Origin of the sequence: Burkholderia sp. Bp9090 (assembly GCF_003857985.1) — a bacterium.
Taxonomy (GTDB): domain Bacteria; phylum Pseudomonadota; class Gammaproteobacteria; order Burkholderiales; family Burkholderiaceae; genus Burkholderia.
The window spans coordinates 1-55,745 of record NZ_QTPV01000030.1 but is presented as its reverse complement, the minus strand read 5'-3'; the positions used below and the strand labels follow the sequence as shown (position 1 = coordinate 55,745).

Here is a 55,745-nt window from a genome sequence, read left to right as displayed (position 1 = left end):
GTGGCGCTTCGATTTCGGCATGGTCGTCTCGGTTATTGAGGCGGCAAATACTTCAGCGGATCGACAGGTTTACCCTGCCGGCGAACCTCGAAATGCAGCATCACGCGGTCGGCATCGCTATTACCCATCTCGGCGATCTTCTGCCCCTTCGTTACCGCGTCCCCCTCTTTTACCATCAAAGCGCGATTGTGTGCATACGCCGTGAGGTAAGTTGCATCGTGTTTGATGATAATGAGGTTGCCATAGCCACGCAGGCCGTTGCCCGAGTAGACGACGCGGCCGTCGGCCGCCGCCTTCACGGCCTCGCCGGACGTGCCGCCGATATTGACGCCCTTGTTCTTCGCGTCGTCGAAACCGTTCAGCACCGGACCGCGCACGGGCCATGCGAACGTCACGGGGCCGCTCGGCGCGGCTGCCGTGTCGCTCGATGCGGCGGCAGCCGGCGGCGTGCTCGCGGACGACGAGCCCGCGGCCGGCGTCGCGGGACCGCTGCTGAGCGGCGCGGTCGCGACGGCGGCGCCGGTGATCGGTGCGGCAGCCGGCGAGCCGGCAAGCGCGGCACCGCCCGGCGGCGCGACACGCAGCAGCTGGTCGACTTCGATCTGATTCGGGTTCGCCAGGTTGTTCCAGGTGGCGATGTCGCGATAGTTCTGCCCGTTCTCGAGCGCGATCCGGTACAGCGTATCGCCCGGTTTCACACGGTAGAAGCCGGGCGGCGGCGGGCCGAGCGGCACTGCCGGCTGCGCGGCGGCGGTCGTGCCGAGCGATCCGGAGCGGTCGACGACGGGCGCGTTGTCGAGCCGCGTCGCACAGGCGGCCAGCAGCGTGGAGAACGCAGCCACACAGATCGCGCGCTGGGCGAACGTGAGCGGTTCCCTGGTTCGGTTGTTTTGCATCGCGCGCAACATACTCATCGGTTTCAAATCACTCCGGATTTTAAAGGGACAAAGAAAACGCGATCAAGCCGGGACTCCCGCCATTGCGCGTGCGCGACGCGCTCGACGAGCGTGAGCACCTGGGGCTGCCCGCTCTGCGCGCCGACCGGCGCGACGAGCCGCCCGCCGATCGCGAGCTGCTCGAGCAGCGCCTGCGGCACGTCGAGCCCCGCCGCCGCGATCACGATCGCGTCGAACGGGCCCGCGGACGGCAGGCCGACACGCCCGTCGCCGTAATGCAGACGGATGTTCGGCACGCGCAGCGGCCGCAGGTTCAGCTTCGCGCGCTCGTAGAGCGGCTTGATGCGTTCAATCGAATACACGTCGCGTGCCACGTGACTCAGCACCGCGGCCTGGTAGCCGCAACCGGTGCCGATCTCGAGGACGCGCTCGAGCGTGCGGCCGGCCATCGCGAGCTCGATCATGCGCGCGACGACCGACGGCTTTGAAATCGTTTGCTGGTGGCCGATCGGCAACGCGGCATCCTCGTACGCCTGCGTCGCGAGCCCGGGATCCACGAACAGGTGGCGCGGCACCGCGGCCATCGCATCCAGCACGCGCGCGTCGGTCACGCCGTTCGCGCGCAGGCGTTCGACCATGCGCTCGCGCACACGTTCCGACGTCAACGCGAATGCACCGGCCGGCGCGACGCTCGGCGCCGCCGGCTTCGGCATCGCGGGCTTCAGCGCGGTCGGCTTCGGTGCGCTCGCCGGCTTCGCGGCGGCCGCACCGGGCACCGTGCGGGCGACGCCCGCCTTCACCGCCACCGGCTTCAGCACGGCAGCGGGCTTGTCGACGGCCTTCGGCACCGCGCTCGCCGCATGGCGTTCACCGGCCCGGCCCTCCGATTTGCGTGGCGCTCGCTTGAGATCTTCGAGCGCGAGCGGGAACCGCTTCGCGCGCTCGCCGCTCATGAAGCCCGCCCTCCTGCGCGCGCCCATTCGCGCGTTGCAGGCAGCATTTGCGTATGCGTGAGATCGAGCTGCAGCGGCGTGATCGAGACGAAACCGTTTGCGACGGCGTGGAAATCGGTGCCTTCGCTCGCGTCCAGCGCCGCACCCGCGGCGCCGATCCAGTAGACCGGCTCGCCGCGCGGGTCGGTCTGGCGAATCACCGGCTGGGACGGGTGACGCTTGCCGAGGCGCGTGACCTGCCAGCCTTTCAGTTCGTCGTACGGCAAATTCGGAATATTGACGTTCAGCAGCGGCTGACCGGGCAGCGGATGCGCGAGAAAGTGCTCGACGATTTCCGCGGCGACGCGCGCCGCATCCGCCAGATGCGCCCAGCCCTTGTCGGCCAGCGAAAACGCGATGGCCGGCACGCCGAACATGATGCCTTCGGTGGCGGCCGCAACTGTCCCTGAATAGAGCGTGTCTTCGCCCATGTTCTGGCCGTTGTTGATCCCGGACACGACGAGGTCGGGCCGCGCGTCGGCCATCCCGGTCAGCGCGACGTGCACCGAATCGGTCGGTGTGCCGTTCACGTAGAAGAAACCCGTATTCGTCGCGCGCTGCACCGACAGCGGCCGCGACAGCGTCAGGGAATTCGACGCGCCGCTGCAATTCTGCTCGGGCGCGATCACCGTGAGGTCGGCAAGCGGCTGCAGCGCGTCGCTGAGCGCGGCGAGACCGGGGGCGAGATAGCCGTCGTCGTTGCTGAGTAGGATTCGCATCCGGCGATTGTAACCGAGGAAAGATGGCGCGAGAGCGACAGTCCGGCGGGTGCGGACAGGCCCGCACGCACGACGCGCGCGCGGTGCGCCGTCGCATCGCGCGGCGGCGTTTGCAGGTTCGGGAAAACGCGGTGCCGCCCGGGTTTTCCCCTCGAAGGGCCGCCGTGACGAGATGCCCGTTCGGCAAACCTGACGCGCAGCGCCGAGTGCGCGGCGCTCAGATCGCGCCGGCCTCGCGCAGCGCGGCGATCGCCTGCGCGTCGTAGCCGAGACTGTGCAGCACCTCGTCCGTATGCTCGCCGAGTTCCGGCCCGAGCCAGCGTGTTTCGCCCGGCGTGCCGGACAGCTTCGGCGTGATGTTCGGCAGCGGAATGTCGGTGCCGTCGGCCAGCTTGAAACGCTGGATCATCTGCCGCGCGATGAACTGCGGATCGGTGAACATGTCGGCGGCGCTGTAGATGCGCCCGGCCGGCACGTCGGCCGCGTTGAGCACCGCCAGCGCGTCGTCGATCGTGCGCGGCGCGAGCCAAGCGGCGATCGCGTCGTCGATCTCCTGCGTGCGCGGCACGCGGCCGTCGTTGCGAGCGAGCGCGGGATCGTCGGCGAGGTCGTCGCGTTCGATCGCCTTCATCAGCCGCTTGAAGATCGGGTCGCTGTTGCCGCCGATCACGATGCTGCCGTCGCGACACGCGTAGGTGTTCGACGGCACGATGCCCGGCAGCGACGCGCCGGTGCGCTCGCGCACCATCCCGTACACGCCGTACTCGGGCACCACGCTTTCCATCATGTTGAACACCGCCTCGTACAGCGCAACGTCGACCACCTGCCCCGCACCGCCGTTCACGTTGCGGTGGTGGAGCGCCATCATCGCACCGATCACGCCGTGCAGCGCGGCGATCGAGTCGCCGATCGAGATGCCGATGCGCGGCGGCGGCAAATCGGGATAGCCGGTGATGTGGCGCAAGCCACCCATCGATTCGGCGATCGCGCCGAAGCCGGGCCGGTCGCGGTACGGGCCGGTCTGCCCGTAACCGGACAGGCGCACCATCACGAGCCCGGGGTTGTCAGCCGACAGCACGTCGTAGCCGAGCCCGAGCTTCTCGAGCAGGCCCGGGCGGAAGTTTTCGATCACGATGTCGGCCTCGCGCGCGAGTTGCCGCGCGATCGTCTTGCCGGCATCGGATTTCAGGTTGAGGGTGACCGATTTCTTGTTGCGTGCCTGGACCGACCACCACAGCGACGTGCCGCCCTGCTCCGGATGCAGCTTGCGCCACTTGCGCAACGGGTCGCCGCCGTTCGGATCCTCGATCTTGATCACTTCCGCGCCGAATTCGGCAAAGAGGCGCGACGCGAACGGCCCCGCGATCAGCGTCCCGAATTCGAGCACTTTGACGCCCGCGAGCGGGCCCTGGCTGGTGCTCATGTGTCTCCCTGGCATGAGGAACGGCGCCGCCGGCCGGCGGCGCCCGGCTTACATCGTGCGGCGGTCGAGCATCGCGCGGGCGATGGTGCCCGCGTCGACGTATTCGAGTTCGCCGCCCACCGGCACGCCGCGCGCGAGGCGCGTGACCGCGAGCCCGCGCGCCTTCAGCGTCTGGCCGAGGTAGTGCGCGGTGGCTTCGCCCTCGTTCGTGAAGTTGGTCGCGAGCACGACCTCCTTGACGACACCGTCGGACGCACGCCGCACGAGGCGGTCGAAATGGATTTCCTTCGGGCCGATCCCGTCGAGCGGGCTCAGCCGCCCCATCAGCACGAAATACAGCCCGCGGTACGTCATCGTCTGCTCGAGCATGATCTGGTCGGCCGGCGTCTCGACGACGCACAGCAGCGTCGGATCACGCTCCTCGTCGCTGCACACCTCGCAGATCTGCGCCTCCGTGAAGGTATTGCACTTCTCGCAGTGCTGCAGGTGCTCGGTCGCGAACAGCAACGACCGGCCGAGCCGTTCCGCGCCCTCCCGATCGTGCTGCATCAGGTGGTACGCCATGCGTTGCGCGGATTTCGGCCCGACGCCGGGCAATACGCGCAACGCTTCGACGAGCGCGGACAGGGCGGACGGCTGTTTCATACGGCGGCTGAAAGCTGAACGGAGGCTGCGCTCAGAACGGCAGCTTGAAACCCGGGGGCAGCGGCAGGCCCGACGTCATGCCGCTCATCTTTTCCTGCGACGTCGCTTCGGCCTTGCGCACCGCATCGTTGAACGCGGCCGCGACCAGATCCTCGAGCATGTCCTTGTCGTCCGCCAGCAGGCTCGGGTCGATCGCCACGCGACGCACTTCGTTGCGGCAGGTCATCGTCACCTTGACGAGGCCGGCACCCGACTGCCCTTCGACTTCGATCTGCGCAAGCTGCTCCTGCATCTTCTTCATGTTTTCCTGCATTTGCTGCGCTTGCTTCATCAGTCCGGCGAGGTTGCCTTTCAACATGGGAATACTCCTTCTTGATCGTGTGAAAACCGGCACGCGGCGCGTGCCGGTCAATGTGTGCGGGCGTGATTGTGCCTGTCGCAGTGCGATTCGTTCAATGCAGCGTCGGCGGCGTGCCGTCCGGCGCCGGATCGGCGAGCGGCCGCACCGAGCCTTCGACGATACGCGCGCCGAAGTCACGCACCAGCTGCTGGACGAACGGATCGCCATGGATGTCCTGCTCTGCCTCGCGCTGGCGTGCCGCACGTGCAGCCGCATCGAGTGCCGCCGCGGTGCGCCGCGCGGGCCCGACCTCGACCGCGACCTCGACGGCCTTGCCGAGCGCATCGGCCAGGGCCGCCTTCAGTTTCGCGACCTGGGCGGCGTCCGCATACTGCGGCACCGGCACGGACAGTTTCAACGTCGTCGCGTCGACGGCCGTCAGCTCGCTGTTGAATGCAAGCTGATACGCGACGCCCTTCAGCGGCAACCGCGCGGCCAGCGCCGGCCATTCGCCGTCGAAGCCGACCGGGTCGAGCGCGATCGCGGGCGGCAGCGGGCGCGTGTCGACCGGCGCGGACGGACGGGACTCCACTGCCTTCGGCGCAATGCGCACGTCGTCGGGGCCGCTGTCGAACACGGGCACGAAGCCGTCGTCCGCCGCACCGCCGAACATCTCGTCGGCGCTGAGCGGCACATATTCGTCCGGCGGAATGTCTTCCCACGGCGGCGGGGCGTGGCGCGTGTCGGCAACCTGCGGCGCGCGGGCCGCCGCGCGCGGCGTCGGTACCTGCACGGCAGGACGCGATGCCGCCGGCTTTTCGACGGCCGGCTGGGCCGCCGCCGGCTTGGGCGCGGCGCCCGCACGCGCGCGGTCGGACGACACGCGCATGCCGGCGTTGCGCAGCACGTCGAGTGCGGCAGCTGCACCGCCGCGGGCAGACGGGCGCGCGGCGGGTTCGGCCGGCGCAGCACGCGGCGCCGGTTCGGCAGGCAGCGCAGGTTCGTCGTTGCGCTTGGCGGCGGCAACCGGCGGTTCAGGTTCGTTGCGGACAGCCGGCGGTGCATCGCTCGGCGGTACCGCCTGAGGTGCCGGGATCGCTTGCGGCTGCGGTGCGGCCGGCGCTGCGGTCGCAGCCGATGTTGCCGCGGATGCAGATTCAGATGCCGGTGTCGAAACAGCCTTCACTGCCGGCGCAATCGCCGCATCGTCGGACTGGACCGCTGCCGGACGCGCAGCGGGCGCAGCCGCTTGCGGACGTGCGGCCGCCACGGCTGCCGGCTGCGGCGCCGACGACTTGGGTGCCGCAGCCGACGCAACGGCAGCGGCCGCACGCGGCGCGGATGCTGGTGCAGGCACGGCACGCGGCACGGCAGGCGGACCTCCCGGCGCACTGCCGGCGCCGACGGCCGGCTCGAACGCGAGCATCCGCAGCAACGTCATGGTGAAGCCGGCGTATTCGTCCGGCGCAAGGCCGAGCTCCGCGCGCCCGACCGTCGCGATCTGGTAGAACAGCTGAACCTGCTCGGGGCTCAGCGTCTCCGCGAAGCGGCGCAGATCGGCCGCTTCCGGCCATTCGTCGAGCACCGACCCCGGCGCGAACTGCGCCCAGGCGATCCGGTGCAGCAGGCTGGCGAGATCCTGCAGCGCGGTGGAAAAGGACAGGCTGCGCAGCGACATCTCGTCGGCGATCGCGAGGATCTCGGGGCCGGCGCCGGCCGCGAGCGCATCGAGCAGGCGCACCATGTAAGTCTGGTCGAGCGCGCCGAGCATGCCCGACACCGCCGATTCGGTCACTTCGTTCGCCGAGTACGCGATCGCCTGGTCGGTCAGCGACAGCGCATCGCGCATGCTGCCCTGCGCGGCGCGCGCGAGCAGACGCAGCGCCTGCTGCTCGAACGAGATCTGCTCTTCGCCGAGGATCCGTTCGAGGTGCGACACGATGTGCCCGGCCGGCATCTGCTTCAGGTTGAACTGCAGGCAGCGCGACAGCACGGTGACGGGAATCTTTTGCGGATCGGTGGTCGCGAGGATGAACTTGACGTGCGGCGGCGGCTCCTCGAGCGTCTTCAGCATCGCGTTGAACGCGTGGTTCGTCAGCATGTGCACTTCGTCGATCATGTAGACCTTGAAGCGCGCATCGACGGGCGCGTACACCGCGCGCTCGAGCAGCGCGGCCATTTCGTCGACGCCGCGGTTGCTCGCGGCATCCATTTCGACGTAGTCGACGAAGCGGCCTTCGTCGATCTCGCGGCACGCGCGGCACACGCCGCACGGCTGCGACGTGACGCCGGTTTCACAGTTGAGCGCCTTCGCGAAGATCCGCGACAGCGTCGTCTTGCCGACGCCGCGGGTTCCGGTAAACAGATAGGCGTGATGGAGACGCCCGCCGTCGAGCGCGTGCGTGAGCGCCCTGACGACGTGCTCCTGGCCGACGAGCGAAGCGAAATCCTTCGGACGCCACTTGCGTGCGAGAACTTGATAGGTCATCGGGAAATTGTATCAGTAACGCTGCGTCGCGCCGACACGCGAAACGGTGCGGAAAACGGGCAAGACGCAGGTAAAGCGGAGAATGACGCAGAAATAAAAAACGCCCGGCGAACGGGGCGAGAGGAAAGGTGACGAGCCCGACCCTCGGCACTGGCAGAAAACGATTGTGGCTGCTTCGTTCCCGACCTGACCAGGTTCACCGCCCCACCATGCGAGGAGGCCCGTCACGGCATATTCTATCACCGCTTCCGGCCAAATGCGACCGTTTGTTCGCAACAATGCGCACGATCGAGCAAAGCGGCGCGCGTACGGGCTTGTCGATCCGGCGCGAACAGGTGGACAGATTCCGCGATGGAGACCGTGACTCTTGTATTTTGCGAGGCGGCCTCCACGTTCGGATCACAACGGTCGAACGGCGCGTCGTACCCCTACTCGCGTAGCGGCTACTATCGCCGCCCGCAGCAGATAGCAATTTAGGCTAATATGACGCCCGAACGACCCGCGAGCCGCGCCAAGCAGCGCTTACGCCCCTCCTTCCGGGGAGCGGAGTGACCTGCCGCAGCGGCCGGCAGCCGACAGGCCGCCGGAGCGCCGCAACGCGCCAAGCAGGCAGTCCCCGAACCGTAAGAGGTATTGACCCAATGAGCGAACAGATCAAACACATCAGCGACGCATCGTTCGAACAGGACGTCGTCAAATCCGACAAGCCCGTGCTCGTCGACTTCTGGGCCGAATGGTGCGGCCCGTGCAAGATGATCGCCCCGATCCTCGACGAAGTCGCGAAGGACTACGGCGACAAGCTGCAGATCGCGAAGATCAACGTCGACGACAACCAGGCAACGCCTGCGAAGTTCGGCGTGCGCGGCATCCCGACGCTGATCCTGTTCAAGAACGGCGCGGCGGCCGCACAGAAGGTCGGTGCGCTGTCGAAGTCGCAACTCACCGCATTCCTGGACAGCCACCTGTAATACCGGCCGTTCCGCGGACGTGTTGTCAACCGACAACACGTCCCCCGTCAAGCCGCCGATCGGCCGCTCAGGCGCGAATCGGCGTATGCTAGAATCAAAAAACGTCTACAAGACGCATTAAGTCTCAGAGCGCCTCCGCTCGCCCCTCCTCCCTTATTTCTTTTCGTCGCTTCTCCTCCCTGGCGGGTTCTCCGTATGCATTTATCCGAGCTCAAGTCTCTGCACGTGTCCGAACTGATCGAAATGGCCAATGGCCTGGAGATCGAAAACGCGAACCGCCTGCGCAAGCAGGAGCTGATGTTCGCCATTCTCAAAAAGCGCGCCAAGACGGGAGAGACGATCTTCGGCGACGGTACGCTCGAAGTGCTGCCGGACGGCTTCGGCTTCCTGCGCTCGCCGGAAATGTCGTACCTCGCGAGCACCGACGACATCTACATCAGCCCGTCGCAGATCCGCCGCTTCAACCTGCACACCGGCGACACCATCGAAGGTGAAGTCCGCACGCCGAAGGACGGCGAGCGCTACTTCGCGCTGGTGAAGGTCGACAAAGTCAACGGGCAGCCGCCCGAGGCCTCGAAACACAAGATCATGTTCGAGAACCTCACGCCGCTGCACCCGAACAAGCCGCTGTCGCTCGAACGCGAAATGCGCGGCGAAGAAAACGTCACGGGCCGCATCATCGACATGATCGCGCCGATCGGCAAGGGCCAGCGCGGCCTGCTCGTCGCGTCGCCGAAGTCGGGCAAGACCGTGATGCTCCAGCACATCGCACACGCGATCAAGCAGAACCATCCGGACGTCATCCTGTTCGTGCTGCTGATCGACGAGCGCCCCGAAGAAGTGACCGAAATGCAGCGCTCGGTCGCCGGCGAAGTGATCGCATCGACCTTCGACGAACCGGCCACGCGTCACGTGCAGGTCGCCGAAATGGTGATCGAGAAGGCCAAGCGCCTCGTCGAAATGAAGCACGACGTCGTGATCCTGCTCGACTCGATCACGCGTCTCGCCCGCGCCTACAACACCGTGATCCCGGCGTCGGGCAAGGTGCTGACGGGCGGTGTCGACGCGAACGCGCTGCAGCGTCCGAAGCGCTTCTTCGGTGCCGCGCGCAACATCGAGGAAGGCGGCTCGCTGACGATCATCGGCACCGCACTGATCGAGACCGGCAGCCGCATGGACGACGTGATCTACGAAGAATTCAAGGGCACCGGCAACATGGAAGTGCACCTCGAGCGCCGTCTCGCGGAAAAGCGCGTCTATCCGTCGATCAACCTGAACAAGTCGGGCACGCGCCGCGAAGAAATGCTGATCAAGCCCGAGATCCTGCAAAAGATCTGGGTGCTGCGCAAGTTCATCCACGACATGGACGAAGTCGAGGCGATGGAGTTCCTGCTCGACAAGATCCGCCAGACGAAGAGCAATTCCGAGTTCTTCGACCTGATGCGCCGCGGCGGCTGATCGCCCTCGCCCCGCACCGAACGGCCGTCCGCGCGTTTCGCCCGGCGGCCGTTTTTTCGCGCCAACCTGTACGTGAACGTACAGGTTGATCTATAATCGCGCCATCGTCCCGACCGAAGCCCCTGCCATCCCGATGCCGAACGACGCCTCCCCCTCGTTGCTGACCGTGAGCGACGCCGCGTCGCGGCTCGGCGTCACGCCGCGCACGCTGAAGTACTACGAAGAGCGCGGACTCGTCACGCCGTCGCGCAGCGGCGGCCGCTATCGCCTGTACGACGAAGCCGATCTCGAACGCTTCGCCCGCATCCTGCGGCTGCGCGCGCTCGGCTTTTCGCTGCACGGCATCACCGAGATGCTCAAGCGCCCGCTGGAAGAAACGGGAGACGGCCGGCGCCGCTATTCGGACGCATCGTTGCGCGAGATCCGCTCGGGGCTCGCCGAACAGATCGACACGCTCGACCAGCGGATCGCGGCCGTCCAGCGCGAGTTGAAGGAAGCGGTCGCGCTGCGCAAGGAACTGCAGCACGACATCGACTACGTCGAACGGCGCCTCGCCGGCGAAAACCCCGACGCGCTGATCGCGCAACGGCAGGCCGAGGCCGGCGCGCGGCGTACGCGCAAGGACCGGGAATGAACGTCGCGCCGGGTCGCTCGCCGCTATGGAGCCGCGCGAACCTGCGCGCGGACCTGTTCCCGTGGGCGCTCGCGCTCGTCACCGGCATCGACTATTTCGACAACGCGGCCTTCTCGTTCTTCGCGAGCTACATCGCGGGCGGCGTCAACGCATCGCCCGACGAACTCGTGTGGTCGTCGAGCGCGTATGCGGTCACGGCCGTGCTCGGCATCCTGCAGCAGCAATGGTGGGTCGACCGGCTCGGGCATCGCCGCTACGTCGCCGGCTGCATGCTGATGTTCTCGTTCGGCGCGATCGCGGCCGCGCTCGCCGACACGTCGCTCGAACTCGCGTTCGCGCGCGGCTTCCAGGGCTATTTCATCGGCCCGATGATGGGTGCCTGCCGGATCCTGATCCAGGTCAGCTTCAAGCCGCAGGAGCGGCCGCCCGCCACGCGCGCGTTCCTGATCATGATCCTGCTCGGCAGCGCGCTCGCGCCGATCGCCGGCGGGCTGCTCGTCGCGCATTCGACGTGGCGCGCGCTGTTCGCCTGCACCGCGCCCGCGGGCATCGCGTTCGCGATCCTCGCGCTGCTCACGCTCCCCGATTCCGGCAGGACGCCCGACGACGAACGCGGCTCCGGGCATTTCTGGCCATACGTCGTGTTCGCGCTCGCGCAAGGCGCGCTGCAGATCGTGCTGCAGCAGGTGCACTACCAGCTCTACAGCGGCTCGCCGATGCTGATCCTGCTGACGATCGCCGGCCTCGGCGCGCTCGCGTGGTTCGCCCATCACCAGTGGAACCATCCGACGCCGCTCGTGCGGCTGCACGCGTTTCGCGAGCGCACGTTCCAGGTCGGGCTGCTGCTGTACATGTTCTATTACTACGAGTCGACGGGCTTCAGCTACCTGACGTCCCGCCTGCTCGAAGGCGGGCTCGGCTATCCGGTCGAGAACGCCGGGCGCCTGGTCGGCACGATGTCGCTGATCTCGGCCGCCGCTCTGTTCGCCTACCTGCGCCATGCGAAGCGCGTCACGCACAAGAAGTGGTTCGTCGTGCCGGGGTTCGCGATCGCGGTCACGGCCGCGCTGTGGATGACGCGGATGACGCCCCAGGTCGGCGAGGCCGCGCTGATCGTCCCGCTGCTGCTGCGCGGGCTGTTGCTGCTGTTCATCGTGCTGCCCGTCGCGAACCTGACGTTCCGCATCTTCGCGATCGACGAATACACGCACGGCTATCGGCTGAAGAACATCGTGCGGCAATTGACGATCTCGTTCGCGACGTCGTCGGTGATCATCGTCGAGCAACACCGGCTGGCCCTGCACCAGACGCGGCTCGTCGAGCGCGCGAACGTGTTCGATCCGCTGTTCCAGCAGACCGTCGACGCCCTCACGCGTGGTTATGCGGCCGCCGGCCATGCGCTGAACGAGGCGCACGCCCTCGCGATCGCATCGATCGCGCGGATGGTCGCGCAACAGGCGTCGTTCCTCGCGTCGCTCGACGGTTTCTATTTCCTCGCGGGTGTCGCGCTGGTCGGCGGCCTGTTCGCGGCATGGCAAAAAGAGATCGATTGAGTTAAAAGACAGGCTTTGGATTTCCCCGCGCTGCTTCCATGCTCTCGAAACTGACCCGCTGGTTCGACGACCGCCGCCGCGACCGCGCGCTGCGCAGCCACCCGATTCCCGATGCACTGTGGCAGGACACCGTCGCACGCCTGCCGTTCCTCGATGCGCTGACGCCCGGCGACCTGGGCCGCCTGCGCGAGCTGACGAGCCTGTTCATCGCGAAGAAATCGTTTTCGACCGCGCACGGGCTCGAGCTGACCGACGAGATGATCGTCGCGATCGCCGCGCAGGCGTGCCTGCCCGTGCTGAATCTCGATCTGTCGTTGTACGACGGCTGGGTCGGCGTCGTCGTGTATCCGGGCGAATTCGTGATCCGCAAGACCGTGCAGGACGAGGACGGAGTCGTCCATGAAGTCGAACAGGACGCGAGCGGCGAAGCGTGGGAAGGCGGGCCGGTGATCCTGTCGTGGGAAGACGCGCAGATGACGGACGGCCGCGACGCGTACAACGTCGTGATCCACGAGTTCGCGCACAAGATCGACATGGTCAACGGCGAGGCCGACGGCTATCCGCCCCTCTTTCGCCGCTGGCACGCGCCGCACCTCGACGCGCAGGCGTGGGCCGACGTGTTCGAGCACGCGTACGACCAGTTCTGCGCGCGCGTCGATGCGGTGCCGGATCGCGCGTGGGCGCGCTTCGAGCGCGACTCGCTGATCGATCCCTATGCGGCCGATCACCCGTCGGAGTTCTTCGCGGTGTGCAGCGAGGCGCTGTTCGTGCGACCGCGCGCGTTCGAGTCCGAATTTCCGGAGCTCTACCGGCTGCTCGCCCGCTATTACCGGCAGGATCCGGCCCACACGGGCGCCCTCGACGCGTGATGAAAATTATTCGTCAACCGTCTGATTTTCTGGCATAATCGCCGTTTTTCGACCTTAGGCAAGTGGCTCGCGCCGGGCTTGACGTCGGCTGAAATCGCGCAAATGTGTGCGGTCCGGCACGGCAAGCGGCGGGTTGGCTACCGCTCTCACCAAGGAACATCATGAAACCTGGCATTCACCCGGACTACCGCGAAGTCGTCTTCCAAGACATGTCGAACGGCTTCAAGTTCATCACGCGCTCGACGATCCAGACGCGTGAAACCATCGAACACGAAGGCAAGACCTACCCGCTCGCCAAGATCGAAGTGTCGTCGGAATCGCACTCGTTCTACACGGGTCAACAAAAGATCATGGACACGGCAGGCCGTGTCGAGAAGTTCAAGAACAAGTTCGGCGTTCGCGCCAACGGCAAGGCGAAGTAAGCTTCGCACCGTTCCGGTGGTTGCAATGCACCGGTACCGCACGAAAGGGCAGCCCAGGCTGCCCTTTTTTGTCGCCGCTCGCCGGGAAACGCCGCACGGCGGCCGGGGCCGGGCAATCGTCTGACGCGCAACGGCCGGCGCGTCTACAATGCCGGATGCTCGAATCCGCACCGTCGGCGCATGACCGCACCGGCCGCCCGCCCATAACAAATCGCTCATCTGCATGAAGCCTGTCGTTCGCCTCACCGCCTCCGCCACGCGCGCGCTGCCGCGCTGGCTGCTGCTCACGCTCTGCCTCGTCTACGCGGCGTTCGGCCTGTTCGGCCGCGACCCGTGGAAGAACGAGGACGCGGCGGGCTTCGGCGTGATGTGGACGATGGCCACCGGCGGCTGGCACGACTGGCTGCTGCCGAATCTCGTCGGCAAGTTCATCACGACCGACGGGCCGCTCGCCTACTGGCTCGGCGCGCTGTCGATCCGCGCGCTGGCGCCGTGGGTCGACGCGAGCAACGCGTCGCGCGTCGACACGGGCGTGCTGTTCTGCGTCGCGTGCGCGTTCGTCTGGTACGCGGCCTATCTGCTCGGCCGGCGTGCGGAGGTCCAGCCGTTCAAGTACGCATTCGGCGGCGAGCCGGAGCCGCGCGACTACGGCCGCACGCTCGCCGACGGCGCGCTGCTGGTCCTCGTCGCATGCTTCGGGCTCGCGGAGCGCGGCCACGAAACGACGCCGCAACTCGCGCAGTTCGCGTGGATCGCGATGTTCGTGTACGGCATCGTGCGCGGCATCGACAAGCCGCTGCAAGGTGCGCTGTGGTGGGGCGCCGCGATCGGCCTGGTCGCACTGTCCGGCAACCCGGTGCTGGTCGTCGCGCTGCTCGCCGGCACGGCCGCGCTGTGGCTCGTCACGCCGGAGATGCGCAACCTGCGCCTGCCGCTGATCGGCCTGCCGCTCGCGGCCGCGATCTTCGCGCTGTGGCCGCTCGCCGCCTTCCAGGCAGCGCCGGACGACGCCGCGTGGTTCTTCAACCAGTGGATCCACGGCAGCCTGATGCGCTTCTCGGGCCCGCCGACCGCGGTGCTCGCCTATGCGGCGAAGAACCTGCCGCTGTTCACGTGGCCCGCGTGGCCGCTCGCGATCTGGGCCTGGTGGAGCTGGGCCGGCATGCGCCGCCGCGCGCACATCGCGATTCCACTGTCGGTCGTGGTGCCGCTCGTCGCGCTCGTGATCCTGCAGAGCCAGCAGTCGAACCGCATGTACATGCTGTTGCTGCCGCCGCTCGCGGTGCTCGCCACCTTCGCGCTGCCGACCCTCAAGCGCGGCGCGATCAACGCGTTCGACTGGTTCGCGGTGCTGAGCTTCACGATCCTCGGCACCTTCGTGTGGCTCGTGTGGCTCGCGTCGCTCACCGGCTTCCCGCATCCGCTCGCGCGCAACCTCGCGCGCCTCGTGCCGGGCTACGAACCGCACTTCAAGATCCTGTCGTTCGTCTGCGCGGTGATCGTCACCGTGTGCTGGTGCCTGCTCGCGCGCTGGCGCGTCTCGCGCCAGCCGAAGGTGCTGTGGCGCAGCGTCGTGCTGTCGGGTGCGGGCACCACGCTGATGTGGGTGCTGCTGATGACGCTGTGGCTGCCGATCGTCAACTACGGCCGGACCTACAGCGACGTCGCGCAACAGATCGCGTCGCACCTGCCGAAAGACTATGAGTGCATCTCGCCCGTGCGGCTCGGCGATGCGCAGATCGCGACCTTCGCGTATTTCGGCGACATGCACTTCGAATTCTCGGGCGACTGCGACGTGATCCTGCGCCAGGACCGCGCCGACTTCGGCGAGCCGAGCGCGATGTCGCAATACGTGTGGCGTCTCGTATGGGAAGGCCGCCGCGTGGCCGACCGCGACGAGCGCTTCCGCCTGTACGAGCGCATCGAGCGGCCGGCGGCGCCCGTCAAGCGCCGTGGCCCACGCCACCGGGCGGTCGATTGACGATGTTCGCCGACATCCGCCGGATCGTCGGCCTCGCGTGGCCGGTGCTCGTCGGCCAGCTCGCGATCATCGCGTCCGGCGTGATCGACACGGCGATGGTCGGCCGCTACTCTGCCATCGACCTCGCCGCGCTCGGGCTCGGTTCGTCGATCTACGTGTCGGTCTACATCGGGTTGACGGGCATCCTGTCCGCGCTGCAGCCGATCACCGGGCAGCTGTACGGCGCGCGGCGTTACGCCGAGATCGGCGAGGAAGTCCGCCAGGCGCTGTGGCTCGCGCTGATGCTCGCGGTGCCCGGCTTCCTGCTGCTGCATTTTCCCGAACCGCTGCTGCACATCGCCCACGCGCCGCCCGCGTTGCACGACCGCACGGTCGATTACCTGCGAATCCTGTCGTACGGCCTGCCGGCGAGCCTCGTGTTCCGGATCTACAACGCGCTGACCAACGCGGCCGGCAAGCCGCGCCTCGCGATGATCCTGCAGGTCGGCGCGCTGCTGCTCAAGTTTCCGCTCAACGTGTGGTTCATCTTCGGCGGGCTCGGCGTGCCGGCCCTCGGCGGCCCCGGTTGCGGGCTCGCCAGTACGCTGATCAACTGGGCGCTCGCGCTGATCGGCTTCATGCTGCTCGCGAAGCTCGACGTGTTCTCGCCGCTTTCGATCTTCTCGCGCTTTTGCTGGCCCGTCTGGGCGCGCCAGAAGGCGATCCTGAAGCTCGGCGTGCCGATGGGCCTGTCGTACCTGATCGAGGTCACGTCGTACACGTGCATGGCGCTCTTCATCGCGCAGTTCGGCACGACGACGCTCGCCGGCCACCAGATCGCCGGCAACATCGGCGCGGTGCTGTACATGACGCCGCTGTCGATCGGGGTCGCGGCGTCGACGCTGGTGGCCCGAGCGCTCGGTGCCGGCCGCCCGGACGAGGCGCGGCTGCTCGGCCGGCACAGCGTGATGCTCGCGTGCGGGATCGCGGCCGCGTACGGCGTGCTCGTGTTCACGCTGCGTCCGCTGATCGTCAGCGGCTACACGCCGAATCCGGCCGTGGCCGCCGCCGCGCTGCCGCTGGTCGCGATCGTCACCTGCTACCACTTCTTCGACGCGCTGCAGATCACGTCCGCCTTCGTGCTGCGCGCGTACAAGGTCGCGATCGTGCCGACCGTGATCTATGCGGTCGCGCTGTGGGGCGTCGGACTTGGCGGCGGCTACGTGCTCGGCTTCGACGTCGGCGGCCTCGCCCCCGCCTGGCTGACCGGCGCACGCGGCTTCTGGTTCGCGAACACGATCAGCCTGATGCTGGCGGGCGCGGGCCTCGCGCTCTACCTGCGCCACGTCAGCCGCGCGCAACCGGCCGTCGGCGCATACGGCGCATGACGCACGGCGTACGGCCTACGCGTCCTCCAGCACGTCGGCCGCGTGGTACGAGGACCGCACGAGCGGTCCGGCAACGACTTCCCTGAAACCGAGCGCCAGCCCCTCGTCGCGCCACGCGGCGAACGCCTCGGGGCTCACGTAGCGTCGCACCGGCAGATGGTGCGCGGACGGCGCGAGATACTGGCCGAGCGTCAGCACGTCGACCTCGTGCGCGCGCAGGTCGCGCAGCGTGTCCCGCACCTCGTCGTCGCACTCGCCGAGCCCGAGCATCAAGCCCGATTTCGTCACGAGCGTCGGCCGCGCGGCCTTCGCGTGCGCGAGCAGTTCGAGCGAGCCGCGATAGTCGGCGCCCGGCCGCGCCGCCCGATACAGCGACGGCACCGTCTCGATGTTGTGATTGAACACGTCCGGCCACGCCGACGACAACGCATCGAGCGCACGCGCGACGCGGCCGCGGAAATCGGGCGTCAGCACCTCGACGCCGATGCCCGGCACGCTCGCGCGCACCGCCGCGATGCAGGCGGCGAAATGCGCGGCGCCGCCGTCGCGCAGGTCGTCGCGATCGACCGACGTGATCACGACGTAGCGCAGCCCGAGCGCCGCGACCGCGGCCGCGAGCCGCGCGGGCTCGTCGGCATCGAGCGGCTCGGGACGGCCGTGCGCGACGTCACAGAACGGGCAGCGCCGCGTGCACAGCCCGCCCATGATCATGAAGGTCGCGGTGCGCTGCGCGAAGCATTCGCCGATGTTCGGGCACATCGCCTCCTCGCAGACGGAATGCAGCCGATGCTCGCGCAGCACGGCCGCCATGTCGGCGACCGCCCCGCTCATCATCGGCCGCGCCCGCAGCCACGGCGGCTTCGGCAGCGCCGCGCCGCCCGCGGGCTCGACGCGCACCGGAATGCGCGCGAGCTTGTCGCGGCTGCGCGCGCCCGGCTGGCCGAGCGCGGTGAGGCTGGGTCGTTCGAGCGCGGCGGTCATCGTCAGTCTCCGAGGAACGCGACGATCAGGCGGTTCACGTCGGCAGCCGCCTCCATCTGCACCATGTGGCCGCTGCCGGCGATCACCTCGGCACGCACGCCGTCCGGCAAGCCCTGCGCGTGCTGCGCCGGAATGACCTGGTCGCGCTCGCCCCAGATCACGAGCGTGCGCGGCGCGAGCGACCCGACGCGGTCGCGGAACACGCGCCGCTGGGCCGCACCGTCGAACGCGGCGCTCGCGATCTTCTCCAGCGCGGCCTGCACGCCTTCGAGCCGCTTGTACTTGACGAGATCCTCGACCAGTTGCCGCGTGACGAGCGCGTGGTCCGCGAACAGCGCGCCGAGGTGCGGCTTCAGCGTGTTGCGGCTGTTGCCGGCGACGAAGCCGTCGATGTAATCGCGGTTGATGTCGGCGCCGAGCCCCGCGCTCGCGATCAGCGTCAGCGATGCGACGCGCTCCGGCGCGCTGTCGGCCAACGTCATCGCCACCGCACCGCCCATCGAATGGCCGATCAGGTGCGCGCGCTCGATGTGCTGCGCATCGAGCAGCGCGAGCACCGCATCGGCCAGTTCGTCGAGGCTGCCGGTGTCGACTGCCTTGCCCGACTCGCCATGCCCCGGCAGATCGAGCGCCCAGACGGGCCGGTGCGCGGCGAGCTCCGCGTGGTTGAACAGCCAGTTGTTGAGGTCGCCGCCGAAGCCGTGGATCAGCACGGCGGGCGTGCCCGAGCCGTCGCCGAGCTTCAGGAACCGGACCGTGCGTCCGCCGATCTGCGCCTTCTCGGGCTGCGGGCCGGCCGCATCGTCGGCGGCCGCGGCCGGCACGAAATCGCGCTGGAATTCGGCGATCGCCGCGTCGATGTCGGCATCGCTCGCCTCGGCCGCGGCCACCACGCCGAGCAGCGCGCCGACGGGCAGCGTCTCGCCCTCCTGCGCGACCTGCCGACGCAGCGTGCCGTCGAACGCGCACTCGACGCCCGACGAGATCTTGTCGGTCTCGACGTCGAGCACTTCGTCGCCCTTCGTCACGCGCTCGCCGATCGCCTTCAGCCAGCCGTTGACCTGCCCCTGCTCCATCGACAGCCCCCACTTGGGCATCGTGATCATGTGAATCGACATCGTGTCAGCTCCTGGTCTTGAGTACCGCCTGCGCGATCGCGTCGGCGGACGGGATGTAAAGGTCTTCCAGCACGCCGGCGAACGGCGCGGGCGTATGCGGCGCGGTGACCAGCTCGATCGGCGCCTTGAGCGTCCGGAACGCGCGCTGTGCGACGAGCGCGGCGATGTCGGTCGCGATCGAGCAGCGCGGGTTCGCTTCATCGACCACCACCACGCGCCCGGTGCGCGCGGCGCTTTCGAGGATCGTTTCCTCGTCGAGCGGCGACGTCGTACGCAGGTCGATCACGTCGACGTGAATGCCGTCCTTCGCGAGCTTCGCGGCCGCGTCGGTCGCGAGATGCACCATCCGGCCGTACGTGACGATCGTCGCGTCGTCGCCTTCGCGCACGACGTTCGCCTCGCCGAACGGAATCGCATAGGATTCCTCAGGTACATCGCCTTCGCGCGTGTAGAGCAGCTTGTGTTCGAGGAAGATCACGGGATCGTTGTCGCGGATCGACTGGATCAGCAGCCCCTTCGCGTCGTAAGGCGTCGACGGGCACACGACCTTCAGCCCCGGAATGTGCGTAAACAGCGACGTGAGCATCTGCGAATGCTGCGCGGCCGCGCGCAGGCCCGCGCCGTACATCGCGCGGATCACGACCGGCGTCACGGCCTTGCCGCCGAACATGTAGCGGAATTTCGCGGCCTGGTTGAAGATCTGGTCGAAGCACACGCCCATGAAATCGATGAACATCAGCTCCGCGACGGGCCGCATCCCGCATGCGGCCGCGCCGACCGCCGCGCCGATGTAGCCGCCTTCCGACAGCGGCGTATCGAGCACGCGGCCCGGAAACTTGTGAAACAGCCCCTTCGTCACGCCGAGCACGCCGCCCCATGCGTCGTCCTCGCCCGGCGCGCCCGCGCCGCCCGCGTTGTCCTCGCCCATCACGATCACGCTGTCGTCGCGCGCCATTTCCTGCGCGAGCGCCTCGTTGATCGCCTGCGAATAAGTGATCTTCCTTGCCATGTCTGTCTCCTGGGATATTCGGTTCGCCGTGCCGGCCGCGCCGGCCGCCGGCAGCTGTGTCAGATCGCGCTCACGGGTACGACACGTACACGTCGGTCAGCAGGTCGGCCGCGTCGGGCAGCGGCGCGGCCTTCGCCTGCGCGACCGCATCGTCGATCAGCGCCTTCACCTGCGCATCGACCGCGCGCAGATCGTCGGTCGTCAGCACCTCGGCACGCACGACGCGCGCTTCGAAATGCTTCAGGCAGTCCTTCTCGTCGCGCAGCTTCTGCACTTCGCCCGGCGCGCGGTAGGTCTGCGCATCGCCTTCGAAATGGCCGAAGTAGCGCGTGAACTTCACCTCGACGAGCGTCGGGCCGCCGCCGTTGCGCGCGCGCGCGACGGCCTCGCCGAGCGCCTCGTGCACCGCGAAGAAGTCGAAGCCGTCGACGATCACACCCGGCATCCCGAAGCCGTTCGCGCGGTCGGCGATGTTGTCCGTCGCGACCGACCAGCTCGACGACGTCGCTTCCGCATAGCCGTTGTTCTCGGCCACGAAGATCGCCGGCAGGCGCCACACCGACGCAAGGTTCATCGATTCGAAGATCACGCCCTGGTTCGACGCGCCGTCGCCGAAGAAGCACACGCCGACGCCGCCGGTCTTCTTGTGCTTGGCCGCGAGCGCCGCGCCGCACACGAGCGGGCCGCCCGCGCCGACGATCCCGTTCGCGCCGAGCATCCCCATCGCCAGGTCGGCGATGTGCATCGAGCCGCCCTTGCCGTGGCAGACGCCCGTTTTCTTGCCGTAGATCTCGGCCATCATCCCGTGCACGTCGACGCCTTTCGCGATGCAGTGGCCGTGCCCGCGGTGCGTGGTGGCGACGTAGTCCGCAAGTCCGAGATGCAGCATCGTGCCGACCGCGGAAGCCTCCTCGCCCGCGTACAGGTGAACGAAGCCGGGGATTTCGCCGGTCGCGAACTCGACGTGCAGGCGCTCCTCGAATTCGCGGATCGTGCGCATCAGCCGGTAGGCGTCCAGCAGCGTGTCCCTGCTGAGCTGTGTCGAAACGGTCATGTGTGTCTCCTGGATAGGTCTGACTGCGAATGCCGCCGCGGCAATGCTGCGGCGACGGATTGCATGGCGGCCCTGCGGCCGTCAGTGAAACGTGAAGCGCCCGTCGACGCGCGCGGCCCGCATGCGCGCGATGGCGACCGGTTCGTCGAAACGGGCTGTCATGGCGAAGTCTCCTTGTAGAAGGTTCGGAATCCGATCGAGATGTCGTCGCGAAGCCGCGATCAGAAGCGCCACGCGCCGGCATCGCGCAACAGCTGCCGCGACGACGCGTAACGCAGCGTGCGGCCGACATCGACCGTCAACGGCCCGCGCCAGTCGAGCGCGATCTCGTAGCGCTCGCCGCGCGCGACCTCGATCTCGCGCTCGCCGTCGAACGCGAGCGTGCCGTGCTCGAACGGGATCGTCTGCCACGCATTCGGCTCGAGCCGCTCGCAGCTGCGCATCACGACACGATCGACGCGGCCGGGCGCGATCGGCGCGACGAGCGGCGTGCCGGCGGTCTTGCCGTCGGCGGCGAAGCGCATCGCGAGCCCGTGCGGCGCGCTGCGCTCGAGCGGGGCCCACGCGCCGCCGAGCGCGGACAGGCCGATGCCGTCCGGCTCCGCAAACGTCAGGTAGAGCGTGTCGATGTCGTCGGGCCCCGAGATCGCGCGCGCACCGATGAAGCGCTGGCCGGCCGCGCATACGTCGACGAGCGCGATCTCCTCGCGCCCCGCGTTCGCGCCCGCCGCGCAGCGCACGACGAGCCGCTTGTTGCGCATGAACGCGACCTCCGCCGGCACGGCGCCGGTCGCGGCAAGTCCTGCCGCGACGCCCGCGACGGTCGCTTCGCGATGTTCGGGAAACGCATTGTTGGTGCCGGTGGACAGCGCGACGAGCGGCGTCGCGCCGCAATGCGCGGCGACCGCGCGATGCGTGCCGTCGCCGCCGAGCACGACGATCAGCGCGACTTCCAACCGTCGCATGTAGGCGGCACCGGCCTGCGTGTCGGCGACGGTGTCCGAGATCGGCAGGTCGACGAATTCGACGTCGGGCCAGCGCTCGTGCGGCGCGACCGCGCGATGCGTATCGAGCGCACGCATCAGCAGCGTCGCGATGCCCGTCTTGTCGCGCAAGGTCAGCACGCGCTCGACGCCCATCGCACCGAGGCCGGCGAGCAGGCGCACGACCATGTTGGCCTTTTCCGCCGTCGGGAATACGGATGCATGCGTCGTCAGGCGGCGAATGTCGCGCCCCGATGCGGGGTTCGCGATCACGCCGACGGTCACGGGCGTCGTCACGGGCTTGTCTCCATCCAGTGGGCCGGCGCTCGCGCGCCGGCCTTGCATGTGTCGTCCGCCGTCATCGAGGGCAGCGGATCGTCGTCGCCGACGCGATTGCGCCGGCTTGCCCGTGACATCTGCAAGCGGCGTGCCACCGTGTGTGCAATGACCGCGAAACCCGCGTGCGGACTGGCTCGGCCGGTACGCCAGGCATCGGCATCTGCTGCCGCGAGCGCCCGACGCCCTGCGAAACCGCCCGTGTGTCTCACGCGGTCGACCCCTGGCGCGCCGGTTTCGGCGCCTTCATCCGGACCGCAATTTCGCCGGCAAGCCACGCGGCTCGCGGCGCGGCGCGCACCGCCGTGCGCCGGCCCACCGTTGCGCGCGGCCTGCCCGCGCGTCTCAGCCGCGCGAGACCGGCTGAGATACCGCTGAGACGACCGTCTCACGCCGCGCGCGTGCTGCGATGCAATGTGATCCGCGCAAGCGGATGTGCTACAAGAACATCGAATTCCCCGCCGTACGGAACCGGAGCCGATCATGCCCTACGCAGTCCCCCAGGCCCAGCACGCCGACCGTGTGCTCGGCGCGCTCGCCGGACGCCTGCCCGCGCCGGCCGATTCCGCGCGTCTCGTGTCGTCGTGGCAGCGCTCGCTCGAGCGCTACGCGCTCGACCCGGCGTCGTCGATCGGCCCGCGCGTGCTGACCGCGGCCGAGCTGCGCGAGGTGCGCGACAAGGAGGAGGCCTTCCTGCGCGCATCGGGCCAGTGCCTGACACGCCTGCACGACATGATTCGCGTCGCCGACTACTGCGTGATGCTGACCGACGCGCACGGCGTGACGATCGATTACCGGATCGACCGCGAACGTCGCAACGACTTCCGTCATGCGGGGCTGCACATCGGCTCGTGCTGGTCGGAAAGCGAGGAAGGCACCTGCGGCGTCGCGAGCGTGCTGACCGATCTCGCGCCGATCACCGTGCACAAGACCGACCACTTCCGCGCGGCGTTCACCACGCTCACCTGCAGCGCGGCCCCGATCTTCGCGCCGGGCGGCGAACTGATCGGCGTGCTCGATGCGTCGGCCGTCCAGTCGCCGGACGGCCGCGACAGCCAGCGTCTCGTGTACCAGCTCGTGCGACAGAGCGCGGCGCTGATCGAGGATGGCTACTTCGTGCACAGCACCGCGCAGCACTGGATATTGTTCGGGCATCCGAATCGTCACTACGTCGAGGCGCAGCCCGAATGGCTGATCGCGTTCGACGAATGCGGCAATATCGTCGCCGCGAACCGGACGGCGCGCGACGCGCTGCCGGCGCTGCGCGAACCGCGCCATATCGACGAGATCTTCGATGCGACCGAGATGCCGCTGCGCGACGCCGCGCGGCTCGATGCGATCGTCGCGCTGCGGCTGCGCGCGACCGGCGCCCCGCTCTACGCACGGCTGCGCGCGCCGCTACGGCGCGCCGGCCGCGAAACCGGCACGGCACGAGCCGCCCCGGCATCGCGCCGCCCCGGCACCGCGCAGCGCCACGTCGGCGCGCTGACGCCGTTCCTGCACAGCAGCGACGCGCGGGTCGCGCAGCAGGCCGAACTCGCGCTGCGTGTCGCGAGCAAGCGGCTGCCGATTCTCGTGCTCGGCGAAACCGGCGCGGGCAAGGAAGTGTTCGCCCGCGCGATCCACGACGCCGGTGCGCGACGCACACGGCCGTTCGTCGCGGTCAACTGCGGCGCGCTGCCCGAGGCGCTGATCGAAAGCGAGCTGTTCGGCTATGCGGCCGGTGCGTTCACCGGTGCGCGCAAGCACGGCGCGCGCGGCAAGATCGCGCTCGCCGACGGCGGCACGCTGTTCCTCGACGAAATCGGCGACATGCCGCTCACGCTGCAGACGCGCCTGCTGCGCGTGCTCGCCGACGGCGAGGTCGTCCCGCTCGGCAGCGATACGCCGGTGCGCGTCGATCTCGACGTGATCTGCGCGACGCACCGCGATCTCGCGCGGATGGTGGCCGACGGCACGTTCCGCGAGGATCTGTATTACCGGCTGAGCGGCGCGACGTTCGAACTGCCGCCGCTGCGCGAGCGCGCGGACGTGCGCGACGTGATCGCCGCGGTGTTCGCCGAGGAAGCGCAGGCGACCGGCCATGTGCTCACGCTCGACGCGACGCTCGCCGAGCAGCTCGCCGCGTATCCGTGGCCCGGCAACGTGCGGCAGCTGCGCAACGTGCTGCGCTATGCGTGCGCGGTGTGCGACGCCGCACGCGTGACGCGGCGCGACCTGCCCGCCGATCTCGCCGCGCAGCTCGGTGCGGGCCCGGCCGGCGCGCTGCCGGACGACGAACGCGGCTGCATCGTCGCGGCGCTCACCGCGCATCGCTGGCGGCCGGACGCTGCCGCGCAGGCGCTCGGCATCTCGCGCGCGACGTTGTACCGGCGGATCGCGAAACACCGGATCGTCGCGCCGCACCGCCTCTGAAGCATTGGGCTCGCGCGATGCGTCGGCACGCGTCGCGTCACGCGGCGCGCGCGCCCGCTTCGGTCGTGCCGGCGTCCCGACCGGCCGCTTCATCGCGCCGCGTGAACACCTCGTGCGCGGCGAACAACGCGTTGAGGGCGGCCGGAAAACCCGCGTAGACGGCCATCTGCATGAACACCTCGACGATCTCGTCGCGCGTGCAGCCGACGTTCAGCGCCGCCTCGACATGCACCTTCAGTTGCGGCTGCGCGTTGCCGAGCGCGGCCAGCGCGGCGATCGTCGCGATCTCGCGCGCTTTCAGGTCGAGCTGCGGCCGGCTGTAGATGTCGCCGAAACCGAATTCGACGATCAGCCGCCCGAAGTCCGGCGCGATCGGCGCAAGCGACGCGATCACGCGTTCGCCTACTTCGCCGTCGATTTCCTTCAGCTTGTTCCAGCCGCGCGCATAGCGATCTTCAACGAGTCGTTCCATGGTGTCCGTCCTGTTCCGAGAATGAGTGAGTAGGGTTCGCCCGTCGTTCCGTCTCGCGTTCCTGCGTCTCGTAGTACGTGATCTTGTCGCCGATCGCGTCGAGGCTTGCCTGCAACTCCGCGATATGCGCGCGCACCGCGTCGCGATGCGCGACCAGCAAGTCCCGCCGCGCACCGAACGTCGACTCGCCTTGCGCACGCAGCGCCGCGAACTGCTGCATCTGCGCGATCGGCATGCCGGTCGCCTTCAGGCGCATCACGAAGCCCAGCCAGTCAAGATCGGCCGGCGCGTAGAGCCGGTGCCCGGCCGCCGTGCGCGAAATCGCGCGCAGCAGGCCGGCCTGCTCGTAATACCGCAGCGTATGCGTCGACACGCCGGTCAGTTCGGCGACTTGCCCGATCGTGAGCGGACCGGCGGTGGAGGATCTGGATACGGTTTTCGACATGGCAGGAACAAGGTTAGGAGTTAGAGTTCACTCTAAGTCAAGCGTTGTCGCACGGCCAAGTGCGGCAATCCGAAAGCACCGCCGCAGACACCGTAAAGAATGGTCAAAACCACCGCCCGACACGGCTTTCCGTCTTTACAGCGACGCAAGCCTTCAGCAAGATTCGGTCAGCCTGTCTCAAAAAGGGCACGCATTTGTCCTATGCTTAACGGCGACGCCCGGCCAGGCCTCGCCCCGCCGTCCGTTGCAACAGCCATTCATCCGTCAGAACCAGGGAGCCTTTGCCATGCTGAAAAAGCTGCTGATGCTGTTCGTCGCGCTATCGCTGTCGCTTGCCGCCGGCCTCGCCGCGGCCGTCGAAGTCAACACGGCCGACCAGGCCGCGCTCGAATCGGTGAAGGGCCTCGGCCCCGTGAAGTCGAAGGCGATCATCGACGAACGCACCAAGAATGGCCCGTTCAAGGACGCGGACGATCTCGCGAACCGCGTGAAGGGTCTCGGCACGAAGTCGGTCGGGCATCTCGAGGAAAACGGCCTGACGATCGGCGGCTCGTCGACGCCGCCGAAGGGCGTGAAGCTGTCGAAGCCGGCCGCGACGACCTCGTCGACCACGTCGGCCACGACGCCGGCAGGCACCGCTCCGACGTCGACGACCGCGACGGCCGGCACGACGGCTGCGGCACCTGCACCGGCCGCGAGCGCTCCGGAAGCGGCGACCAAGCCGGCCAAGGGCAAGCGCGCCTCGAAAAAGGACAAGGCGGCCGCTGCCGCGGCGGCCTCCGCCGACGCGGGCGCGGGCGCGGGCGCGAACGCGCCGGCCGCAGCGTCGTCCACGAAGGCGACGAAGGGTTCGAAGAAGAAGAGCAAGAAGGACAAGGCAGCCTCCGCCGCCGCGGCGTCGGGCGCCTGATGTGCGCCGCGTGCGCGATGGCGTGCGCGCGGCATTCGATCAACGGGCGCCGTCGTCACGGCGCCCTTTTCAGTAAAGGTGAAGAACCATGGGTCTCCTCGATATCGTTGGCGGTCTGCTCGGCGGCCAGGCCGGCGGCAACTCGCAAAGCGCGCTGATCGCGACCGCGCTCGAATTCATCAACAACCAGCCGGGCGGGCTGAACGGCCTGATCGAGAAGTTCCAGAAAGGCGGCGCCGGCGACGTGATCGGCTCGTGGGTCGGCACCGGCGAAAACCAGCCGATCTCGCCCGACACGCTGCAGAACGTGCTCGGCTCGGACGTCGTCGGTTCGCTCGCCAGCAAGATCGGCATCGATCCGGGCCAGGCCTCGTCGATCCTCGCGCAGGTGCTGCCGCACGTCGTCAACAGCGCGACGCCGAACGGCGAAGTGCCGGCCGGCGGCCAGATCGACACGTCGAACGTGCTGGGCACGCTCACGCAGCTCGCCGGCATGTTCGGCGGCAACAAGCAGGCCTGAGCCGCGCCGGCTGACGGCCTCGTCGGCGGTTTCGGCCGCCCCATATGCAAACACCCCGCCTGAGCGGGGTGTTTGTTTTTGCGTGCCCGGCGCGAACCGGACACGCGGCCGATTGCCGGCGATCAGTGCACGACGCGGTCGAACACGAACTGGCCGTCGTTGACGTCGACCGGGATCACGTCCTTCGGACCGAAGCGGCCCGCGAGGATCAGCTTCGCGACCGGGTTCTCGATCTCCTGCTGGATCGCGCGCTTCAGCGGCCGCGCGCCGAACACCGGATCGTAGCCGACCTTCGCGATCTGCTCGAGCGCCGCCGGCGACACGTCGAGCGCCATGTCGAGCTTCGCGAGCCGGTCGTGCAGGCGCGCGAGCTGGATCTTCGCGATCGACTCGATGTTGCTGCGATCGAGCGCGTGGAACACGACGACGTCGTCGATCCGGTTCAGGAACTCCGGACGGAAGTGCTGCTTCACTTCGAGCCACACGGCGTCCTTGATCTCTTCCTGCGGCGAACCCGTCATCGCCTGGATCACCTGCGAGCCGAGGTTCGACGTCATCACGATCACCGTGTTCTTGAAGTCGACCGTACGCCCCTGCCCGTCGGTCATGCGGCCGTCGTCGAGCACCTGCAGCAGCACGTTGAACACGTCCGGATGCGCCTTCTCGATCTCGTCGAGCAGGATCACGCTGTACGGCTTGCGGCGCACGGCTTCCGTCAGGTAGCCGCCTTCCTCGTAGCCGACGTAGCCCGGCGGCGCGCCGATCAGCCGCGCGACGCTGTGCTTCTCCATGAACTCGCTCATGTCGATGCGGATCAGGTGCTCTTCGGAATCGAACAGGAACGACGCCAGCGCCTTGCACAGCTCGGTCTTGCCGACCCCCGTCGGGCCGAGGAACAGGAACGAGCCGTACGGACGGTTCGGATCGGCGAGACCCGCGCGCGAACGACGGATCGCATCCGCGACCGCGCTGATCGCCTCGTCCTGGCCGACCACGCGCTCGTGCAGCTTCTCCTCGATGTGCAGCAGCTTCTCGCGTTCGCCCTGCATCATCCGCGACACCGGAATCCCGGTTGCGCGCGACACGACTTCCGCGATTTCTTCGGCGCCGACCTGCGTGCGGAGCAGCCGCGGACGCGTCGGGTTGTGCTGCTCCTGCTCTTCGGCCTGCGTGACCTGCTTCAGTCGCGACTCGAGTTGCGGCAGCTTGCCGTACTGCAGCTCGGCGACCTTCTCCAGCTTGCCTTCCCGCTGCAGACGCGCGATGTCGGCGCGCACCTTCTCGATCTCTTCCTTGAGCTGCGCGCTGCCCTGCACCGCGGCCTTCTCGGCGGTCCAGATCTCTTCCAGGTCAGCATATTCGCGGCCGAGCCGCTCGATCTCTTCCTCGATCAGCTGCAGGCGCTTCTGCGACGCTTCGTCCTGCTCCTTCTTCACGGCCTCGCGCTCGATCTTCAGCTGGATCAGCCGGCGATCGAGCTTGTCCATCTCTTCGGGCTTCGAATCGATTTCCATCTTGATCTTCGACGCAGCCTCGTCGATCAGGTCGATTGCCTTGTCCGGCAGGAAACGATCGGTGATGTAGCGATGCGACAGCTCGGCCGCGGCGACGATCGCCGGGTCGGTGATGTCGACGCCGTGGTGCAGTTCGTACTTCTCCTGCAGCCCGCGCAGGATCGCGATCGTCGCCTCGACGCTCGGCTCGTCGACGAGCACCTTCTGGAAGCGGCGCTCGAGCGCGGCATCCTTCTCGATGTACTTGCGGTATTCGTCGAGCGTGGTCGCGCCGATGCAGTGCAGCTCGCCGCGCGACAGCGCCGGCTTCAGCATGTTGCCCGCGTCCATCGCGCCTTCGGCCTTGCCGGCACCGACCATCGTGTGAATCTCGTCGATGAACACGATCGTCTGGCCTTCGTCCTTCGCGATGTCGTTGAGCACGGCCTTCAGGCGCTCCTCGAACTCGCCGCGATACTTCGCGCCGGCGAGCAGCGCGGCCATGTCGAGCGACAGCACGCGCTTGCCCTTCAGCGTCTCCGGCACTTCGCCGTTGACGATCCGCTGCGCGAGCCCTTCGACGATCGCGGTCTTGCCGACGCCCGGCTCGCCGATCAGCACCGGGTTGTTCTTGGTGCGGCGCTGCAGGATCTGGATCGAACGGCGGATTTCGTCGTCGCGGCCGATCACCGGATCGAGCTTGCCCGCGCGGGCGCGCTCGGTCAGGTCGACCGTGTATTTCTTCAGCGCCTCGCGCTGGCTTTCCGCGTCCTGGCTGTGCACCTGCGAGCCGCCGCGCACCGCGGCGATCGCGGCTTCGAGCGCCTTGCGCGTGAGGCCGTGCTGGCGGGCCAGCTTGCCGGCTTCGCCCTTGTCGTCGGACACGGCGAGCAGGAACATCTCGCTCGCGATGAACGTGTCGTTGAGCTTCTGCGCTTCCTTGTCGGCCTGGTTCAGCAGCCCGGCCAGCTCCCGGCCGATCTGGATGTCGCCGCCCGTGCCCGTCACTTGCGGCAGGCGCGAAATGGCTTCGTTCAGCGCGCCTTGCAGCGCCTGCACGTGAACGCCCGCGCGCGACATCAGCGAGCGGGCGGAGCCGTCCTGCTGCGCGACCAGCGCCGCCAGCACGTGAACGGGTTCGATGTATTGATTGTCGCGGCCTGCCGCGAGGCTTTGCGCGTCAGAGAGTGCTTCCTGGAACTTGGTGGTGAGCTTGTCGATTCTCATTTGGTGAGACCTCCAATTTTCGATTAACACCAAGATGAGGATGGTTATACGGGTTTCAAGCGGAATTCGGGTTGATTCAACGCAAAAATCGCCGGGCGGCGACCCGCCGGCCTGTGGGCGGGCCGCAGCGCGGACGGCGGGGATGGCGCCGGCGTGTCAGTCGCCCCTCGACGACGATTCGGCGGCCGCCGGCGCGTCATCCCCGGACGATTCGGCGCGCACCCGCGCGATCGGACGAATGCCCAGCAGCGCGGCGAGCGGCGACGCGGGCACGCTCAGCTCGCCGAGCGTGTGGCGGTCGAGCTCGGCGAAGAATGCGTCGCGCGCGGCCGCCAGCACACCTTTCAGGCGGCACTGCGGCTCGATCACGCAGCCGCGCGCCTCGTCGCCGTCGGCCACGAAGCAGCCGACCAGCGCGAAATCGTTTTCGGTCGCGCGCACCACCTGGCCGACCGTCAGCTTCAGCGATTCGGGGAACAGCCGCAGCCCGCCGTTGCGGCCGCGCACGGTGTCGACCCAGCCGAGCTCGCCGAGCTGCTGCACGACTTTCATCAGATGGTTCTTCGAGATGTCGTAGGCGTCCGAGATCTCCTGGATCGTCGCGAGCCCCTCGCCGCGCACGGCGAGATACAACATGACGCGCAGCGAGTAGTCGGTGTAGTCGGTGAGTCTCATGAGCAGATACGGAAAATCGTCGATCGTGCCCCGCTCGGGCGAAGCGGGTCGATCGGAACGCGCGCGGGGGCGGCTGTCGAGGCCACCCACGACGCCGGGTTGCCGGGACGGCCTGCGCGCAATAAGATGCATGAAATTTGCGCATTTTTCAGGCAGGGGTGGACGCTATTTTGCGTCAAAATCCCGTCGGCGTCCTGCGCGTTGCCCGCGCCATCGTTCCGCCGACACGTCACCGATACCCTGAATTTCCCGGCCCTTTTTTGCCATGACCGCCCTGCCCGCCACGCCCGATACCGCTCCGGCCCGCCTGCGCGACGCCGAACCGACCGAAGACAACATCCGCGACCTCGTGTACGCGTTCTACGACCGCGTGCGCGCCGATCCGCTGCTGGGCCCCGTGTTCGACGCGAAGCTGGACGGCCGCTGGGACGACCATCTGCCGAAGATGGTGAGCTTCTGGTCGAGCCTCGTGCTCGGCACCAAGAGCTATCGCGGCAACGTGCAGCAGGCGCACCAGCCGCTCGACGGGATCGAGCCCGCGCATTTCAGCCGCTGGCTGTCGCTGTTCCTGAAGACCGTCGAGGGGCGCTACACGCCGCCCGCGGCCATCCGCTTCATGGAGCCCGCGCTGCGGATCGCGCAGAGCCTGCAGTTGAGCCGCTTCGGCTGGGATTACCCGATTCCGCCCGAGCAGCAGGCGCTGCTCGACGCGATCGCGCCGCGCCGCCGCGACACGGGCGACGATCCGCATGCGCTGCCGTCACGCGCCCGCGGCGAGCCGTTTCCGACGAGGATCATCGGACGCGGCACGGATCCGGACGCCTGACACGACGATTCGCTGCGCTCGAACCCTCGAGCGCCTGCGGCACATCGCCGCACAATGCGAACGCCGCGCTCAACGCGGCGTGTTACCCGATTCGACGCCCCAGCGCGCGAGCGCCGCATCGTCGGTACTGCGGGCATCGACCCAGCGCTCGCCGTCCGGCGTTGTTTCCTTCTTCCAGAACGGCGCCTCGGTCTTCAGGTAGTCCATCACGAATTCGCAAGACGCGAACGCGTCGCCGCGATGCGACGCGACCGTCGCGACCATCACGATCTGGTCGAGCGGCAGCAGCCGGCCGACGCGGTGCACGATCGCGACGTCGATCCCGGGCCAGCGCCGGCCGGCCTCGGCGGCGATCTTCTCGAGCGCCTTCTCGGTCATCCCCGGATAGTGCTCGAGTTCCATCGCGGCGACCGAATCGCCTTCGTTCAGGTCGCGCACGGTGCCGACGAAGCATGCGACCGCGCCGATCTTCGGGTTGCGCGCGCGCAGTGCCGCGACTTCGGTGTTCAGGTCGAAGTCGTCGGTCTGGATTCGTATCGTTGCCATCATCTGCCTCTGTCGACCAGAGTTAGCGCTTTAGCGCTTACTCGGGTCCCATGCTTCGCGGTCGACCAGAGTTGGCGCTTTAGCGCTTACTCTGCTCCCATGCTTTGCGGTCGACCAGAGTTAGAGCGCTTTAGCGCCTACTCTGCTCCCATCCAAAGCTCAACCGCCCGTCACCGGCGGAAAGAACGCGACCTCGCAACCGTCGGTGAGCCGCGTATCGGGATCGGTCATCTCGTGATTGCATGCCATGCGCAACGCGCGCCCTTCGGCGAGCGTTTCGGCCCACGCGCCGCCGCGCAGGCGCAGCCACGCGCGCACGTCGCCGACGGTCGTCACGCCGTCCGGCACGTCGGCCTGCTCGTCGGACACGCCCAGCGCCTCGCGCACGCTTGCAAAGAATTTCAGCTGAATCTTCATAAGTCGGGAAGCCGTCGTATTACGACAGCAATTCGGAAAACGGAATGAAACGCACGGTCTCGCCCGCGCTGATCGCGTGCTGCGGCGGATTGTCGATCAGTCCGTCGCCCCAGACCGTCGACGTCAGCACCGCCGAGCTCTGGTTCGGGAACAGGTCGAGGCCGCCGGCCGCGTTGACGCGCGCGCGCAGGAATTCGTTGCGCCGGTCGCCCTTGCCTTGCGAGAAGTCCGCGCGCAGCGACAGCGCGCGCGGCGTGACGTCGCGCACGCCGGACAGGCGCAGCAGGAACGGCCGTACGAACAGCAGGAACGTGACGAAGCTCGACACGGGGTTGCCCGGCAGCCCGATGAAATGCGCGTCGGGACGCGCGTCGCCGCGGCGCACCGCGCCGAACGCGAGCGGCTTGCCCGGCTTCATCGCGATCTGCCACAGCGCGAGCCGCCCTTCGGCCTCGACGGCCGGCTTCACGTGATCCTCGTCGCCGACCGATACGCCGCCGCTTGTCAGGATCACGTCGTGATCGCGCGCGGCCTCGCGCAGCGTGTCGCGGGTCGCCGCGAGCGAGTCGGGCACGATCCCGTAATCGGTCACGTGGCAACCGAGCCGCTCGAGCAGCCCGCGCAGCGTGAAGCGGTTCGAGTTGTAGATCGCGCCGGGCTTCAGCGGCTCGCCCGGCATCGTCAGTTCGTCGCCGGTGAAGAACACCGCGACGCGAATCCGCCGCGCGACCGACAGCTGCGCGCAGCCGACCGACGCGGCCAGCCCGAGCGCCTGCGGCGTGAGCCGCGTGCCGGACGGCAGGATCACCGAACCCTGGCGGATGTCCGCGCCCTGCGCGGTGATCCATTCACCGGCCTTCGGCGTGTGCAGGATCTCGACCGCATCGCCGTCGGCCGACGTCTGTTCCTGCATCACGACGGCGTCGGCGCCGGGCGGCACCGTCGCGCCGGTGAAGATCCGCGCGGCCGTGCCCGCCGCGAGCGGCGCGGCCGGATGGCCGGCCGGAATCCGCTGCGACACCGGCAGGCGCCGCTCGCCGTGCAGCAGGTCGGCGACGCGCACCGCGTAGCCGTCCATCGCGCTCGTATGCATCGGCGGCACGTCGAGCGGCGAACTCACGTCGGCCGCCAGCACGCGGCCGAGCGCGTCGAGCGTGGCGACGGTTTCGGCGCCGGGCAACGGCTTCGCGGCTTCGAGCAGCGCGGCGAGCGCCTCGGCGGTCGACAGCATCGGCGCGCGCGGCGCCGCGGGATTCGGATTCGACATCGATGGAATCGGGGAAACGTTGGAGTCAATACGTCATTGTAGCGACGCCGTCGCGCCCACGCGCGATATGCCGGACATGCGGCAACTGTGATCGGCGCGAACACGCGGCACTGGCACTCGTTTCGATTTACTTGTTTCGATTCGCGCGCCGTCGGACGGCGCGCCCGTGCGCGGCCGCGGCCCAACCCAAACAAAACGGCCGGAACCCCGATCCGTGCGACGAATCGGCATTCCGGCCGTGCTGCGCCGACGGGCTTGCGACCCCGCGGCACGGTGCTACCCCGGTGCTACGTCATGCGCCCGTATGCGCGACGATGAAGTCCTTCACCTGCTGCGCGTCGGCCTTCACGACCTCGAAACGCTGCGGCAGCGCCTCGAGCCCGTCGAATGCAGCCGGCCGCTCGGCCTCGCGATCGAGCGCTTCGCGGATCGTCTCGCCGAACTTGATCGGCTGGGCCGTCTCGAGCACGACCATCGGCACGCCCGCGTCGAGATGCTCGCGCGCGACCTTCACGCCGTCGGCCGTGTGCGTATCGATCATCGTGTCGTAGCGCGAGAACACGTCGCGGATCGTCGCGATACGGTCCGTGTGGCTGCTGCGGCCCGACACGAAGCCGAACTCGGCGACGCGCGCGAAATCGCCGCTCGCCGCGAGATCGAAACCGCCCTTCTCCTCGACGTCGCGGAACAGCTGCATCACGCGGGCCGGATCGCGGCCGAGCAGGTCGAACACGAAGCGCTCGAAGTTCGATGCCTTCGAGATGTCCATGCTCGGGCTGCTCGTGTGATAGGTGTTTTCCGCGCTGCGCACGCGGTATGCGCCGGTGCGGAAGAACTCGTCGAGCACGTCGTTCTCGTTGGTCGCGACCACGAGCTTCGCGATGGGCAGGCCCATCATCCGCGCGATGTGACCCGCGCAGACGTTGCCGAAGTTGCCCGACGGCACCGTAAACGACACGCGCTCGTCGTTCGACGTCGTCGCCGCGAAATAGCCCTTGAAGTAGTACACGACCTGCGCGACGACGCGCGCCCAGTTGATCGAGTTGACCGTGCCGATCTTCTGCTGCGCCTTGAACGCGTGATCGTTCGAGACAGCCTTCACGATGTCCTGGCAGTCGTCGAACACGCCTTCGACCGCGAGGTTGAAGATGTTCGGATCCTGCAGGCTGAACATCTGGGCGGTCTGGAACGCGCTCATCTTCTTGTGCGGCGACAGCATGAACACGCGCACGCCTGCCTTGCCGCGCATCGCGTACTCGGCCGCGCTGCCGGTGTCGCCCGACGTCGCGCCGAGGATGTTCAGCGCTTCGCCGTGCTTCGCGAGCGTGTACTCGAACAGGTTGCCGAGCAGCTGCATCGCCATGTCCTTGAACGCGAGCGTCGGGCCGTTCGACAGTTCGAGCAGCGACAGCGCCGCGCCGTTCTCGGTGCCGAGCGTCTTCAGCGGCGTGATGTCGGACGCGTTCTCACCGTGGCGCGTGTTGCTGTATACGGCGGCCGTATAGGTGCGGCGCGTGATCGCGCGCAGGTCGTCGGCCGGCACGTCGTCGCAGAACTTCGACAGGATCTCGAACGCGAGATCCGCGTACGGCAGCGTGCGCCAGCGCGCAAGTTCGTCGGCCGACACCTGCGGGTATTCGGCCGGCAGGTACAGCCCGCCGTCCTTCGCAAGGCCGCCGAGCAGGATGTCGGAGAACGTGTGGCGCTCGCCGATGCCGGCGCCGCGCGTGGAGATGTAGTTCATGTCGTTCCTGGTCCTCAGTTCAGCGCTTCCATGCGCAGCTTCGTCACCTTCGAGACCACCGTCGCGAGGTTTTCGATCTGCGCGATCGCCGCGTTCACGTGCTTCTCGAGCGTCTCGTGCGTGATCAGGATGATGTCGGTTTCGCCGTTCGCGTCGTCGACCTGCTCCGATTCCTTCTGCAGCAGCGCGTCGATCGAGATGCCCGTGGCGGCGAGGATGCGCGTGATGTCCGCGAGCACGCCGGTCTGGTCGGCCACGCGCAGGCGCAGGTAGTAGCCGCTCGTCACTTCCTCGATCGGCAGGATCGGCGTGTTCGACAGGCTGTCCGGCTGGAACGCGAGATGCGGCACGCGATGCTCTGGGTCGGCCGTGTGCAGGCGCGTGACGTCGACGAGATCCGCGACGACCGCCGACGCGGTCGGTTCCGCGCCCGCGCCCTTGCCGTAGTACAGCGTCGTGCCGACCGCGTCGCCGTGCACGACGACCGCGTTCATCGCGCCCTCGACGTTCGCGAGCAGGCGCTTCTCCGGAATCAGCGTCGGGTGCACGCGCAGCTCGATGCCGTTTTCGGCGCGGCGCGCGATGCCGAGCAGCTTGATCCGGTAGCCGAGCTCTTCCGCGTAGCGGATGTCGGTCGCGTCGAGCTTGCTGATGCCTTCGACGTAGGCACGGTCGAACTGGACCGGCACGCCGAACGCGATCGCGCTCATGATGGTCGCCTTGTGCGCGGCGTCGACGCCTTCGATGTCGAAGGTCGGATCGGCTTCCGCATAGCCGAGCTCCTGCGCGGCCTTCAGCGCGGTCGCGAAGTCGAGGCCGCGGTCACGCATTTCCGACAGGATGTAGTTCGTCGTGCCGTTGATGATGCCGGCGATGTACTGGATGCGATTCGCGGTCAGGCCTTCGCGCAGCGCCTTGATGATCGGGATGCCGCCGGCGACGGCCGCCTCGAACGCCACCATCACGCCCTTCTCGCGCGCGGCCTCGAAGATCTCGGTGCCGTGTACCGCGAGCAGCGCCTTGTTCGCCGTCACGACGTGCTTGCCGTTCGCGATCGCGCGCAGCACGAGCTCGCGTGCGATGCCCGTGCCGCCGATCATCTCGGCGATGATCGAGATCGACGGATCGTCGACGACCGCGTTGAAATCGTCGGTGATCTGCGCGGCGCCGGCGTTACCGCCGAGCGCGGCCTGCGCCTTGGCCGGATTGCGCACGGCAATGCGCGCGATCTCGATGCCGCGCCCCGCGCGTCGCTTGATTTCTTCCTGGTTGCGGTGCAGCACCGTGAAGGTGCCGCTGCCGACGGTGCCGAAGCCCAACAGGCCAACTTTGATCGGTTCCATGCTGCGTGTGATCGATGAGTAAGAATTGAATGAATGCCGGGGGACGCTGTCCGCTCAGACCGAATGACGCTTGCGGTAGCCGTCGAGGAAGCGCGCGATCCGGTTGATCGAATCGGTCAGGTCGTCGAGGTTCGGCAGGAAGACCACGCGGAAGTGATCCGGCGCCGCCCAGTTGAAGCCCGTCCCCTGCACGAGCAGCACGCGTTCCTCGAGCAACAGGTCGAGGATGAACTGCTGGTCGTTCTGGATCGGATAAAGCTTCGGATCGAGGCGCGGGAACATGTACAGCGCGGCCTGTGGCTTCACGCAGGTCACGCCGGGAATCGACGTGAGCATGTCGTACGCGAGCTCGCGCTGCTTGAAGAGGCGCCCGCTCGGCACGATCAGCTCGTTGATGCTCTGGTAGCCGCCGAGCGCGGTCTGGATCGCGAACTGCCCGGGCACGTTCGCGCACAGGCGCATCGACGACAGGATCCCGAGGCCTTCCAGGTAATCCTTCGCGCGCCGGCGGTTGTCGCCGCCGAGGCCCGACACGGCCATCCAGCCCGCGCGGTAGCCGCACGAGCGATAGCTTTTCGACAGGCTGTTGAACGTGACGGTGATCACGTCTTCCGACAGCGAGCCCAGCGCCGTGTGCTCGAGCCCGTCGTAGACGATCTTGTCGTAGACCTCGTCGGCGAACACGATCAGCCCGTGCTGACGCGCGATCTCGAGCAATTCGAGCAGCAATTCGTCGGAATAAAGCGCGCCGGTCGGGTTGTTCGGGTTGATCACGACGATCGCCTTGGTGTTCGGCGTGATCTTGCGGCGGATGTCGTCGAGGTCGGGCATCCACGCGTTCTGCTCGTCGCACACGTAGTGCACGGGCGTGCCGCCCGACAGGCTCACGGCGGCCGTCCACAGCGGGTAGTCGGGCGCCGGCAGCAGCACTTCGTCGCCGTCGTTCAGCAGCGCCTGGGTCGCCATCACGATCAGCTCGGACGCGCCGTTGCCGATGTAGATGTCGTCGAGGCCGACACCGACGACGCCCTTTTGCTGCGTGTAGTGCATCACGGCCTTGCGGGCCGAGAACACGCCCTTCGAATCCGAATAGCCGGACGACGCCGGCAGGTTGCGGATCATGTCCTGGATGATTTCGTCCGGCGCGTCGAAACCGAACGGCGCGAGGTTGCCGATGTTCAGCTTGATGATGCGGTGGCCTTCTTCCTCGAGGCGCTTCGCGTGCTCGAGCACCGGGCCACGGATGTCGTAGCAGACGTTGAGCAGCTTGTTCGACTTCTGAATCGGTTTCACGACGACACGGTTCCTGGGTTGGCCTTGCGGCCGGGGGACGGGATCAAAACTGGAGAGCGGCTGGTCTATGCGCGCTGTCTAGACTGGGGAAAATGCGGGCAGTCGGACGCGGCTTGTGGCAACGCACGATGCAAGTGGCGCCCGGGGGCGACCAAAAAGTTATAATTTAGCGGATTTTGGCCAACTTTCGCAATGCACCATGGCCGCTCCGGGCCCGCGCCGTCAGGCGTCCCGCGTGCGCCGGTCGCGAAACGGCCGCCCGGGCCCGTGCGGCCCTTGCCAGACCTCCCCTCCACGGAACCGCGGAATACCGATTTGAAACTGCACCAGGACACGAGCGGCGCGCTCAACACCGTCACCGGCTACGGCCCCGATTATGTCGACGTCAACCTCCAACGCCACGAAGGGAGCGTCATCGTGCTGCCCGGCGCACCGGTGCGGGACTGGCCCGTGTCGTCGTTCGACGCGCTCGCGCCCGAGCATTTCGCGATGCTGCTCGACCCGGCCCCCGAACTCGTGATCTTCGGCAGCGGCGCGCGGCTGCGCTTCCCGCACCCCCGCCTCGTGGCCGCGCTGACGGCCAAGCGGATCGGCGTCGAGACGATGGATTTCCAGGCCGCCTGCCGGACCTACAACATCCTGATGGCCGAGGGCCGCAAAGTGGCCGCCGCGCTCTTAATTGAACGTTAATCCCCGATGCGGTAAAACTCGGGCCGGCACACCGGGTCGATCCCCGGATCATCACGCGGATCGGCAACCGGCAAGCCGGCCGCCGCCGGCGCGACCCGCCGGCGGCGCTTACAACAACCAACAGGCTGAAAATTCATGAACGATACGCCGTCGAGGCTACCGCTCAATCGCATCACGCTCGTCCTCCTGCTCGTCGCGCTCGCGATCGTCTGGTTCGCGCCGCTCGGGCTGCGCCACCTGATCCCGAGCGACGAAGGCCGCTACGCGGAAATGGCGCGGGAAATGTTCGTCACCGGCGACTGGATCACGCCGCGCTACAACGGCTACAAGTATTTCGAGAAGCCGCCGCTGCAGACCTGGCTGAACGCGCTGACGTTCGCCTGGTTCGGCATCGGCGAATGGCAGGCGCGCCTGTACACGGGCCTCGCCAGCTTCGCCGGCGTGCTGCTGGTCGGCTTCACGGGCGCGCGCCTGTTCAACCCGTTGTCCGGCTTGCTCGCGGCCGTCGTGCTCGCGTGCTCGCCGTACTGGAACCTGATGGGCCACTTCAACGCCCTCGACATGGGGCTCGCGTTCTGGATGGCGCTGTCGCTCTGCTCGCTGCTGCTCGCGCAGCGGCCCGGGCTGCCGGCGGGCGCGGTTCGCGGCTGGATGTGGGCGTGCTGGGCCGCGATGGCGTTCGCCGTGCTGTCCAAGGGCCTCGTCGGCCTGATCCTGCCCGGCGCCGTACTGGTGCTCTATACGCTGATCGCCCGCGACTGGGCACTGTGGAAGCGACTCTACCTGGTCAGCGGCCTCGTGATCTTCTTCGCGATCGTCACGCCGTGGTTCGTGCTCGTCCAGCAGCGCAACCCCGAGTTCTTCAATTTCTTCTTCATCGTCCAGCAGTTCCGCCGTTACCTGACCCCGGAGCAGAACCGCCCGGGCCCGTTCTACTATTTCGTGCCGGTACTGCTGGTCGGCTTCCTGCCGTGGCTGTCGGTCGCGTGGCAGAGCATCCGCCACGCGCTGCGCATGCCGCGCCAGCCGAACGGCTTCTCGCCGATGCTCGTGCTGCTGATCTGGAGCGCGTTCATCTTCCTGTTCTTCAGCACGTCGCACTCGAAACTGATCTCGTACGTGCTGCCGGTCGCGCCGGCGCTCGCGCTGATCATCGGCGCGTACCTGCCGCTGATGAACGCCGACCGGTTCCGCCGCCACCTGCTCGGCTACCTCGTGTTCTTCGTCGTCGCGGCGTTCGGGATCATCTTTCTCGCGTATCAGGGCGACGCCCGCACGCCGAACGCGCTGTATCGTGCGTTCCAGGTGTGGCTGTACGCGGGCCTCGCGGTCGCGGGCGCGCTGACGCTCGCGGCCGCCTGGCTGAACCGCCGCGTGGGCGTCGCGGCCGCGATCATCGCGTTCGGCGCCGCGTGGCTCGCGTTCGGCACGATCGGCGGCACCGGTCACGACGAATTCGGCCGCTACAGCTCGGGCGCGCTGCTCGCGCCCGCCGTGCGCGCCGAACTGGCGAAGCTGCCGCCCGACACGCCGTTCTACTCGATCGAGATGCTCGATCACACGTTCCCGTTCTATATGGGCCACACGACGATCATGGTCCAGCGCCAGGACGAGCTCGCATTCGGCATCTCGGTCGAGCCGGACAAGTGGATCCCGACCGTCGACCAATGGATCGAACGCTGGAAGCAGGACACCCATGCGCTCGCGATCATGCCGCCCGGCCAGTACGACACGCTGGTCAGGCAAGGCGTGCCGATGCGCGTGATCGCGCGCGACAACCGCCGCATGATCGTCGAGAAACCGCAATCGTAAGGACGCCCGCCGCATGAATCCCGTTTCGTTCGTCTGCATCATCACCGGCGTGATGCTCAACGCCTGTGCGCAACTTCTGCTGAAAGCCGGCGTCAACGCCGTTGGACACTTCGAATTCAGCCGTGCGAACATCCTGCCGGTCGGCCTGAAGATCGCGACCCAGCTGCCGATCATCGGCGGCCTCGGCTGCTACGTGCTGAGCGTCGTCGTCTGGATTGTCGGGCTGTCGCGGGTCGACGTGTCGATCGCCTACCCGATGCTGTCGCTCGGCTACGTGGTCAACGCGTTCGCCGCCTGGTACCTGTTCGGCGAGGTGCTGTCGGTCCAGCGGCTGGTCGGCATCGGCATCATCCTGATCGGCGTGCTCGTGCTCGCGCGCAGTTGAGCGCGCCCCGCCGGCCCGGCGGGCATTAAGCGTCCGCCTACAAAAAATCACGGTACGAATCCGGCAACCGGTGTTTAATGCCGGTTTCGGGCCGGATCGCCCGACCCCTTTATTACACGCCATTACAGGCAAAGTGTTCATGAGCCAGACTACCGCTCCGTTCCTGCCGTTCACCCGCCCCGAGATCGACGAGGAAACCATCCAGGGCGTCGTCGACGTGCTGCGCTCGGGCTGGATCACCACCGGCCCGCAGAGCCAGAAGTTCGAAGCCGCGCTGTCCGAGTACTGCGGCGGCCGTCCGGTCCGCGCGTTCAATTCGGGCACCTGCACGCTCGAGATCGGCCTGCGCATCGCGGGCGTCGGCCCCGGCGACGAGGTGATCACGACGCCGGCGTCGTGGGTGTCGACCAGCAACGTGATCCTCGAGACGGGCGCGACGCCCGTGTTCGCCGACATCGACCCCGTCACGCGCAACATCGACCTCGACAAGCTCGAGCAGGCGATCACGCCGCGCACGAAGGCGCTCATCCCGGTCTACCTGGCCGGCCTGCCGGTCGACATGGACCGCCTGTACGCGATTGCGCGCGCGCACAACCTGCGCGTGATCGAGGACGCCGCGCAGGCGCTCGGCTCGACGTGGCAAGGCAAGCGCATCGGCGCGATCGGCGACATCGTGTCGTTCAGCTTCCACGCGAACAAGAACCTGACGACGATCGAAGGCGGCGCGCTCGTGCTGAACAACGAGGACGAGGCGACGCTCGCGCAGAAGTACCGGCTGCAGGGCATCACGCGCACCGGCTTCGACGGGATGGACTGCGACGTGCTCGGCGGCAAGTACAACCTGACCGATGTCGCCGCGCGCGTCGGCCTCGGCCAGCTGCCGCACCTCGAGCGCTTCACCGCGCAGCGCCGCGCACTCGCGCGCGCGTATTTCGCCGCGCTCGACGGCGGTGCGGCCGTGCAGCTCGGGCTCGGCCTGCCCGTCGCCGATTTCGAGAACAGCAACTGGCACATGTTCCAGGTCACGCTGCCGCTCGACCGGCTGTCGATCTCGCGCGCCGATTTCATGGCGCAGATGAAGGAGCGCGGCATCGGCACGGGCGTCCACTACCCGGCCATCCATCTTTTCACGCTGTATCGTGCGCGCGGCTTCAAGGAGGGCATGTTCCCCCACGCCGAACGATACGGCGCATCGACCGTCACGCTGCCGCTCTTCACGCAGATGACGGAAGACGACGTGCGTCGCGTGGCCGACGCCATCAACCAGATTTGCGAACAATACGGAAAATAAGCGTACATGAATCACCTTGAAGCACGCGCCGGGCATCCGGGCGCCGCGAACCCGGAGGTATCGGTCATCATCCCCGTGTACAACGAGGAAGACGGCCTGGCCGCGCTGTTCGCGCGGCTCTACCCGGCACTCGACGCACTCGGCACGTCGTACGAAGTGATCCTGATCAACGACGGCAGCCGCGACCGCTCGGCCGCGATGCTGGCGGACCAGTTCCACGTGCGCCCCGACACGACGCGTGTCGTGCTGCTCAACGGCAACTACGGCCAGCACATGGCGATCCTCGCCGGCTTCGCGCAGTCGCGCGGCGAGATCGTCATCACGCTCGACGCCGACCTGCAGAACCCGCCCGAGGAAATCGGCAAGCTGATCGCGAAGATGCGCGAGGGCTACGACTACGTCGGCTCGATCCGCAAGCAGCGTCAGGACAGCCTGTGGCGCCGCAAGGCGTCGCAGATGATGAACCGGCTGCGCGAGCGCATCACCCGGATCAAGATGACCGACCAGGGCTGCATGCTGCGCGCGTACAGCCGCCGCATCATCGACACGATCAACGTGTGCGGCGAAGTCAACACGTTCATCCCCGCGCTGGCCTACACGTTCGCGCAGAAACCGACCGAAATCGAGGTCGCGCACGAGGAACGCTTCGCGGGCGAGTCGAAGTACTCGCTGTACAGCCTGATCCGGCTGAACTTCGACCTCGTGACGGGCTTCTCGGTCGTGCCGCTGCAGTGGCTGTCGTTCATCGGCGTGATCCTGTCGCTCGGCTCCGCCGCGCTGTTCGTGCTGCTGCTCGTGCGCCGCTTCATCGTCGGCGCGGAAGTGCAAGGCGTGTTCACGCTGTTCGCGATCACGTTCTTCCTGCTCGGCGTGATCATCTTCGCGCTCGGCCTGCTCGGCGAATACGTCGGCCGCATCTACCAGCAAGTGCGTGCACGGCCGCGCTACCTGATCCAGGCCGTTCTCGAACAGCACGACGGCATGCCGGCGGTGCCGGCCCCCGCGAGCCGCACGGGGACGTCGCAATGAAGCCGCGCGCCGTCGTCTTCGCGTATCACAACGTCGGCGTGCGCTGCCTGCAGGTGCTGCTGGCACGCGGCGTCGACGTCGCGCTCGTCGTCACCCACGAGGACAACCCGAACGAGAACATCTGGTTCGGCAGCGTCGCATCGGTGGCCGCCGAGCACGGGATCCCGGTCGTCACGCCGGCCGACCCCGCCGAGCCGGCACTGCGCCGCGCGGTATCCGACGCGCGGCCCGAGTTCATCTTCTCGTTCTACTACCGCCACATGCTGCCGGTGGACCTGCTCGCGATCGCTCCGCGCGGCGCGTACAACATGCACGGTTCGCTGCTGCCGAAATACCGGGGTCGGGTACCGACCAACTGGGCCGTGCTGAACGGCGAAACGGAAACCGGCGCGACTCTGCACGAGATGGCCGCGAAGCCCGATGCGGGCGCGATCATCGGCCAGACCGCCGTGCCGATCCTGCCGGACGACACGGCCGCGCAGGTGTTCGACAAGGTGACGGTCGCCGCCGAGCAGACGCTCTGGCGCGTGCTGCCCGCGCTGCTCGCGGGCGAGGCGCCGCACCTGCCGAACGATCTCGCGAACGGCAGCTACTACGGCGGGCGCAAGCCGGAGGACGGCCGCGTCGACTGGTCGAAGCCGGCCGCGCAGGTCTACAACCTGGTACGCGCGGTCGCGCCCCCGTATCCGGGCGCGTTCACCGACGTCGCCGGCACGCGTTTCGTGATCGCCCGCGCGCGCCTCGCGGCGCCCGGCAGCGCCGCCGCCGCGGCCGCAGCGGATTTGCCGCCCGGCCTGCACGTAAGCGATAATGCGCTATTCGGCGTCTGCGGCGACAGCCGCGCCCTATCCATTCTCGAGCTGTGGCAGCAGCGCGACGGCAGCGAAACCGTCGTGACGCCCGCGGAATTCGCGCAGTTCATTCATTCTTCCCGTCATTCATGAAAGCAAAAAAAGTCCTGATCCTGGGTGTGAACGGCTTCATCGGCCATCACCTGTCGAAGCGCATTCTTGAAACCACCGATTGGGAAGTGTTCGGCATGGACATGCAGACCGATCGGCTGGGCGACCTCGTCAACCACGAGCGGATGCACTTCTTCGAAGGCGACATCACGATCAACAAGGAGTGGGTCGAGTATCACGTGAAGAAGTGCGACGTGATCCTGCCGCTCGTCGCGATCGCGACGCCCGCGACCTACGTCCAGCAGCCGCTGCGCGTGTTCGAGCTCGACTTCGAGGCGAACTTGCCGATCGTGCGTTCGGCCGTCAAGTACGGCAAGCACCTCGTGTTCCCGTCGACCTCCGAGGTCTACGGCATGTGCTCGGACGAGCAGTTCGACCCGGATGCATCGGCGCTCACGTACGGCCCGATCAACAAGCCGCGCTGGATCTACGCCTGCTCGAAGCAGCTGATGGACCGCGTGATCTGGGGCTACGGGATGGAAGGCCTGAACTTCACGCTGTTCCGTCCGTTCAACTGGATCGGCCCGGGCCTCGACTCGATCTACACGCCGAAGGAAGGCAGCTCGCGCGTCGTCACGCAGTTCCTCGGCCACATCGTGCGCGGCGAGAACATCAGCCTCGTCGACGGCGGCTCGCAGAAGCGCGCGTTCACCGACATCGACGACGGCATCAGCGCGCTGATGAAGATCATCGACAACAAGAACGGCGTCGCATCGGGCAAGATCTACAACATCGGGAATCCGAAGAATAATTTCTCGGTTCGCGAACTCGCGCACAAGATGCTCGAACTGGCCGCCGAATACCCGGAATACGCCGGCTCCGCGAAGCAGGTGCAACTCGTCGAAACGACGTCGGGCGCCTACTACGGCGATGGCTACCAGGACGTGCAGAACCGCGTGCCGAAGATCGACAACACGATGCAGGAGCTCGCCTGGGCGCCGCAATCGACGTTCGACGACGCACTGCGCAAGATCTTCGAAGCGTATCGCGGCCATGTCGCCGATGCGCGCGCGCTGGTCGAGCAGCAGAACTGACGGGACGCTCGCTTGGCTCGTATCGTCCTCAAGATCGACGTCGACACGCTGCGCGGCACGCGCGAAGGCGTGCCGAACCTCGCGCGCATCTTCGACCGCTTCAGCGCGCGCGCGACCTTCCTCTTCAGCCTCGGGCCCGATCACACGGGCTGGGCGCTGCGGCGCGTGTTCCGCCCTGGCTTCCTGAAGAAGGTGTCGCGCACGTCGGTGGTCGAGCACTACGGCGTGAAACAGCTGATGTACGGGGTACTGCTGCCGGGCCCCGACATCGGCCGCCGCGCGATCGCCGACATGCGCGCGATCCACGAGGCCGGCTTCGAATGCGGGATCCATACGTGGGATCACGTGTACTGGCAGGACAACGTGCGCGTGCGCGATCGCGACTGGACCGCGCGTGAAATGCAGAAGAGCCATGCGCGCTTCGTCGACGTCTTCGGCGCGCCACCCGTCACGCACGGCGCGGCCGGCTGGCAGATGAACGACGCGGCGTTCGAGCAGATCGACGCGTGGGGGATGCGCTACGCATCCGACGGCCGCGGCCATTCGCCGTATCTGCCCGTGGTCGGCGGCCGCACGCTGTCGCACGTGCAGATGCCGACCACGCTGCCGACCCTCGACGAAGTGCTCGGCATCGACGGCATCGACACGCACAACGTCGCCGCGCACATCCTGAAGTTCACGGAAACCAATCCGCACGACCAGGTGTTCACGCTGCATGCGGAACTGGAAGGCCAGAAGCTCGCGCCGGTATTCGAGCAGCTGCTCGCCGGCTGGCGCGCACAGGGCCATACGTTTGCGACGATGGGCGACTACCACGCGACGCTGGACCGCGACTCGCTGCCATCGTACCCTGTCACATGGGGCGAGATTCCCGGCCGCTCCGGCGAGCTGATCGTCCAGCCCGACTGAGTTCGCGCGCACCCGCGCCGCCTGCCCTGCCCTTGCGGCGTGCCGCCGCGACGCCCCGCCGAACCGCGCCGCCCGAGCGGCGCCTTTCCATAACAACAGGAGAAACACGTGTCCGTCGAAGTTGACCGTCAAGTTCCCGATTTCACCGCACCGGCGACGGGTGGCGACATTTCGCTGTCCGACCTCAAGGGCAAGAAGCTCGTCCTGTATTTCTATCCGAAGGACAACACGCCGGGCTGCACCACCGAAGGCCTGCAGTTCCGCGATCTCTATCCGAAGTTCAAGAAGGCCGGCGCCGAAGTGATCGGCGTGTCGCGCGACAGCCTGCGCTCGCATGACAATTTCAAGGCGAAGCTCGAACTGCCGTTCCCGCTGATTTCCGATGCCGACGAGGCGCTGTGCGCGCTGTTCGATGTCATCAAGATGAAGAAAATGTATGGCAAGGAAGTGCGCGGAATCGAGCGTTCGACGTTCCTGATCGACGCCGACGGCGTGCTTCGCCAGGCATGGCGCGGCATCAAGGTGCCCGGTCACGTGGACGACGTGCTAAGTGCTGTACAAGCGCTTTGAGCCGCGTTATATTGGGCCGCAATGAATGCCAGTTCGCCCCATATTTCTCGTAGCTGCGCCGGTGCCCGTTGCGATGCTTTCCGGCACCTGACGCGCATCACGACGGTATCAGCCGAGCCGCATGTCCCGGTCCCCGGGGCAGCGGCTTTTTTTATGGACTGCGCGCCGGCTCTCGGTCCGGCCCCTCACCCCGTCAAGGAGCTGATCGACACTTAGGCGAACCGGCTAGACGAATTTCCTGTGCGCCACCGCGCGCAAACTGCATGCACCTTCCACGTCACGCAGGATGCGATCAGCGGCGCACGCCATGCGACACGATTCCTCCCGAGGGACACCATGCCTTTGCCTACTGCCCCCAGCAAGCTCGGCAGCCTGCTGCCGCCCGATGAATACAAGGCGAAAGCGCGGCCCGCGAAAGCCGCGAAGAAATCCGCCGAAGGGGACGCCTCCACAGCCGGAGAATATGGCCCGGCCAGCGTGGCCCAACCGATGACCGAAGCCGCGAACACGGCCGCGCCGCTGCGCGCCGTCGCGGCGTCGACGCAAGAAGCCGCTGGCACGCCCGCCCGCGGTCGCAAGACCAGACAGACGGCCGCGCTGCTGCAGCCGATGCCGGCGCCGGTCGAACCGGCGGCCCCCGCCGCCCCCGCCGCGCCGGTCGTCGCACGCAACGACAAGCCCGCGGCCGGCAAGCCGACCACCGCGAGCGCACGCGATGCCGGTGCCGCGACGAAGTCGCGCAGCCGCAAGCCGGCCGAGGCCGAATTGCAGAAGCTGTTCGTGCTCGACACGAACGTGCTGATGCACGACCCGAGCAGCCTCTTCCGCTTCGAGGAACACGACGTCTATCTGCCGATGATGACGCTCGAGGAACTCGACAACCACAAGAAGGGGATGTCCGAAGTCGCGCGCAACGCGCGCCAGGTGAGCCGCACGCTCGACGCGCTGGTCGCCGACGGTGGCCCGATCTCCGACGGCATTCCGCTGTCGCGTCTCGGCAGCCGCGAGGCGCTCGGCCGCCTCTACTTCCAGACCAGGCTCGCGGACATCGCACCGGTCGAAGGCCTGCCCGCAGGCAAGGCCGACAACCAGATCCTCGGCGTCGTGCGCGCGCTGCAGCGCGACCGGCCGGACCGCCAGGTCGTGCTGGTGTCGAAAGACATCAACATGCGCATCAAGGCGCATGCGCTCGGCCTGCCCGCGGAAGACTACTTCAACGACCAGGTCCTCGAGGACAAGGATCTCCTCTATAGCGGCGTGCGCGAATTGCCGCAGGACTTCTGGACGAAACACGCGAAGGGGATGGAGAGCTGGCAGGACACGAAGACGGGCACCACGTACTACCGCGTGACGGGCCCGCTCTGCGGGTCGATGCTCGTCAACGAGTTCGTCTATCTCGAGCCGCAGAACGGCGAGCCGACGTTCCACGCGATCGTGCGCGAGCTGAACGGCAAGACGGCGCTGCTGCAGACGCTGCGCGACTACAGCCACCACAAGAACAACGTGTGGGGCATCACCGCGCGCAACCGCGAGCAGAACTTCGCGCTGAACCTGCTGATGAACCCCGAGATCGACTTCGTCACGCTGCTCGGCCAGGCCGGCACCGGCAAGACGCTAGTCGCGCTCGCGGCCGGCCTCGCGCAGGTGCTCGACGACAAGCGCTACAACGAGATCATCGTGACGCGCGCGACCGTGCCCGTCGGCGAGGACATCGGTTTCCTGCCCGGCACCGAGGAAGAGAAGATGCAGCCGTGGATGGGTGCATTCGACGACAACCTCGAAGTGCTGCAGAAGACCGACGACGCAGCCGGCGAATGGGGCCGTGCGGCGACGCAGGAGCTGATCCGTTCGCGCCTGAAGGTGAAGAGCATGAACTTCATGCGCGGACGCACGTTCGTCGACAAGTACCTGATCATCGACGAAGCGCAGAACCTGACGCCGAAGCAGATGAAGACGCTCGTGACGCGCGCAGGCCCCGGCACGAAGATCGTGTGCCTCGGCAACATCGCGCAGATCGACACGCCTTACCTGACCGAAGGCAGCTCGGGCCTGACCTACGTCGTCGACCGCTTCAAGGGCTGGGGCCACAGCGGCCACGTGACGCTCGCGCGCGGCGAACGCTCGCGGCTCGCCGACTACGCGTCGGACATCCTGTAACGCGATACGCCGGCTGCCCGCCGGCCTCCGACGCCACGCGGCGCTCCGGTTTCCGGAGCGCCGTTTTCATTTTTGGGGTCGAAAACGTTGGTCATGCTTCGTTACGCAACAACCTCACTTACACGCGAAACTTCAAGTAAATTCTCAGGAATGGTTGCCTAAGCCCCGCCGGAACGTCTACCATCGGGTCTGTCTGTTGTCATACGATTCGCGAGCGCGCCGCGCTCGTCCGCCTTGTCATGCTTCGAATCTGGGTTCCCGTCGCCGTCGTTTCACTGCTCGCGGCCTGCTCCAGCGTGCCGCCGCAGTCGGCCTCGCGCACCTCCGGCATGAAGATCACGACGCCGCGCGCCTTCCCGGCACCCGCCAATTTCCCGAAATTCGTCGACCACAGCGTCGGCCAGGAAGAGATCTCCATCCAGGCGATGAGCCTCGTCGGCGTGCCGTACCGCTGGGGCGGCAACACGCCGACGAGCGGCTTCGACTGCAGCGGCCTGGTGCGCTACGTGATCGGCCGCGCGGCCGACGTGGACCTGCCGCGCACGACCGCCGACATGAGCAGCCGCGGCGTGTCGATCGACCCCGAACAGGTCGCGCCGGGCGACCTGATCTTCTTCAATACGACCGGACGCCCACATTCGCACGTCGGCATCTATGTCGGCAAGCTGCGTTTCGTCAACGCGCCGTCGACCGGCGGCACCGTGCGGCTCGACTACCTGACGAACCCGTACTGGGCCAAGCGCTTCGACGGCATTCGCCGCGTCGCGCCGCCGCGCGGTGCGCCCGGGCCGTTCGATGCGCCGACCTACGAGGCACGGCGCGATGTGCCGGCGGCAGCGCCTGTCGTCGCGGCAGCCGCGTCGCGACGGCCTGCCTCTGCGTATGCCGCGTCTCAGGCGGGCGTCGCGCCGTCGCCCGCGCCGGTCACGCAAGCCGCTCCGGTCGTGTCGACCGCGGCAGTTGCCCCGACGGCCGCGGCAATCGCCCCCGCCGCCGATCCGTACGAACCGCCGCCGCGCGTGCTGACCGCGCAGCAGCAGGCAACGTCCGTGAATGGCGACATGATCGCTACGACGGCGAATCCGGGGCCGGCAGGCCCCACCGAGACCGGCACGCAGATTCCGACCACCGCGCTGACGGCCGCCCAGGCTGCCGCGTTCGACGCGGAACCGCCGCCCGCGGCCGCCGCGCCGTCGCTGCGCGACACCGAGCCCGTGCAGGTGCTGCGGGCGTCGACGCAATCCGCACCGATCAGCCCGCGCACCGCCACCGCCGACGATCCGATCGCCCGCTTCGCGAACGGCAGTTACTGATCCACGTCATCCGCCGCAGCGCCGCCGCCCGTCGTCGCACTTTCCCGACCGCGCAAAGAAAATGCGCCGCAACCTTTCGGTGTGCGGCGCATTGCGCGTATCGATCCGGCAGCGTCGATATCAGAAGATCTGGTGCCCGAGCCACCATCCGCCGGCCGCGAACAGCGCGGCCGCCGGCAGCGTCAGCACCCACGCCCAGACGATGTTGCCGGCGACGCCCCAGCGGACGGCCGACAGCTTCTGCGTGGCGCCGACACCGACGATCGCACCGGTGATCGTGTGCGTGGTCGACACCGGAATGCCGAGGAACGACGCGATGAACAGCGTGATCGCCCCGCCGCTTTCGGCACAGAAACCGCCGACCGGCTTGAGCTTCGTGATCTTCTGGCCCATCGTGCGCACGATGCGCCAGCCGCCGAACAGCGTGCCGAGCCCCATCGACAGGTAGCACGCGCCGATCACCCACGCGGGCGGCGCATCGGACGTCGCCGACGCATAGCCCGACGCGATCAGCAGCATCCAGATGATGCCGATCGTCTTCTGTGCGTCGTTGCCGCCGTGGCCCAGGCTGTACAGGCCGGCCGACAGCAGCTGGAGCCGCCGGAAGCGCCGGTCGACCTTGCTGGGTGCGGTGCGGAAATACAGCCACGACACGCCGAGCATGAACAGCGAGCCGAGGATGAAGCCGAGCAGCGGCGAAATGAAGATGAACGCGATCGTCTTCAGCAGCCCGTCGATGTTCAGCGAGCTCCAGCCCGACTTCGCGAGCGCCGCGCCGACGAGGCCGCCGATCAGCGCGTGCGACGAGCTCGACGGAATCCCGTAGTACCACGTGATCACGTTCCAGCCGATCGCACCGACCAGCGCGCCGAACACGACATAGTGGTCGACGATCTCGGGATCGATCGTGCCTTTACCGACAGTCTGGGCGACTTTCAGGTGGAAGATGAAATACGCGATGACGTTGAACGCGGCCGCGAATACCACGGCCTGCTGGGGCTTCAGCACCCCGGTCGACACGACGGTGGCGATCGAGTTCGCCGCGTCGTGGAAGCCGTTCATGAAGTCGAATACGAGCGCGACGAGCACCAGCGTCGCGACCATCCATAGGGCGAGTTGTATCGAATGCATCGTGGTCCGCTCAGGCGTTTTCCAGCACGATGCCTTCGATGATGTTCGCGACGTCCTCGCACTTGTCGGTGATCTCTTCGAGCAGTTCGTAGATCGCCTTCAGCTTGATGAGCGTCTTCACGTCGTCTTCCTCGCGGAACAGCTTCGACATCGCCGCGCGCAGCACGCGATCGGCCTCCGACTCCCAGCGGTCGATCTCCTCGCACTGCTTGAGGATCTGCGCCGACTGCTTCATGTCGGACAGCAATCCGACGGCCTGCTGCACGTGCTGCGCCGACTGCGTGACGATGTGCGCGAGCTGGCTCGCCTCGGACGTGACGGACTGCACGTCGTACAGCGACACGGCCGTCGCGACGTCTTCCATCAGGTCGAGGATGTCGTCCATCGTCGTGATCAGCTTGTGGATCTCGTCGCGATCGAGCGGCGTGATGAAGGTCTTGTGCAGCAGATCGATCGCTTCATGCGTCAGCTTGTCAGCGGCCTTCTCGGCGGTCTGCACGTTTTGCTTGTGAATCTCGGCGTCGGCGAGATTGTCGATCAGCAGTTCGAGCTCGCGGCCACCGGAAACGATGTGCTTCGCGTGCGCGTTGAAGAGTTCAAAGAACTTGCCCTCGGTGGGCATGAATCGACCGAACATGGGATTCCTGAGAGATTGTCAAACGACTGTCACGAAAACGGGCGATATTGTACCGTTTTCGGTTGCGCCGCGACGCGCGCATATGCGCGCGCCGGGATTGGATACAACGCTTGGCGAAATAAGGGTTTACAACCGGCGTAGAAGTGTTACTCGCCGTAGAAGTTCTGCGCCCCCGCAAAGTTGTCGAACTTCGTGTATTGGCCCAGAAACGTGAGCCGAACGGGTCCGATCGGGCCGTTACGCTGCTTGCCGATGATGATTTCGGCCGTGCCCTTGTCCGGGCTGTCCGGGTTGTAGACCTCGTCACGGTAGATGAACAGGATCACGTCCGCATCCTGTTCGATTGCGCCCGATTCACGCAAATCCGACATCACCGGACGCTTGTTCGGACGCTGCTCCAGCCCGCGATTCAGCTGCGACAGCGCGATCACCGGCACGTCCAGCTCCTTTGCCAGACTCTTCAGCGATCGCGAGATTTCGGAAATTTCGGTCGCACGGTTCTCGCCCTGCGACGAACCCGACATCAGCTGCAGGTAGTCGACGATGATCAGGCCGAGCTTGCCGCACTGACGTGCGAGACGCCGCGCGCGCGAGCGCAATTCCATCGGGTTCAGGCCGCCCGTCTCGTCGATGAAGAGCTGCGCCTCGCTCATCTTCTGCACCGCGTGCGTCAGCTTCGGCCAGTCCTCGTCCGTCAGCCGGCCGGTACGCATCCGGTGCTGGTCGAGCCGGCCGATCGAGCCGAGCATACGCATCACGAGCTGGGTGCCCGGCATTTCCATCGAGAACACCGCGACCGGCAGCCCGTACTCGACGGCGACGTATTCGCCGATGTTCATGGAAAAGGCCGTTTTCCCCATTGACGGTCTTCCGGCCACGATGATCAGTTCGCCGCCGTGCATCCCGGACGTCATCCGGTCGAGGTCGACGAAGCCCGTCGGCGTGCCCGTGACGTCACTCGGGTTCGCGGTGTGATACAGCGTGTCGATGCGCTCGACGACCTGCGTGAGCAGCGGCCCGATCTCGAGGAAGCCCTGGTTGCCGCGCGCGCCCTCTTCGGCGATCGAGAACACCTTCGACTCTGCCTCGTCGAGCAGCTGGCGAACTTCCTTGCCCTGCGGATTGAACGCGTCGGCCGAGATTTCGTCCGCGACCGACACGAGCCGGCGCAGCACCGCGCGGTCGCGCACGATTTCCGCGTAGCGGCGGATGTTCGCGGCGCTCGGCGTGTTCTGCGCGAGGGCGTTCAGGTACGCGAGGCCGCCGACGTCGTCGGCCTTGCCAGACGTGGTCAGCGCTTCGTACACGGTCACGACGTCGGCCGGGCGCGTCGACGCGATCAGCCGGCCGATGTGCTCGTAGATGATCCGGTGGTCGTAGCGATAGAAGTCGCCCTGCGACAGGAAGTCGGCAATCCGGTCCCATGCCGCGTTGTCGAGCAACAGGCCGCCGAGCACCGACTGCTCGGCTTCGACCGAATGCGGCGGGACTTTCAGCGATTCGATTTGAGGATCTTGCGGCGCGTTCATGGGTTGGGATTATCGCGAATAGATCGCAGCAGCGCTACCGCTCCGGCGATCGGGCAATAAAAAAGGCAGGCCCCGGTTGCCCGGGCGCCTGCCCTTGTCCGGACGGCGGAAGCCGCCCGGAAAGCTTGCATACGCTTACGCGTGGTCGCCGATCACGTTGATCGTGACGTCGACGACGACGTCCGTGTGCAGCGCGATCTGAACGACGTGCTCGCCGATCATCTTCAGCGGGCCTTCCGGCATGCGAACTTGCAGCTTCTCGACTTCGAAACCTGCCTTCTTCAGCAGTTCCGCGACGTCGCCGTTCGTGACCGAGCCGAACAGACGGCCGTCGACGCCCGACTTCTGCGTGATTTCGAACGACTGGCCGTTCAGCTTCTCGCCGACTGCCTGCGATGCTGCCAGCTTTTCAGCAGCGATCTTTTCGAGTTCAGCGCGGCGAACTTCGAATTCGGCGATCGCTTCCTTCGTTGCACGGCGAGCCTTGCGGTTCGGGATCAGGAAGTTGCGAGCGTAACCGTCCTTGACCTTGACGATATCGCCGAGGTTGCCCAGATTGGCGACTTTTTCCAACAGAATGATTTGCATTCGAATTCTCCTTATGGCGTCGCCGAGTTACGCCTTGTGCTGATCGGTGTACGGCAGCAGCGCGAGGAAACGCGCACGCTTGATTGCCGTGTCGAGCTGACGCTGATAGTGCGCCTTCGTACCCGTCAGACGAGCCGGCGTGATCTTGCCGTTTTCGCCGATGAAGTCCTTCAGCGTTTCCGTGTCCTTGTAGTCGATCTGCTCGACGCCGGCAGCCGTGAAACGGCAGAACTTCTTGCGCTTGAAGAGCGGGTTTTGTTGCTGACGACGCTTGTCGAATTTCTTACCAGTCGGGCGGGCCATGATTTCAGTCCTTTCCTATGTCCTGCAATGCAGTGATGTGAAACACCAAGGTTCTCGCGTTGCGGCTCTTCTTTGCCAGGAAGCCCGTGAACAGCGTTTCGACGCCCATTTCACGACGCTCCAGCTTGCCGCTCGCCTCACCGGCCGCCACCGCCTCGATCGTCATTTCGACCTGACGGGGAATGCCTGCTTCGACGACTTCCGTGCGGTGATGCAACGTGGCGCTTGCGATCGGAACACCCGCCGGCGTATATCGCACCGGTGCGCGTTCGACGACGCTCGCCGTCAATTGCAACCTGTTCACGTGAGTGACGCGCTCCTTGATGGCTTAATGAGTGACGAACTTAAGCCTGCGCTTCGGTCGGCTGAGCTGCAGCCGCCTTCTTGGCTTCTTCGCGCTGAACTTCCTTCATCATCGGCGACGGGCCGGTCTCGGCCTTCTTCATCTTGACGATGAGGTGGCGCAGCACGGCGTCGTTGAACTTGAACGCGTGTTCGAGTTCGTCGAGCGTCGTCTGGTCGCACTCGATGTTCATGCAGACGTAGTGAGCCTTCGCGAGTTTCTCGATCATGTAGGCCAGCTGGCGACGGCCCCAGTCTTCGACACGGTGGATCTGGCCGCCGTGCGTCGTGATCGTGGTCTTGTAACGCTCGATCATCGCGGGCACTTGCTCGCTCTGATCGGGGTGCACGATGAATACGATTTCGTAATGACGCATTACACACTCCTTGTGGATTAAAGCCACCCGGGCGTCTGAACCGGTGTGGCAAGTGAGAAGCCGAAGATTCTAACCCGGATACGGGGCGCATGCAACACCGATCGACGATTCCCGACCGGATTCGGCCATGTTTTCAACGACTTGAATGGCGCCGGCAGCTGAAGCCGCCGTCGGCGCGACCGTTCTGAAATGGGGGGCGGAGTCTCAAGCGCGCGCTTGGGGGCGGGCGACGCGGCCCGCCGTCACTCGCCGCGCGCCCCGCCCAGCCGCGCGTCGAGCGCCGTCCTGAACGCGACCAGCGCCGACGGCTCGGCGTCGGTCACGGCCCACCACGTCATCCCGGCCGCCTCCCAGCGGTCGAGCGCGTAGCCCTGCGACACGGTCGCGTACGGCGCGGCCTCCCGCCCGACGCCTGCCGGCTGCACGTACACGTCGATCACGTGCTGACGATAGCGGTACACGAGCACCGCGACGCGGCGCCGCCCGACGTAGTCGAGCCGGCCGCCCGCGAGCGGGAAGCCGCTCGCCGACAGGTCCTCGACCGGCGGCGCATAGTCGAGCCGGCCGTTGAACCAAGGCTTGACCGTATGCCGGTCGGTCGAGATCACGTCGATGTCGCGCGCCGACAGGCCGGCCCGCACGTGGCTCGCGACCAGTTCGTCGACCGTCTGGTCGGTTGCGGCGTGGCGGGCGGACAGCGCCATCCCGGCCGCCGCCGCGAGCGCGACCAGCAGCGCGACGCCCCAGCCGAGCCCGGGCAGCGCGGCGACGCCCGCCCCCGGTCCGGTCGACGCCGGGCGAGCCGCCGCGCCGCGCCCGCCCAGCCACGCGAACCAGCGGCGACCGGTCGGCCGAGG

General features: G+C 67.3%; 55 protein-coding genes, 1 other RNA gene and 1 pseudogene (1 of these 57 running past the window's edge). 23 read left to right on the top strand and 34 right to left on the bottom strand.

All coding sequences use genetic code 11. The features are described from left to right. The 9 genes from rpoS to ffs form a co-directional block, all read right to left on the bottom strand. Positions 1-21, bottom strand: the beginning of a protein-coding gene (rpoS, locus tag DIE16_RS24340; RefSeq protein ID WP_040144287.1) for an RNA polymerase sigma factor RpoS. 1,065 nt of this gene lie to the left of the window's left edge; 21 of the gene's 1,086 nt are visible here — the first part of the coding sequence; its start codon is at positions 19-21; its stop codon lies off the left edge, out of view. An 11-nt stretch (positions 22-32) separates the two neighbouring features. Then, a complete protein-coding gene (locus tag DIE16_RS24335) occupies positions 33-914 on the bottom strand; it encodes a peptidoglycan DD-metalloendopeptidase family protein (protein WP_044848976.1) in 882 nt (293 codons plus the stop codon). A 5-nt stretch (positions 915-919) separates the two neighbouring features. Beyond that, positions 920-1,849 (bottom strand): protein-L-isoaspartate(D-aspartate) O-methyltransferase, encoded by a 930-nt coding sequence (locus DIE16_RS24330; RefSeq protein ID WP_044848975.1) that lies wholly within the window; start codon positions 1,847-1,849, stop codon positions 920-922. Continuing rightward, a complete protein-coding gene (gene surE / locus DIE16_RS24325) occupies positions 1,846-2,607 on the bottom strand; it encodes a 5'/3'-nucleotidase SurE (RefSeq protein WP_124486298.1) in 762 nt (253 codons plus the stop codon). Before surE ends, DIE16_RS24330 begins: the two co-directional genes overlap by 4 nt. A 217-nt stretch (positions 2,608-2,824) precedes the next feature. Further along, positions 2,825-4,030, bottom strand: a complete 1,206-nt coding sequence (locus DIE16_RS24320) for a CaiB/BaiF CoA-transferase family protein (protein ID WP_124520219.1) — start codon at positions 4,028-4,030, stop codon at positions 2,825-2,827. Positions 4,031-4,078: 48 nt separating this feature from the next. Then, positions 4,079-4,675, bottom strand: coding sequence for a recombination mediator RecR (gene recR / locus DIE16_RS24315; protein WP_044847271.1), 597 nt, complete (start codon positions 4,673-4,675; stop codon positions 4,079-4,081). 31 nt (positions 4,676-4,706) lie between these two features. Next, positions 4,707-5,033 (bottom strand): YbaB/EbfC family nucleoid-associated protein, encoded by a 327-nt coding sequence (locus DIE16_RS24310; protein ID WP_006755698.1) that lies wholly within the window; start codon positions 5,031-5,033, stop codon positions 4,707-4,709. 94 nt (positions 5,034-5,127) lie between these two features. Beyond that, the gene (locus DIE16_RS24305; RefSeq protein WP_124893559.1) at positions 5,128-7,503 is read right to left on the bottom strand and encodes a DNA polymerase III subunit gamma/tau; all 2,376 of its coding nucleotides are present in this window, start codon (positions 7,501-7,503) and stop codon (positions 5,128-5,130) included. Positions 7,504-7,630: 127 nt separating this feature from the next. Then, positions 7,631-7,729, bottom strand: an RNA gene (gene ffs / locus DIE16_RS24300) — signal recognition particle sRNA small type. A 415-nt stretch (positions 7,730-8,144) separates the two neighbouring features. Between ffs and trxA the strand changes: the two genes are divergently transcribed. From trxA to DIE16_RS24255, 8 genes are all read left to right on the top strand, one after another. Next, positions 8,145-8,471, top strand: coding sequence for a thioredoxin TrxA (gene trxA / locus DIE16_RS24295; RefSeq protein ID WP_006402348.1), 327 nt, complete (start codon positions 8,145-8,147; stop codon positions 8,469-8,471). 195 nt (positions 8,472-8,666) lie between these two features. Next, complete coding sequence (gene rho / locus DIE16_RS24290; RefSeq protein ID WP_006478662.1) at positions 8,667-9,929, top strand: transcription termination factor Rho; 1,263 nt, start codon at positions 8,667-8,669, stop codon at positions 9,927-9,929. A gap of 133 nt (positions 9,930-10,062) precedes the next feature. Next, positions 10,063-10,563, top strand: coding sequence for a MerR family transcriptional regulator (locus tag DIE16_RS24285; RefSeq protein ID WP_124486295.1), 501 nt, complete (start codon positions 10,063-10,065; stop codon positions 10,561-10,563). Next, on the top strand, positions 10,560-12,116 hold the full coding sequence (locus tag DIE16_RS24280) for an MFS transporter (RefSeq protein WP_124893558.1): 1,557 nt from the start codon (positions 10,560-10,562) through the stop codon (positions 12,114-12,116). The genes DIE16_RS24285 and DIE16_RS24280 overlap by 4 nt, the downstream gene beginning before the upstream one ends. Before the next feature lie 38 nt (positions 12,117-12,154). Further along, positions 12,155-12,985, top strand: a complete 831-nt coding sequence (locus DIE16_RS24275) for a zinc-dependent peptidase (RefSeq protein ID WP_124486293.1) — start codon at positions 12,155-12,157, stop codon at positions 12,983-12,985. 161 nt (positions 12,986-13,146) lie between these two features. Then, a complete protein-coding gene (locus DIE16_RS24270; protein ID WP_044847266.1) occupies positions 13,147-13,407 on the top strand; it encodes a type B 50S ribosomal protein L31 in 261 nt (86 codons plus the stop codon). A gap of 223 nt (positions 13,408-13,630) precedes the next feature. Beyond that, on the top strand, positions 13,631-15,388 hold the full coding sequence (locus DIE16_RS24260; protein ID WP_124486291.1) for a glycosyltransferase family 39 protein: 1,758 nt from the start codon (positions 13,631-13,633) through the stop codon (positions 15,386-15,388). 2 nt (positions 15,389-15,390) lie between these two features. Beyond that, on the top strand, positions 15,391-16,755 hold the full coding sequence (locus DIE16_RS24255; protein ID WP_124893557.1) for an MATE family efflux transporter: 1,365 nt from the start codon (positions 15,391-15,393) through the stop codon (positions 16,753-16,755). A gap of 15 nt (positions 16,756-16,770) precedes the next feature. Here the strand turns inward: DIE16_RS24255 and lipA are convergent, their stop codons facing one another. The 6 genes from lipA to DIE16_RS24230 form a co-directional block, all read right to left on the bottom strand. After that, positions 16,771-17,736 (bottom strand): lipoyl synthase, encoded by a 966-nt coding sequence (gene lipA / locus DIE16_RS24250; protein WP_124486289.1) that lies wholly within the window; start codon positions 17,734-17,736, stop codon positions 16,771-16,773. Positions 17,737-17,738: 2 nt separating this feature from the next. Beyond that, a complete protein-coding gene (locus DIE16_RS24245; protein ID WP_124570126.1) occupies positions 17,739-18,854 on the bottom strand; it encodes an acetoin dehydrogenase dihydrolipoyllysine-residue acetyltransferase subunit in 1,116 nt (371 codons plus the stop codon). Between the two features lie 4 nt (positions 18,855-18,858). After that, positions 18,859-19,863 (bottom strand): alpha-ketoacid dehydrogenase subunit beta, encoded by a 1,005-nt coding sequence (locus tag DIE16_RS24240; RefSeq protein WP_044847261.1) that lies wholly within the window; start codon positions 19,861-19,863, stop codon positions 18,859-18,861. A gap of 70 nt (positions 19,864-19,933) precedes the next feature. After that, positions 19,934-20,917, bottom strand: coding sequence for a thiamine pyrophosphate-dependent dehydrogenase E1 component subunit alpha (locus tag DIE16_RS24235; protein WP_044847260.1), 984 nt, complete (start codon positions 20,915-20,917; stop codon positions 19,934-19,936). A gap of 81 nt (positions 20,918-20,998) precedes the next feature. Then, entirely contained in the window at positions 20,999-21,151 is a 153-nt protein-coding gene (locus DIE16_RS36725; RefSeq protein WP_185735511.1) for a hypothetical protein, read from the bottom strand. After that, positions 21,139-22,197 carry an ATP-NAD kinase family protein gene (locus DIE16_RS24230; protein ID WP_124893556.1) on the bottom strand — a complete coding sequence of 353 codons (1,059 nt, stop codon included), beginning with the start codon at positions 22,195-22,197 and terminating at the stop codon, positions 21,139-21,141. The genes DIE16_RS36725 and DIE16_RS24230 overlap by 13 nt, the downstream gene beginning before the upstream one ends. Positions 22,198-22,719: 522 nt before the next feature. Between DIE16_RS24230 and DIE16_RS24225 the strand changes: the two genes are divergently transcribed. After that, positions 22,720-24,651 carry a sigma-54-dependent Fis family transcriptional regulator gene (locus DIE16_RS24225; RefSeq protein ID WP_124893555.1) on the top strand — a complete coding sequence of 644 codons (1,932 nt, stop codon included), beginning with the start codon at positions 22,720-22,722 and terminating at the stop codon, positions 24,649-24,651. 37 nt (positions 24,652-24,688) lie between these two features. On the opposite strand, the gene DIE16_RS24220 is transcribed toward DIE16_RS24225, so the two are convergent. Further along, entirely contained in the window at positions 24,689-25,123 is a 435-nt protein-coding gene (locus tag DIE16_RS24220) for a carboxymuconolactone decarboxylase family protein (protein ID WP_124486285.1), read from the bottom strand. Beyond that, positions 25,107-25,568, bottom strand: coding sequence for a MerR family transcriptional regulator (locus tag DIE16_RS24215; RefSeq protein ID WP_124520211.1), 462 nt, complete (start codon positions 25,566-25,568; stop codon positions 25,107-25,109). The genes DIE16_RS24220 and DIE16_RS24215 overlap by 17 nt, the downstream gene beginning before the upstream one ends. A gap of 286 nt (positions 25,569-25,854) precedes the next feature. On the opposite strand from DIE16_RS24215, the gene DIE16_RS24210 reads away from it, so the two are divergent. Together DIE16_RS24210 and DIE16_RS24205 are read left to right on the top strand one after the other, a co-directional pair. Beyond that, entirely contained in the window at positions 25,855-26,478 is a 624-nt protein-coding gene (locus tag DIE16_RS24210; protein WP_124893554.1) for a helix-hairpin-helix domain-containing protein, read from the top strand. Between the two features lie 88 nt (positions 26,479-26,566). Next, positions 26,567-26,998, top strand: coding sequence for a YidB family protein (locus tag DIE16_RS24205; protein ID WP_124486282.1), 432 nt, complete (start codon positions 26,567-26,569; stop codon positions 26,996-26,998). A 122-nt stretch (positions 26,999-27,120) separates the two neighbouring features. On the opposite strand, the gene clpB is transcribed toward DIE16_RS24205, so the two are convergent. Together clpB and DIE16_RS24195 are read right to left on the bottom strand one after the other, a co-directional pair. Beyond that, positions 27,121-29,718, bottom strand: a complete 2,598-nt coding sequence (gene clpB, locus DIE16_RS24200) for an ATP-dependent chaperone ClpB (RefSeq protein ID WP_044847251.1) — start codon at positions 29,716-29,718, stop codon at positions 27,121-27,123. Between the two features lie 156 nt (positions 29,719-29,874). After that, positions 29,875-30,393: an Rrf2 family transcriptional regulator gene (locus tag DIE16_RS24195; protein ID WP_124893553.1), complete on the bottom strand. Its 519-nt coding sequence runs from the start codon at positions 30,391-30,393 to the stop codon at positions 29,875-29,877. Between the two features lie 265 nt (positions 30,394-30,658). Between DIE16_RS24195 and DIE16_RS24190 the strand changes: the two genes are divergently transcribed. Then, positions 30,659-31,219: a group III truncated hemoglobin gene (locus tag DIE16_RS24190; RefSeq protein WP_044847249.1), complete on the top strand. Its 561-nt coding sequence runs from the start codon at positions 30,659-30,661 to the stop codon at positions 31,217-31,219. 69 nt (positions 31,220-31,288) lie between these two features. On the opposite strand, the gene DIE16_RS24185 is transcribed toward DIE16_RS24190, so the two are convergent. The 6 genes from DIE16_RS24185 to DIE16_RS24155 form a co-directional block, all read right to left on the bottom strand. Then, the gene (locus DIE16_RS24185; RefSeq protein ID WP_124486280.1) at positions 31,289-31,765 is read right to left on the bottom strand and encodes a molybdenum cofactor biosynthesis protein MoaE; all 477 of its coding nucleotides are present in this window, start codon (positions 31,763-31,765) and stop codon (positions 31,289-31,291) included. A gap of 159 nt (positions 31,766-31,924) precedes the next feature. Beyond that, complete coding sequence (gene moaD / locus DIE16_RS24175) at positions 31,925-32,182, bottom strand: molybdopterin converting factor subunit 1 (protein ID WP_006758354.1); 258 nt, start codon at positions 32,180-32,182, stop codon at positions 31,925-31,927. Between the two features lie 19 nt (positions 32,183-32,201). Continuing rightward, positions 32,202-33,449 carry a gephyrin-like molybdotransferase Glp gene (gene glp, locus DIE16_RS24170; protein ID WP_124520209.1) on the bottom strand — a complete coding sequence of 416 codons (1,248 nt, stop codon included), beginning with the start codon at positions 33,447-33,449 and terminating at the stop codon, positions 32,202-32,204. Between the two features lie 292 nt (positions 33,450-33,741). Continuing rightward, positions 33,742-35,193 carry a threonine synthase gene (thrC, locus tag DIE16_RS24165; RefSeq protein WP_044847246.1) on the bottom strand — a complete coding sequence of 484 codons (1,452 nt, stop codon included), beginning with the start codon at positions 35,191-35,193 and terminating at the stop codon, positions 33,742-33,744. 14 nt (positions 35,194-35,207) lie between these two features. Next, positions 35,208-36,536, bottom strand: coding sequence for a homoserine dehydrogenase (locus DIE16_RS24160; protein WP_124893552.1), 1,329 nt, complete (start codon positions 36,534-36,536; stop codon positions 35,208-35,210). A gap of 54 nt (positions 36,537-36,590) precedes the next feature. Further along, entirely contained in the window at positions 36,591-37,829 is a 1,239-nt protein-coding gene (locus DIE16_RS24155; RefSeq protein ID WP_124486277.1) for a pyridoxal phosphate-dependent aminotransferase, read from the bottom strand. Positions 37,830-38,144: 315 nt separating this feature from the next. Here DIE16_RS24155 and DIE16_RS24150 point away from each other — a divergent pair, with 315 nt between their 5' ends. The 9 genes from DIE16_RS24150 to DIE16_RS24110 all read left to right on the top strand — a co-directional run bounded on the left by DIE16_RS24150 (position 38,145) and on the right by DIE16_RS24110 (position 46,511). Beyond that, on the top strand, positions 38,145-38,519 hold the full coding sequence (locus DIE16_RS24150; RefSeq protein ID WP_006754746.1) for an Mth938-like domain-containing protein: 375 nt from the start codon (positions 38,145-38,147) through the stop codon (positions 38,517-38,519). Between the two features lie 135 nt (positions 38,520-38,654). Next, the gene (locus DIE16_RS24145) at positions 38,655-40,331 is read left to right on the top strand and encodes a glycosyltransferase family 39 protein (RefSeq protein ID WP_124893551.1); all 1,677 of its coding nucleotides are present in this window, start codon (positions 38,655-38,657) and stop codon (positions 40,329-40,331) included. Positions 40,332-40,344: 13 nt separating this feature from the next. Continuing rightward, on the top strand, positions 40,345-40,716 hold the full coding sequence (locus tag DIE16_RS24140) for an EamA family transporter (protein WP_044847242.1): 372 nt from the start codon (positions 40,345-40,347) through the stop codon (positions 40,714-40,716). A gap of 139 nt (positions 40,717-40,855) precedes the next feature. Further along, positions 40,856-42,007: a DegT/DnrJ/EryC1/StrS aminotransferase family protein gene (locus DIE16_RS24135; protein WP_044847241.1), complete on the top strand. Its 1,152-nt coding sequence runs from the start codon at positions 40,856-40,858 to the stop codon at positions 42,005-42,007. A 6-nt stretch (positions 42,008-42,013) separates the two neighbouring features. Continuing rightward, positions 42,014-43,036, top strand: coding sequence for a glycosyltransferase (locus DIE16_RS24130; RefSeq protein WP_044847240.1), 1,023 nt, complete (start codon positions 42,014-42,016; stop codon positions 43,034-43,036). Continuing rightward, the gene (locus DIE16_RS24125; RefSeq protein WP_124486275.1) at positions 43,033-43,980 is read left to right on the top strand and encodes a formyltransferase; all 948 of its coding nucleotides are present in this window, start codon (positions 43,033-43,035) and stop codon (positions 43,978-43,980) included. Before DIE16_RS24130 ends, DIE16_RS24125 begins: the two co-directional genes overlap by 4 nt. Then, a complete protein-coding gene (locus DIE16_RS24120) occupies positions 43,977-45,032 on the top strand; it encodes a bifunctional UDP-4-keto-pentose/UDP-xylose synthase (RefSeq protein WP_124893550.1) in 1,056 nt (351 codons plus the stop codon). The genes DIE16_RS24125 and DIE16_RS24120 overlap by 4 nt, the downstream gene beginning before the upstream one ends. 12 nt (positions 45,033-45,044) lie before the next feature. Next, positions 45,045-45,941, top strand: a complete 897-nt coding sequence (locus DIE16_RS24115; protein ID WP_059529808.1) for a polysaccharide deacetylase family protein — start codon at positions 45,045-45,047, stop codon at positions 45,939-45,941. Positions 45,942-46,049: 108 nt separating this feature from the next. Then, positions 46,050-46,511 (top strand): peroxiredoxin, encoded by a 462-nt coding sequence (locus DIE16_RS24110; RefSeq protein WP_006756046.1) that lies wholly within the window; start codon positions 46,050-46,052, stop codon positions 46,509-46,511. Between the two features lie 193 nt (positions 46,512-46,704). Here DIE16_RS24110 and DIE16_RS37450 read toward each other — a convergent pair. Continuing rightward, a pseudogene (locus tag DIE16_RS37450) lies at positions 46,705-46,898 on the bottom strand (hypothetical protein). Between DIE16_RS37450 and DIE16_RS24100 the strand changes: the two are divergent. Together DIE16_RS24100 and DIE16_RS24095 are read left to right on the top strand one after the other, a co-directional pair. Beyond that, a complete protein-coding gene (locus tag DIE16_RS24100) occupies positions 46,848-48,668 on the top strand; it encodes a PhoH family protein (RefSeq protein ID WP_044847237.1) in 1,821 nt (606 codons plus the stop codon). The pseudogene DIE16_RS37450 and the gene DIE16_RS24100 sit on opposite strands and share 51 nt — an antisense overlap. Before the next feature lie 239 nt (positions 48,669-48,907). After that, positions 48,908-49,981: a C40 family peptidase gene (locus DIE16_RS24095; protein WP_124486271.1), complete on the top strand. Its 1,074-nt coding sequence runs from the start codon at positions 48,908-48,910 to the stop codon at positions 49,979-49,981. A gap of 120 nt (positions 49,982-50,101) precedes the next feature. Here the strand turns inward: DIE16_RS24095 and DIE16_RS24090 are convergent, their stop codons facing one another. From DIE16_RS24090 to DIE16_RS24055, 8 genes are all read right to left on the bottom strand, one after another. Beyond that, the gene (locus tag DIE16_RS24090) at positions 50,102-51,112 is read right to left on the bottom strand and encodes an inorganic phosphate transporter (protein ID WP_044847235.1); all 1,011 of its coding nucleotides are present in this window, start codon (positions 51,110-51,112) and stop codon (positions 50,102-50,104) included. Between the two features lie 10 nt (positions 51,113-51,122). Beyond that, positions 51,123-51,749: a DUF47 domain-containing protein gene (locus DIE16_RS24085; protein ID WP_044847234.1), complete on the bottom strand. Its 627-nt coding sequence runs from the start codon at positions 51,747-51,749 to the stop codon at positions 51,123-51,125. Between the two features lie 146 nt (positions 51,750-51,895). After that, a complete protein-coding gene (locus tag DIE16_RS24080) occupies positions 51,896-53,278 on the bottom strand; it encodes a replicative DNA helicase (protein WP_044847233.1) in 1,383 nt (460 codons plus the stop codon). Positions 53,279-53,413: 135 nt separating this feature from the next. Beyond that, the gene (gene rplI, locus DIE16_RS24075; protein ID WP_059449913.1) at positions 53,414-53,866 is read right to left on the bottom strand and encodes a 50S ribosomal protein L9; all 453 of its coding nucleotides are present in this window, start codon (positions 53,864-53,866) and stop codon (positions 53,414-53,416) included. 27 nt (positions 53,867-53,893) lie between these two features. Then, on the bottom strand, positions 53,894-54,169 hold the full coding sequence (gene rpsR / locus DIE16_RS24070) for a 30S ribosomal protein S18 (RefSeq protein WP_004193360.1): 276 nt from the start codon (positions 54,167-54,169) through the stop codon (positions 53,894-53,896). A 4-nt stretch (positions 54,170-54,173) separates the two neighbouring features. After that, positions 54,174-54,473 (bottom strand): primosomal replication protein N, encoded by a 300-nt coding sequence (gene priB / locus DIE16_RS24065; protein ID WP_031399239.1) that lies wholly within the window; start codon positions 54,471-54,473, stop codon positions 54,174-54,176. Between the two features lie 40 nt (positions 54,474-54,513). After that, positions 54,514-54,888, bottom strand: a complete 375-nt coding sequence (gene rpsF / locus DIE16_RS24060) for a 30S ribosomal protein S6 (RefSeq protein ID WP_006755436.1) — start codon at positions 54,886-54,888, stop codon at positions 54,514-54,516. A 242-nt stretch (positions 54,889-55,130) separates the two neighbouring features. Next, a partial coding sequence (locus DIE16_RS24055; RefSeq protein WP_148095397.1) for an anti-sigma factor occupies positions 55,131-55,745 on the bottom strand: 615 nt, incomplete at its 5' end.

What these genes read in the sequence shown, in the direction of transcription:
- DIE16_RS24335 (WP_044848976.1), bottom strand. Translation starts at nt 914, where the DNA reads ATGAGTATGTTGCGCGCGATGCAAAACAACCGAACCAGGGAACCGCTC.
- DIE16_RS24330 (WP_044848975.1), bottom strand. Translation starts at nt 1,849, where the DNA reads ATGAGCGGCGAGCGCGCGAAGCGGTTCCCGCTCGCGCTCGAAGATCTC.
- surE (WP_124486298.1), bottom strand. Translation starts at nt 2,607, where the DNA reads ATGCGAATCCTACTCAGCAACGACGACGGCTATCTCGCCCCCGGTCTC.
- DIE16_RS24320 (WP_124520219.1), bottom strand. Translation starts at nt 4,030, where the DNA reads ATGAGCACCAGCCAGGGCCCGCTCGCGGGCGTCAAAGTGCTCGAATTC.
- recR (WP_044847271.1), bottom strand. Translation starts at nt 4,675, where the DNA reads ATGAAACAGCCGTCCGCCCTGTCCGCGCTCGTCGAAGCGTTGCGCGTA.
- DIE16_RS24310 (WP_006755698.1), bottom strand. Translation starts at nt 5,033, where the DNA reads ATGTTGAAAGGCAACCTCGCCGGACTGATGAAGCAAGCGCAGCAAATG.
- DIE16_RS24305 (WP_124893559.1), bottom strand. Translation starts at nt 7,503, where the DNA reads ATGACCTATCAAGTTCTCGCACGCAAGTGGCGTCCGAAGGATTTCGCT.
- trxA (WP_006402348.1), top strand. Translation starts at nt 8,145, where the DNA reads ATGAGCGAACAGATCAAACACATCAGCGACGCATCGTTCGAACAGGAC.
- rho (WP_006478662.1), top strand. Translation starts at nt 8,667, where the DNA reads ATGCATTTATCCGAGCTCAAGTCTCTGCACGTGTCCGAACTGATCGAA.
- DIE16_RS24285 (WP_124486295.1), top strand. Translation starts at nt 10,063, where the DNA reads ATGCCGAACGACGCCTCCCCCTCGTTGCTGACCGTGAGCGACGCCGCG.
- DIE16_RS24280 (WP_124893558.1), top strand. Translation starts at nt 10,560, where the DNA reads ATGAACGTCGCGCCGGGTCGCTCGCCGCTATGGAGCCGCGCGAACCTG.
- DIE16_RS24275 (WP_124486293.1), top strand. Translation starts at nt 12,155, where the DNA reads ATGCTCTCGAAACTGACCCGCTGGTTCGACGACCGCCGCCGCGACCGC.
- DIE16_RS24270 (WP_044847266.1), top strand. Translation starts at nt 13,147, where the DNA reads ATGAAACCTGGCATTCACCCGGACTACCGCGAAGTCGTCTTCCAAGAC.
- DIE16_RS24260 (WP_124486291.1), top strand. Translation starts at nt 13,631, where the DNA reads ATGAAGCCTGTCGTTCGCCTCACCGCCTCCGCCACGCGCGCGCTGCCG.
- DIE16_RS24255 (WP_124893557.1), top strand. Translation starts at nt 15,391, where the DNA reads ATGTTCGCCGACATCCGCCGGATCGTCGGCCTCGCGTGGCCGGTGCTC.
- lipA (WP_124486289.1), bottom strand. Translation starts at nt 17,736, where the DNA reads ATGACCGCCGCGCTCGAACGACCCAGCCTCACCGCGCTCGGCCAGCCG.
- DIE16_RS24245 (WP_124570126.1), bottom strand. Translation starts at nt 18,854, where the DNA reads ATGTCGATTCACATGATCACGATGCCCAAGTGGGGGCTGTCGATGGAG.
- DIE16_RS24240 (WP_044847261.1), bottom strand. Translation starts at nt 19,863, where the DNA reads ATGGCAAGGAAGATCACTTATTCGCAGGCGATCAACGAGGCGCTCGCG.
- DIE16_RS24235 (WP_044847260.1), bottom strand. Translation starts at nt 20,917, where the DNA reads ATGACCGTTTCGACACAGCTCAGCAGGGACACGCTGCTGGACGCCTAC.
- DIE16_RS24225 (WP_124893555.1), top strand. Translation starts at nt 22,720, where the DNA reads ATGCCCTACGCAGTCCCCCAGGCCCAGCACGCCGACCGTGTGCTCGGC.
- DIE16_RS24220 (WP_124486285.1), bottom strand. Translation starts at nt 25,123, where the DNA reads ATGGAACGACTCGTTGAAGATCGCTATGCGCGCGGCTGGAACAAGCTG.
- DIE16_RS24215 (WP_124520211.1), bottom strand. Translation starts at nt 25,568, where the DNA reads ATGTCGAAAACCGTATCCAGATCCTCCACCGCCGGTCCGCTCACGATC.
- DIE16_RS24210 (WP_124893554.1), top strand. Translation starts at nt 25,855, where the DNA reads ATGCTGAAAAAGCTGCTGATGCTGTTCGTCGCGCTATCGCTGTCGCTT.
- DIE16_RS24205 (WP_124486282.1), top strand. Translation starts at nt 26,567, where the DNA reads ATGGGTCTCCTCGATATCGTTGGCGGTCTGCTCGGCGGCCAGGCCGGC.
- clpB (WP_044847251.1), bottom strand. Translation starts at nt 29,718, where the DNA reads ATGAGAATCGACAAGCTCACCACCAAGTTCCAGGAAGCACTCTCTGAC.
- DIE16_RS24195 (WP_124893553.1), bottom strand. Translation starts at nt 30,393, where the DNA reads ATGAGACTCACCGACTACACCGACTACTCGCTGCGCGTCATGTTGTAT.
- DIE16_RS24190 (WP_044847249.1), top strand. Translation starts at nt 30,659, where the DNA reads ATGACCGCCCTGCCCGCCACGCCCGATACCGCTCCGGCCCGCCTGCGC.
- DIE16_RS24185 (WP_124486280.1), bottom strand. Translation starts at nt 31,765, where the DNA reads ATGGCAACGATACGAATCCAGACCGACGACTTCGACCTGAACACCGAA.
- moaD (WP_006758354.1), bottom strand. Translation starts at nt 32,182, where the DNA reads ATGAAGATTCAGCTGAAATTCTTTGCAAGCGTGCGCGAGGCGCTGGGC.
- glp (WP_124520209.1), bottom strand. Translation starts at nt 33,449, where the DNA reads ATGTCGAATCCGAATCCCGCGGCGCCGCGCGCGCCGATGCTGTCGACC.
- thrC (WP_044847246.1), bottom strand. Translation starts at nt 35,193, where the DNA reads ATGAACTACATCTCCACGCGCGGCGCCGGCATCGGCGAGCGCCACACG.
- DIE16_RS24160 (WP_124893552.1), bottom strand. Translation starts at nt 36,536, where the DNA reads ATGGAACCGATCAAAGTTGGCCTGTTGGGCTTCGGCACCGTCGGCAGC.
- DIE16_RS24145 (WP_124893551.1), top strand. Translation starts at nt 38,655, where the DNA reads ATGAACGATACGCCGTCGAGGCTACCGCTCAATCGCATCACGCTCGTC.
- DIE16_RS24140 (WP_044847242.1), top strand. Translation starts at nt 40,345, where the DNA reads ATGAATCCCGTTTCGTTCGTCTGCATCATCACCGGCGTGATGCTCAAC.
- DIE16_RS24135 (WP_044847241.1), top strand. Translation starts at nt 40,856, where the DNA reads ATGAGCCAGACTACCGCTCCGTTCCTGCCGTTCACCCGCCCCGAGATC.
- DIE16_RS24130 (WP_044847240.1), top strand. Translation starts at nt 42,014, where the DNA reads ATGAATCACCTTGAAGCACGCGCCGGGCATCCGGGCGCCGCGAACCCG.
- DIE16_RS24125 (WP_124486275.1), top strand. Translation starts at nt 43,033, where the DNA reads ATGAAGCCGCGCGCCGTCGTCTTCGCGTATCACAACGTCGGCGTGCGC.
- DIE16_RS24120 (WP_124893550.1), top strand. Translation starts at nt 43,977, where the DNA reads ATGAAAGCAAAAAAAGTCCTGATCCTGGGTGTGAACGGCTTCATCGGC.
- DIE16_RS24100 (WP_044847237.1), top strand. Translation starts at nt 46,848, where the DNA reads ATGCCTTTGCCTACTGCCCCCAGCAAGCTCGGCAGCCTGCTGCCGCCC.
- DIE16_RS24095 (WP_124486271.1), top strand. Translation starts at nt 48,908, where the DNA reads ATGCTTCGAATCTGGGTTCCCGTCGCCGTCGTTTCACTGCTCGCGGCC.
- DIE16_RS24090 (WP_044847235.1), bottom strand. Translation starts at nt 51,112, where the DNA reads ATGCATTCGATACAACTCGCCCTATGGATGGTCGCGACGCTGGTGCTC.
- DIE16_RS24085 (WP_044847234.1), bottom strand. Translation starts at nt 51,749, where the DNA reads ATGTTCGGTCGATTCATGCCCACCGAGGGCAAGTTCTTTGAACTCTTC.
- DIE16_RS24080 (WP_044847233.1), bottom strand. Translation starts at nt 53,278, where the DNA reads ATGAACGCGCCGCAAGATCCTCAAATCGAATCGCTGAAAGTCCCGCCG.
- rplI (WP_059449913.1), bottom strand. Translation starts at nt 53,866, where the DNA reads ATGCAAATCATTCTGTTGGAAAAAGTCGCCAATCTGGGCAACCTCGGC.
- rpsR (WP_004193360.1), bottom strand. Translation starts at nt 54,169, where the DNA reads ATGGCCCGCCCGACTGGTAAGAAATTCGACAAGCGTCGTCAGCAACAA.
- rpsF (WP_006755436.1), bottom strand. Translation starts at nt 54,888, where the DNA reads ATGCGTCATTACGAAATCGTATTCATCGTGCACCCCGATCAGAGCGAG.